Origin of the sequence: Lonsdalea iberica (assembly GCF_002111585.1) — a bacterium.
Taxonomy (GTDB): domain Bacteria; phylum Pseudomonadota; class Gammaproteobacteria; order Enterobacterales; family Enterobacteriaceae; genus Lonsdalea; species Lonsdalea iberica.
The window spans coordinates 1-47,032 of sequence record NZ_LUTP01000027.1 but is presented as its reverse complement, the minus strand read 5'-3'; the positions used below and the strand labels follow the sequence as shown (position 1 = coordinate 47,032).

The window sequence follows — 47,032 nt, the reverse complement described above, 5'->3', positions numbered from 1 at the left end:
GTGTGAATCGGAAACTTTGAAGGGATTAGCGGATGATTTTAACTTGCGGATTTTTGAGTCGTTAAGAGACATTTGGGGTCACGCCGTCATCGAACCAATCTGGCCCCAAATCTAACCACCAAATTCTCACGATGCGGAGGGTAAACGAAAAGGCAGCAGAACGCCTTTTCGTTGCTTAGTCCTGCCAAAACGCGACAAGATCTTGCACAGGTACATGTAAAAGCAAAAAGCCCGCTTCAGTTTCCTGAAGCGGGCTTTTCTAAATATGGCTCCTCTGACTGGACTCGAACCAGTGACATACGGATTAACAGTCCGCCGTTCTACCGACTGAACTACAGAGGAATCGGTAAGTGCGGTGGATGATAGCGGCAGCGGCGGGGCTTGTCAAAGCAAGATACGAATCTCCGTGATCGTTTGATGAACTTATGATCAACTCATTGAAATTTCGGATTTAGTGGACATTTTCGGCTATGAAGACTATGACGATATTTCCCAATATGCACTTCACCGTGGCAGCGGTTGCACCATCATGGTGCTGCGGGGGGAGTCGGGCTGAGATTAGTGAGCGCTGAGGTGGAAACCTTGTGCTCGGCGACCATTGCTTTTACTTATTTATAAGTAAGTTAAGTCCTAAAACGCATTTTTTTCCTGAGCGATTTGGATTTGGCGTAGTTCTTGCTACCTCTTGTGAGGTAACCATTCTGGAGGTACGCATGAATCTAAGACGGCTCAAATACTTTGTGAAAATTGTAGATATCGGTAGCCTCACGCAGGCAGCAGAGTTGCTGCACATTGCGCAACCCGCGCTGAGTCAACAAGTCGCCACGTTGGAGAGCGAACTTGAACAGCAATTGCTGGTGCGCAGTCGCCGTGGCGTTACCCCGACTGATGCAGGTAAAGTTTTATATTCCCATGCGCAAGCCATTTTACACCAGTGCGAACAAGCTAAGACGGCCGTTAACGGAGTTCGACAGACTGTTAACGCCTGAAAAAGAAAACGGCCAGCAATCAATACATTGCCGGCCGTTCTTCGTTTTGCCACCCGATATGACTATCCCTTAGATATCCAATCGGCCATGAAACGTTCAGTTTCCATGGTCGTTGCTAATCATGCGTGCTGTTTTTTCCTACGCATCAAGATATAAACGACGGTCAATATCAGGAACCATATTGGCGTCACGATGAGCGCCTGGAGTGTATCCGGCTGAAGCGTCAGCAATACTAGGACAAACGCGAAGAATGCAAGGCATACCCAGCACATCAATTTGCCCAGCGGCATCTTGTACTGCGACGTTTCATGCAGCTGTGGTCGCTGTTTACGGTAGGCAAGATACGAGCAGAGGATGATGCTCCAGATAAACATGAACAAAATCGCCGACACGGTGGTGACCAACGTGAACACGGTCATGACGTTCGGGATTAGATAAATCAGCACAACGCCGGATAGCATGCACGTGCAGGAGAATAGCAGCCCGGCAGAGGGGACGGCGCGCTTCGATAACACACTGAAGCGTCGCGGAGCATCACCTTGTTTAGCAAGCCCGAACAGCATACGGCTGGTGGAAAATACGCCGCTGTTGGCGGAGGATGCGGCGGAAGTCAGTACGACAAAGTTAATGACGCTTGCCGCCGCAGGCAGACCGACCAAAATGAACATCTCTACGAATGGACTGCGGTCAGGCGCGATGTGATCCCAAGAGGTGACCGACATGATCATCACCAGCGAGAAAACATAGAACATGATGATGCGGACGGGAATCGCATTAATAGCGCGGGGCAGAACGACCGTCGGGTTTTTGGTTTCGGCGGCGGTGGTGCCCACCAGTTCGATGCCGACAAAGGCAAACACTGCGATCTGGAAACCAGCAAAAAATCCGGTAAGACCCTGCGGGAACATGCCGCCATGGCTCCACAAGTTGGTGAAGGAGGCGGTATTTCCTGAGGGGGACGGATAGTGCATAAAGACCAGCCCGGCGCCGATGATAATCAGGGCGGCGATGGCGATGATTTTAATCATGGCGAACCAAAATTCCATTTCGCCGAAAAGTTTTACCGTCGCCAGGTTCAACGTCAACAAGAGCAGGACGCACAGTAAGGAGGATATCCACTGTGATAAGCCGGGAAACCAGAATTGGGCGTAAGAGCTAATGGCCACGACGTCGGCAATTCCTGTGACGACCCAGCAGAACCAATATGTCCAACCCGTGAAAAAGCCGGCCCAGGGGCCCAATAAGTCCGCCGCGAAATCGCTGAAGGATTTATAGTTCAAGTTTGAGAGTAAGAGTTCGCCCATCGCTCTCATGACAAAGAACAACATGAAGCCGATGATCATGTAGACGAAAATGATAGAGGGCCCGGCCAGGCTGATTGTTTTCCCCGACCCCATGAAAAGACCCGTACCGATCGCGCCCCCGATAGCAATGAGCTGAATGTGTCGGTTGTTGAGGTTTCTCCGCAGGTCGCCATGCGGTTTCGCTTCGGCGGTCTGGGTAACCGTTTTGGATTGTTCAGACATTCAAGTATGTTTCCTGTTCTTGTCCGTGATGTGGTGTTTTATTGAGCTCTTGCGTGGCTCTTGGCTTTTCATGTTGAAAGCGGGCAATAATATCACACTGTGACAGCGATGCTTATATAGAGAGAAAATGACGTGATTTAAGCATGGTGAAATAATGCTCAGGCAGACGAAAATAATAGCAATCAAGAGTTAGACATGGTCATACAATATAAAAATGAAGCAGTTGGCGCTGAAGAGACCAGCTACTCTGTCATCCATCATCAATTCAAATTTTTTCTCGTTTTCAAGTTCAAAAATAATAATAACTGTTTGACAGAAGGCAACGGGGAGGTAATAATCCGTCCCCGTTGGGTCGTTAGCTCAGTTGGTAGAGCAGTTGACTCTTAATCAATTGGTCCGGGGTTCGAGCCCCGACGACCCACCAACACTTCTTTCACGCCGCTTATTTTATTATATTTTTCTCCCCCTCAATTATCTGAAAAACCAAAACCCTTGTGATAATAGATTTTCATTGTTATACAAAATGTATTTTATTTCTAATATGTGTTTGAAATGTTAAACGGACAATAAGAAAACCGATCGGCTCTGTATCGAGTTTGGGAATGCATGCTTTCGTCAGGATGCACTATGATTCTTTGCGTACACCTCGAGTCAAAGCAAAGGAGGTCTTGCCGATCGGCGGATACTGACCGGCAGGAGGGGGGTTATCTGCGGTACACCGTTTTGATTTGATTCATCGTATGACTAAGAACGTCAGACTGATTGCGATCTTCCAGCTGATCAATATATTTTTCCATTCTTACCATCACTTTACCGGCATCGGCCTGACCGATGGATTTCAGCAACAGTGTGAGTACAGCTTTAAGACAGGTCACCTCATGAGCGAGAGCTTCGACAGAGGTTTCTGTCGAAAAATCGGCCTTATTCATATTTGCTCCTTATAAAGATAAGTCCAGTAAGATCGAACTGTTATGTCGCCAAGACCCTGAAAATGACGGACATACCAAAAAATTGGGCCGCATTATAACATAGGTAATCGCAGTACGGTTTCAGTTAATGAATAGCCTGTATTTATATATGGAATTAGGGATATTATTTCGCTAGTGGTTATATTTTTATAAATGTACTTTTTAGCTTTAATACCGAAAAGATGTATATCTATGGCACTATTTTGGTATTTTTAGGATGCATTTTATGCTGTAGAAAATAGTCGCCCTGAGGCACAAGTGCGGCTATAATCGTTCCTTAAGCTGGGTCATAACATATATATGTAGAAAGATTATTCTTAATGTGTTGATTTGGCATTGTTTTTTATTTTAAGGTGTCTGTAGCCCCTTTCCCTTAAAATTTCGGTTTTTGTAATAATCATGATGTATCGTAGTCAAACAGATTGCTGTTGACGTCACGAGAACATATAACCAATATGAAATCTATTACATACAGTCACTAAAAATACATTTTTGATGGAAAAGTGTATTCATCGTAATTAAGCCATAGAGTATCACCACGGGAATAAGCAATTTTAAGTGTTACTCTCTTTTTGGAGAATTGTTCTTTGATTAGCGTTTTTCTTGTTGATGACCATGAATTGGTGCGAGCAGGGATACGGCGCATTCTTGACGACATCAAAGGCCTCAAGGTGGTAGGCGAGGCCGCATGTGGTGAGGATGCGGCCAAGTGGTGTCGCAACAATAGCGTGGACGTAGTCCTGATGGACATGAACATGCCGGGTATCGGCGGTCTGGAAGCAACACGCAAAATCGTGCGATTTTCCCCTGAAATAAAAGTCATCATGCTGACGATTTATACAGAAAGTCCTCTCCCTACCAAGGTTATGCAGGCCGGCGCGGCAGGATACCTAAGCAAGGGCGCGACACCTCAGGAAGTGATCTGCGCCATTCGTTCTGTCCATGCCGGGAAACGTTACATCGCCTCCGATATCGCTCAGCAGATGGCGCTGAGTCAGTTGGCTCCGCAAACAAAAACACCCTTGGAATGCCTTTCCGACCGCGAATTACAGATTATGCTGATGATCACTAAGGGGCAGAAAGTGGTCGAGATTTCAGATAAACTGAACCTCAGTCCCAAGACGGTGAACAGTTACCGTTATCGGATGTTCAGCAAGCTGAATATCAGCGGGGACGTGGAGTTGACCCACCTTGCCATCCGGCACGGTCTTTTTAATGCGGAGACGTTGACCAGTAGTGAGTGAAAGCTTTGATGCCCCGGCGTTTTTGAAAACGGTAACCAGCCAACCTGGCGTTTACCGTATGTATGATGCTGACAATACGGTTATCTACGTGGGTAAGGCGAAGGACCTGAAAAAGCGTCTTTCCAGTTACTTTCGTCGCAACGTGGGTAGCCGCAAGACGGAAGCGCTCGTCAAATGCATTCACCAGATCGATGTGACTATCACGCACACCGAGACGGAAGCCTTACTGCTCGAACATACCTACATCAAGCGCTATCAACCTCGCTACAACGTGTTGCTGCGCGACGATAAGTCTTATCCGCTCATCTTCCTGAGCTCCGATAAACATCCTCGGATATCCATTCACCGTGGCGCCAAACATGCGAAAGGCGAGTATTTCGGGCCTTTCCCCAATGGGAATGCAGTTCGCGAAACCTTGATGCTTTTGCAAAAGCTGTTTCCTATCCGTCAGTGTGAAGATAGCGTTTACCGCAACCGCTCCCGACCGTGTCTGCAATATCAAATTGGTCGTTGTCTCGGGCCCTGCGTCTCTGGACTGGTCAGCGATGAAGAGTACCGTCAGCAGGTAGAATACGTCCGACTGTTCTTGTTGGGCAAAGACCAGCAGGTGTTGACGCGCTTGATAGCCCAGATGGAAGCCGCGAGCAAGACACTGAATTTTGAAGAGGCGGCGCGGATACGCGACCAGATTCAGTCTGTGCGTCGGGTAACGGAAAAACAGTTTGTTTCTGGTGCGGGCGATGGTGAAGATCTTGACGTTATAGGCGTAGCCTTTGATGCGGGGCTTGCGTGCGTACATGTTTTGTTCGTTCGTCAAGGCAAGGTCCTTGGCAGCCGGAGTTACTTCCCCAAAATTCCGGGAGGCACCGAGTTGGCTGAGGTCGTCCAAACTTTTGTGGGGCAGTTTTACCTTCAGGGAAGCATTACCCGGACGCTGCCTACAGAAATCCTGTTGGATTTCTCATTGCCCGAGCAACAGCTCGTAACGGATTCGTTGACCGAAATTGCCGGACGCAAAGTGCAAATACAAAGTCGTCCACGTGGTGACCGTGCTCGATATCTCAAGCTGGCGCGAACGAATGCCAATACGGCGCTGGTCAGCAAACTGTCACAGCAATCGACCATCCATCAGCGTTTGACCGCCTTAGCCAGCGTTTTGCAGCTGCCTGCAATCAAAAGAATGGAGTGTTTCGATATCAGTCACACGATGGGGGAGCAGACGGTCGCTTCCTGTGTGGTCTTCGACGCCAATGGCCCTCTCCGTTCTGAGTATCGACGCTATAATATTACCGGGATCACTCCAGGAGATGATTACGCAGCGATGACGCAGGTGTTGAAACGGCGTTATGGCAAGGCGCTGGATGACAGTAAAATCCCGGACGTCATCGTCATCGACGGTGGGAAAGGGCAGTTGGGTCAGGCGAAAGCCGTTTTCGATCAACTGCAAGTCCCTTGGGATAAAACGAAGCCGCTGCTTCTCGGCGTTGCGAAAGGAAGCGATCGCAAAGCCGGATTGGAAACGCTGTTTTTCGAGGCGACGGGAGAAGGCATCGCTTTACCGCCGGACTCGCCAGCGCTGCATGTCATTCAGCATATCCGTGATGATTCCCACGATCACGCTATCTCCGGCCATCGGAAGAAGAGAGCCAAGGTTAAAAATACCAGTAGTCTGGAATTGATCGAGGGCGTCGGGCCGAAGCGTCGTCAAACGTTGCTTAAGTACATGGGCGGGCTGCAACCGCTTCAAAATGCCAGCATCGAAGAAATTGCTAATGTGCCGGGCATTTCTTCCTCTTTGGCAGAAAAAATTTACTATGCATTGAAACACTAGGGACAATGTAGCAACATACTCACAAAACCCACTCCGGCCAGACAGTTATCAAAAGAACTATGCAATTTAATATACCTACGTGGCTTACCCTGTTTCGCGTTGCATTAATTCCTTTCTTTGTGCTGGCGTTTTATCTTCCTTTCGCCTGGGCACCTCTGGCATGCGCCGTGATTTTTGTTGGCGCGGCCGTCACTGACTGGTTTGATGGTTTCCTGGCCCGTCGTTGGAAACAGACGACACGTTTTGGGGCTTTTCTTGACCCGGTAGCGGATAAAGTTATGGTTGCCGTCGCCTTGGTTTTAGTCGCCGAGCATTACCACTCATGGTGGATCACACTGCCTGCGGCGACGATGATTGCGCGTGAAATCATCATTTCCGCCTTGCGCGAGTGGATGGCTGAAATTGGGAAACGGAGTAGTGTGGCAGTCTCCTGGATCGGCAAAGTGAAAACCACGGCCCAGATGCTGGCGCTGTTTGCATTGCTGTGGCGTCCCGAACCCCTGGCTGAAGGTATTGGCATTGCGGCGTTGTACGTGGCTGCGGTGCTAACGTTCTGGTCGATGTTCCAATATTTGAACGCGTCACGGCACGATCTGTTCGAACATTAATCGAGCTGGCGTAAAAAACAACGGGTGATTCATCCTGGCCGATAATTTGATTGACTCGCCGCGTCAGGTCAGTAGAATGCACCGCATCGACAGCAAGCATGGCTTGCCAGTTGCTTAACCTGATGAAGTCAGTCGGTTACGCGGGAATAGCTCAGTTGGTAGAGCACGACCTTGCCAAGGTCGGGGTCGCGAGTTCGAGTCTCGTTTCCCGCTCCAAATTTTGTTGCGCAGATAGATACTGATTTCTGCGGGACTATGAAAAAAGAGCCGAAAGGCTCTTTTTTTGTTTCTGTAAAACATCATTGAAAACCACGCTCAACTTCGCCTAAATGCTGCGCAGTCAATACAACAAGAAGTAAGTGTACTGCCTGCTGGAGCGCTTCTCTGTATGCGGTGCATTTTTCTTCTCCCTTGTTGATGGCATTTCCTTGATGCTAGCCCATGCCGTCGCCCGATACGAACCACCAGCAAAGCACTACCGTTTAACAATACCGACGGTTGCCACTGTTCGTGACCGGTAAAAGTGCGAGGAAATGGCACTTACTTTTCACGTTGTCGGGTGAATGGCAGCGCATATTGCTCATTACCTTCCCCACACGCCATAAAAACAGGCTCGCCAGCAGCGTGACGAATTGCGTGCGCCAGGGCTGCGGGTCACGATCTGCTTACGCCGTCAATCCAAGGACGCAGCACAGATTCCCTGTGACGCGTTATTCCGTCACTGGCGCGACTTCAAGGCGGTGCGGACGGCGAACTACGCTGTCGCATTTAACCTAATCTTGCTCAAATAGGTACTGTCACCGTTGAGTAGTCTGCCGGTTTCCGACGTAAAGACATGGGATGTTATGCATGTTTTACGCGGGATTGGTCGATGGAGGAGGCGGCAGGTATTCGCGAACTGGCGCGGAGTGGGTAAATGAAACGATGATGACGCGGGGGATGAATGCGCTCGCTATGACGCACAAATCACTCCGTTCATGATGATAGGAGATTGCCGTCTCCACTGAACCTCATTAGTGCTGATCAGTTGAAAAATCGTGCAAACACGATGTTGCTGGTTTCAACATCGCTTATAGCGATAAGCAGGGTTGATCAAGCTAGCTTAACGCTATCTATCCACTTGAAAGATCCAATAATGCGCGCGCTCTTCGCCGATATATCGCGCATTCGGTAAACACAATGCAGAGGAGAAATACCGCTGCTGGAGTAAACGTCGGCTGGTTTTTTCAAAGTCATGTCGTTCAAGATAACTGTTGCGGGTGCTAACTATTATAAAGCCACCTTTCGCGACGAAACGATGAAGCGTCAAGAGTGCGCTAGGCTCCAAATGGCCGTGTGTAAACACCCCGCAGCATACAATAATGTCATAGGATTTATGTTCTAGTGGTGAGGGAGGTAAGTGGGACAATTCTTTGCTGAGATCGATATCAGTCCAGATATTCTTGTAACTTTCCGTTTGAGCAGCGATTTTTCCCATATCTTCAGACAGGTCAAAACCATCAATATTTCTAAATCCCCTTTCAACGAGCGCACTACCAACCAGCCCCGTTCCACAACCGGCATCCAGTATTCGTGTCTGTTCTGGACGTTTACCGAGATAAGATAAACAGGTCATATGGGTAATGCTTGCTATCACTCCTGGCCCATTATAGTGCTCGTTTTTGACGTCTTCTTCGTAGCGTAAAGCCCATCTTCGATAATAATCTTTAATTTTACCGGAATCACCGTTGAGTAAATGAGCCGAGTGAATGGTCGCGAAGGGATTACTCATATATAGCTCCTCATTGTTACTTAATCCAATTCGGAAAAATGCAGTTATTCAACGCAGTCTAATATTTCTTTTAGAACCAGATTCTGGAATAAATAAATGGTTTTTTCATGTTCGGGGACGAAACGCGCTCCTGAAAAAGCTTCAGAGCTGTTTCCCGCGTGGATTAGAGAAACAATCTCACAGTCTTCATCATTGACTTCTTTCCATCTTTTTAACGTGGCTTCTCGATCTTTTGCGAACCGGCTATGCGTTGCATCGTTACCGATGAAGTAAAATTTCAGACGTTCAATGGTTCGCTGTGCGGAAAGCGGTGTAACCGTCCAGATGAAAACGTGGTCTGGCATGCGGCCAACGAGCGTGTTAGGAAATATCGCAATATATTCAGCTTGGAATTCAAGTTCACCGGAGACTCCCGGCCAACGAGGTAACTCGTATTCAGTGACCTCAGGTTTATAAACCCGACTTCCCTGACCTAAAAATTCCTGATTAAAAAAAATGGGATATCTGTTACTAAACTTAGAGTAGGTGGCTAACCTGGGATGAACCGAAGGAACGTGATAGCTCTCCAGGAAATTTTCAGTAATGAGTTTCCAGTTCGCTGGGAAATCATAAGTCATTTCACCTCCGGGATGAAGCTGACTGAAATCAAAATATTTCCAACGCTGGTTCAGTGGTTCGATAGCCTTATTCAGGTTGGGAGCATCTGCTGAAAAATTAATAAATATCACATCATTCCAAATCGCTGACCTTACCTCATTTAAGTGAAAGTCTGTTTTATTACAGTCTTTATTATGGGTTGCGCTGATTAAGCGCCCGTTTAAGTCAAACGACCATGAATGATAGGGACAAATGAATTGTTTGATATCTTTTTCTTTTCCCCTAACTAACAATGTTCCGCGGTGTGGGCAAAAATTGTGGAATACCCGGACTTTATTGCCGTCACGTATTATAAATAAATTTTTTCCGAGGATTTCTATAGGCCATACATCTCCAGTATTCGGGACATCACTAGCGAATCCAATAGAAAGCCATCGTTTATTAAAGATGGCCTGCTTTTCTAGATTGAAATAATCTTCCTCTCTATAGCTTGCGGATGGTAGTCCAATCGCTTTGTCACAAGTCTTTTCGAGCGATGTTCGGGTTTTTCTTAACGAATCTACATGTGGAGTAGACATCTAGGTTTCCTCCCTCTTGTTGACTAAAAGTTCAATTGCCGCGTCACGGGCCTGATGAATGTTGGCTTCCGGACCGAAGAAGTTTCCAAGCGCGACGGCCCCTTCGATCAACAATGTGACGGTCATTGCGGCGTGATCGGGGCGGTGGACCCCCAAAATGATTAACGAATCCGTGATTTGCTGAATGAATGCCTGCTTGTGCGCTTTGGCGATAGCTTTTACGCGTTTTGACATATGCTGGTATTCCGTTAAAGCATTTTGGAATAAGCAACCGTGAAAGCCATTTACGTGCTGCCAGGACAGGAGCGCTCCGAATAGCGCGTCGATATAATCTGTCACGGAGTTCTGGTTCGCAGTGACTCTAGCGATAAAATCCCGGAACTCTTGGTCCCTGAATTCAAGCGCCGCGCATACTACGTCTTCTTTATCCGAAAAATATTTATAAAAAGTGCCTCGTGAAGCGCCGCTGCACTCAAGAATATCTCCCACAGAAACGTCAGAAAATCCTCTCCGGTAAAGCAGGTCACTCGCTTTTTGCGCAATTATTGTCTTGTATTGAATCATGCCCGGTTACTCCATCTGGACAAGGCCTTATCGACATGTCACTTGAATCATTTGTCCAAATATATACACTGATGTATATTCATGGTCAATTTTTAATCCTCTCGAGGTAAAATGAAACAAGCAAAGTTGATACTCACTGCACTTTCGGGCCTCGCTTTGGTCGGTGTGACGTTTGGTATGGCTCGCTATGGCTACGGCCTTTATCTTCCTCAATTTATTCATCGGTACTCCCTGGATAAAACAACACAGGGGTTAATAGGTAGTGGGTCTTACGCGGGCTATCTGATTGCAACGCTCATTGCGTCATGGGGCTCGAGTCGTTTTGGACCTCGCGCGATGCTTCTCGCCAGCGCTTTTTGTGCAGCGTTGGGGACAGCCATCGTCGCGCAAGCCTCTTCGACTGTGATGTTGGCCATCGGCGTCATTGTCTCGGGCGCTAGCCCAGGGATTATTTTTCCTGCTTTGTCCGACTGGGTGACGGCTGTCGCTAATAGCACGGAAAAAAATCGCCTGTTCACGATAATGAATTCCGGCACGGGGGCAGGGATTATTGTTTCGGCCGGGCTTGTTGCCTTTACCTCGGTTTCCATGCAATACGCCTGGTGGCTTTTCTCGGCCTGCGCGATTGTATTTGGTGCATTGGCCGCTTGGCTTGCGCCAGCAAAAAGGGTATTCCATCAGACTAGAGCGTCGTCTCTTACCGCTGATGCTTTCCGTCTCCGAGATTTAATTTTGCCGCAGGCTTTGCCGTTGTATTCCGTTGCGATCGTCGCGGGATTTGTCACTGCTATTTACTGGACCTTTTCTGTTGAAACGCTCAGCCGTTCTTTGCCGGGAACCTGGGGCATCAAAGATCCTGCTTTGCTGTTTTGGATGGTCACCGGCTTCGCTGGATTTCTGGGCGCGCTAACGGGGGATGCGGTTAACAATAAAGGGCTGGGACACGTACTTGCTTTGACCATGGTGGCGATTTCGATTGCGCTCGCTATCCTGGGTCTGTTTCCCAATATAATCCTGCTAGTGCTGGCCTCCGGGATAGTTTTTGGGGCCGCGTTTATATTCATCACCGGTCTTCTTGGGGTATGGAGTATGGCTATTTTCCCGAATCGTCCCTCCGTGGGATTTGGGGTGACGTTTCTACTCTTTACCGCGGGCGCGGCGGCGGGACCTACGGCGAGCGGTGTTATTGCAAGCGTTTATGGGCAAGCTTTCGTGTTTAATCTGGCGGCCTTAGTGGCATTGTCCCCTTGTCTGGCTTGCAAAAATGCAACACGTGCCCTGGGTAGCAATGCGATATGAACCACGATTCAGCCAGAGTTTGCCGGTCGGACCTTCGGTTATTCTGTTTGTGCAGGTGTTTTGTCACCCTTTAATACTAATCCCATCATTCCCTTTGGTTCGACTGTCGCAGACATAAAACCAAACGGCCCATAGGTATTTTCATCTCCTAGGGGCCGTGAAGGTAGATGGGAGGTGGCAGTCCGCCTATAGCGGATCACTCCCCATCAATTTATCAATTTAGTTAGTCCGCTGAGGTGGATTGACCGGCGGGCGCCTGCAGTACTTCTTCCGCCACCTCGCGGACCAACTGGAGTTTTTGGTTCTGGTCTGCCATGGTCAGCGGATTACCTTCCCAGGTTGAAGCGAAGCCGCATTGAGGTGAAAGACCGATGCGTTCGAGCGGGATAAAACGGCTCGCTTCGCTAATACGTGCCTTGAGCAGGTCTTTAGCCTCCAGATCCGGGTGTTTGGTAGAAATTAACCCAAGAATAACCCCTTTGCCCTCGGGAACTCGCGCCAGGGGAGCAAAGCTGCCCGAACGAGGGTCATCGTATTCCAGAGAATAAAGGTCGAAGCTCCGAGCGCCCTTGAACAAGGCCTCGGCGATGCTCTCATAGCCGCCCTCGGCATAGAACTGCCCGGCATTATTTCCGCGGCAGATGTGCAGGCAGGTGGTTATCCCTTCCAGGCCGTTGACCACTTCGTCGATGCAGGCAATCCCTTCGTCAAGTAGGCGCTCTGTGTCGATGCCCGTCTGGGCTTTCACCGCTTCTTTTAACTGAGGGTCGATGAGGATCGCCAGTTCCGGCGCATCAATCTGCACATATTCACAACCGAGATCACGTAACTCTTCGATTTCTTTCCGCAGCAGTCTGGCGACGTCATGAAAAAGGTCGAAGATATCGGGATAGGCCTCCGCCGAATGCGACGCTGACCAGAAGGACCAGGCAAGAAGCGGGGAGGGGAGTGTGATCTTCTTGGGGCGATCGGTGATGGAACGTAGAAAAGTGAACTCCTCAACCGATACCGCTTTTTTTCGCGCCAGTTTCCGTGTCACGACGGGGACGACGGGCGTTTTTACGTTTTCCGCCTGCGCTGTGCCTTTCAGGCCACGCCATTGTAGGCCGGGAAAATTGGACGATGCCGTAAGATCAAAACCGGACAGCGCATCAAAAAACCAGGAGAAAAACATCGACCGACGCTGCTCGCCATCGGTCACAACCTCCACGCCAGCGGCTTCCTGTACGGCAACGGCCTCGCGTACGGCACGATCCTCAATCCGTTTGAACTCCACCGCTGAAAGATCTCCCGCCTGAAAACGCGCACGCGCCTCTTTTAACCATTCTGGTCGAAGCAAAGAGCCAACTTGTTCTACTTTGTACATCTTTTCCCCCTGGTTTTTTCGTTTAGTCTGCTATCGCGCAGGAAATAAAAACATGTCATAGCATGCTTTGGGTCGCGGAGGAAAGTCGGGGACAGCGTTAATAGAATAATTTGATTTCTGCTGCTCATTTTCTTTCGGTGTTATCCATATTCGCGCCTGACAAAATTCCGTCAGATTGCCGTGGTCGAATAGATTGTTTCATTTAAATAGCGGCCTGAATCACCAGACCTAACACAACTGATAATCCAACAAAAAATAACATGAAATATACAGCGCAACGGCAAAAGCGCGTGGGGGGATCTCCATACGAAACGGTGGCGGCTGGCGTTAACATGTTGAATGGCGGTTGTTTACCCTGGACCGGCGGATAAAAACAGGCAACAAAAGCTGTACTTGCTGTGGCGGAAATCGAGAAGTCACGACACTGGCAATATCGACAGACTGGTTAGGGTGACGGAAATTTGTTCTGATTCCGTCAATCAATAATCTTGCCGTAAATAACCCCCAAAGCCTTAGTTATATTTTCCTTGTGCTTAGTTGAAAACAACATATAGATTTTCAAGAAAACAGCGTAATTAATGATTGCATCACGGCAGTTGAGTGTAAATTCAGACGAGAAGTAAAAAATGGCTAAAACTGGTCAGGATAAACATCGCCAAAAATAGCGAATTATGGACGGTGTTAGGATGCGGATAATGTATACGCTGATAAAGTTAACGATCGCCGCGTCAATAATGGCGATCACATCCCGCCGACGAAAAGTAATCGTCATAATCAGGAATAATAATATCCTCGGGAAGAGGACCGCCTCTATGGCGGCCTTCTATTTAGCAGCAATCGAGATCAGAGTTCCAAAGTAGATGCACGCGGGCGAGGCGGCGAGTGTCTCGGCGTATGGGCTGCATTACGCATGCTGCGCTGTCAGTGCATATCGAGCCTAACATCGTGGTGCTCAAGCATCATTTACAGCCATTGCGGGCGATTACGGACAAACGCGCTGAGTCAAATTATGTTGTGATGTTGAAAGCCGAATTAGTGATCGATCGAATGATAATTGACACTGACTAATTGCCACCTATCCATTCAACACAATTCGATAACGACATTATCTTCATTTATCAAACATCTTATTATCTTTTTTGTTTTTATTTATTTTGGTTGCAGGTCTTATTTCTGGGGTTATTTTGATGTGCTTCAATGTTGGTATGGGTAGCAATAAATAGCCATTGTTTGAGAATGGTGCGGATTATTATAATGAAATTTGAGGACGATATTTTTTAAAAGGCATTTCTGATGCTATTAGAATAATATCTTTTATATTCATTAGCAGGAAAAATATAAAATATGTTCAAGAAATTATTTCAACCCGAAAAGATTAACCAGTGCGTTATACCTAACCGGTTGGTTGTCCCCGCGATGGTCACCAACCTGTGTAATAGCGATGGTACAGCGTCAGACCGTTATATCGCCTATCACGAAGAAAAAGCAAAAGGCGGCTGGGGGCTGATCATCACCGAGAACTATGCCATCAACGAAAATGCGATGGGCTGTAAATACATTGGTGGGTTATGGCGCGACGATCAAATCGCCAGCCACCGTAAACTCACCGACACTATCCATAAATACGATAGCAAAATCTTCTGCCAGATTTATCACGCAGGCCGCCAGACGTCAGAACATGTCAACGGCGGTGTGCAGCCGGTGGCGCCTTCCGCAATCCCGTGTCCAGCGTTGAAAGAAATGCCCCGTGAGCTGGGTATTGACGAAATACAGCAGTTGGTCTCGGAATTCGCCGACTGCGCGCGTCGGGTGAAAGAGGCGGGATTCGATGGAGTTGAAATTCATGCCGGCCACGGTTATTTGATTGCCGAATTTTTATCGCCTTACGCCAATAAACGTACTGACAAATATGGCGGCAACCTGGATGGTCGAATTCTGTTCTTAAAAGAGATCTATCAGGCGGTGCGTAAAGAAGTCGGGATGGACTACCCGGTCACCATCCGACTCTCCGCTGACGAAGGTTTCCTCGGCGGTCGCGATATCTCCGAGACGCGCGTGCTGGCGCAGATCTTCGAGGAGTGGGGCGTGGATGCGCTGCATATGACCATGGGCGTGTATGGCGATCGCAACAAAGCGTGTACCGTTCCGCCCATGTACGTGGGCCATGCTTGGGCTGTCTCCTTCTCCGAAGAGCTGAAGAAAACGGTGAATATGCCCATCATCACCGTGAACCGCATCAACGATCCGCGTATGGCGGACAACGTTCTGGCGCTGGGCAAAGCAGACTTCATCGCGATGGGGCGTGGTTCACTGGCCGATCCGCATCTGCCTAACAAAGCAAAAGCGGGCGATGTAGCGTCTATCCGTTATTGCATCGGCTGTATGCAGGGCTGCCTCGCCAGTCTGCCGCTTGGCGTGCCATTTACCTGTCTGGTCAACCCGTCGCTGGCGCGTGAAAACAGTTTGGATTACAGCAAAGTCGCCAGCCCTAAACGCGTGTTCATCGCGGGGGCGGGACCGGCGGGACTGGAAGCGGCTCGCGTGGCGGCGACGCGCGGCCACAAAGTAACGCTATTTGAAAAAACCGGCTATCTGGGTGGTCAGTTCCGCTCTGCGGCTTACCCTCCGGGTAAAGGCGAGCTGGCGACCTACACCGCCTGGCTGGGACGGGAACTGGAAAAGCTAGGTGTGGAGATCAAACTGAATACGCCGCTGACCAAAGCGATCGTTGCGGAAGCGCGTCCGGACTCCGTCATCGTCGCGACGGGGGGTAAACCTGCGGTTCCGCCGATCAAGGGTATCAACCAGCCGCACGTGGTGCTGGCGGAGGATGTCCTGCTGGGCAACGTGGTCACCGGCCAGCGTGTTGTTATCGCGGGCGGTGGTGAAGTGGGTGGCGAAACTGCGGCACATCTGGCCATGCAGCAGAAAGAGGTGACCGTGGTTGAAATGCGCGACCGCCTGTTGCAAGAACTGGATGGCGTCAGCAAGCTGCATCTGATGTCCGTGCTGGAAGAGTACGACGTGAAGCAGTACCCCAACACCAAGCTATGCGAAATTGGCGAGCATCAGGTGATTCTCGAAAATGCGCAAGGACGCATGGAGTTGGAAGCGGATACGGTCGTTATCGCACTGGGATATGCGCCGGTAAAAGAACTGGCTGAAGAGCTGCAAGGGGTTGTGGACGATGCGATCGTCATCGGCGGCGCCGTCAAAACCAGCAATGCGCTGGTGGCTGCGCGTGAAGGTTTCGACGCCGGTATGTGCCTGGCTTAACCGAATCACAGCGCCGATGACCGTCGGCGTGTAACACTCGTAACACGGGCTTTTCATGCTGAATGGAAGGCCCGTGTTTTTATCTATTGCCGCTAGTCCCTCTTCGTTCCACACCTCTCCTGTTTTCTCTTTCCTGATCGTTCGTAATAACGGCACGATGTGATGACACGTGGCGTGGCCGTGCTATACAGAGCAGAAGCGTGAGAAGAGGTTGAGCGGAGGTAGGAAAGGAGAGAGAAATAACGGACAGGCGAGAGGCCTGCCCGTTACAAGACCCGATGCGTTATGACACGATATTCATCGTCAACGCGTGGGCTGCGGATAGCGTGCGGGTGCTGACTTTAATCCAGACACTGCCGCGAGGATCGACATAAGCTGCCTCTCCTTCATGATTGAAGAGGGCATCCGTCGAATCTACCCGCGTGCTGAGGGTAGACGAGCCGACCGTCAGCCGTTGCAACGCAGGTTTGTCAGTGCGAAGGCGCAGGTAGACAAACGCGTACAGCGGGTAATCGTACTTGCGCGGTGTCAGGCTAACCTCCAGCGATCCTTCGATTCGACGTTGGCGAACGTCGATCACCGAGAACTGCCCTTGGCGTTCTGCCGAACGGGTCACACCGCCATCATCCCAGTAGAGCTGATGATGGCCTTCGTCGGACTCCCCAAGCGGATATAGCGCCAACACCAGCGGCTGCTCGAACTTATCCATTACCTGAATATTTTTGAACGGCGCCTGCAGATCGGACTGCGTATGTCGCTCAGGAATGATAGCCCCTTCTCGAATAAACAGCGGCATGCTGGTGATATCGGCACTGACGGTAAGGCGCTGTCCCCCTTTGATGGGGTTCGCGATATCCACCGTGTCTTCGATGACATGGTAACGATACCAGTTCAGGGCCTGTCCTTTGACCGCATTAGGGAAGTAGACTTCTTTTTCAGCCAAGTAGGCCGCTCCGCTACCGGCAGTGCTGCGCGTCATGATTGGCGCATAAAGCACGGAGCCGTCGATAAAGCACTGCGTCGCCAGTACGTCTTTGTTGCGTTTATCGAAGATCCCGTCGTCGCCTTGCCATAAACACATTGCCTGTAAGATCGGAATACCGGTCTGAGTGTTTTGAAACATGGCGTCATACAGCAGGTGATGCCAGCGCACGCGGAAACAGACAAAGGCCGACATGATATCGGCGAATGTGCGGGTACCGCTGACCGGTGCCTTTTCGCTAAAACGATAAATTTCCTGATAGGGTTTCATCGCATCGTAATGGTTGCGCATCCAAGGCAACAGGCACGCAGCCTGAGTCCAGCGAGTCATCAGCTCGTGTTCGCAGACGTCGCCGATGTCGATGTCGTCGGGTCCCAGCACCAGCCGGTCATAAACCATGGGGTTATGGTTGCGACAGTGTTGGTCGCCGTAGAAGACGCTGGCGGGATCTTCCGGCGCCTCGCCCGGCGCGAACCCCCCAACGTCCGAACCGGAAATCGGCAGGCCGGACATCCCCAGATTGAGAACCATGGGCAGCGTCGCCTGCAGATGATGCCAGGTCGAGGCGTTATCGCCCACCCAGTGACCGGCGTAGTGTTGCAAACCGGGATAGCCGCTGCGGCAGATGATATAGCTGCGTTTGTAACCCTTAAGCAGATCTTCATGCGCGCTGAGTCCATGCTCGTAGCTGGATTTTGCCAGCATATACGCATGGAAATTGCGAAGTTCGACATAAGGCGTTTTACGACCGTCGCCGAAGCGGGGATCGGTCAAATGGAGCTGACCGTGATAGCTGCGCCAGTTAAAGGTGTTGGTTCTCCTTCTGTCGTCGCTGGGCGACTCGCCGGTGAGCGACCAACCGAATTGGTTACGCGGCGCTTCCGTATCCGCGAAATTTTTACCGTCTTCGACGTGAGGCATGGAGTCCGGTGCGGGCATGTCCTGCCAGACGAATCCCAGCCCGTTTTTCAGCAGATAGGTATACTGCTCGCCCCAAAAGCGCGCCGCATCCGGATTGCCATAGTCGGTGACCACCGCGCCAATCATGTCGCGCTCGGCGGTTTGCGCGTTGATGCCGTAATCCAGCACCAGCAGGTTTTGATCGGGGTAGTTAGTCTCCCCAATGCGAGTGAACGTCAGGCCCGGATAGTCGCTCTCATGCTTAGGACCGCGGAATTTGGGTATGTTGGACTCACCTTCATTGGCGACGCAATAGCCCTTTTCGATCAGCCCCTGAGCGGTGGCATACTGCTTCTTCGAGGTGTCCGCAGGGTTATAGGCGACCTTGTCCGCGCGGATAAACGGCGTGATGTTGGTTTGGCACTGCAGATTGAACTGGGCTGCCCAATCGAATACCGAGATCCCTTCGTCTACCTTACCTTTCGTCCAGAAGCTGTCTTTGATGGTGAAGACTTTTTTGTCTTCCTGTATGTCGATGTCGATCCCCAAACCTTCGATCGGAATACCCGCTTTTTGGTGTCCCTTGACGATATCTTCAACGTAAACCTTGATTGGATCGTTGACATCATCGGGGCGTAGCAGGCCGGGGCTGCCGTATTTGGCCTGGAAATAACCAAAGATGTACTTGGGCGGCATCACCGCGCGATCGTTCAACGTGATCTCTTTCTGACTCGGCGCATCCAGATTGCCTTTGCCCATCAGGAATGTGAAGGCATCCATGACGCCTGAACCTTGCTCCGCGAACATGTAGTGGCAGTCGAACTCGCCGTGTTGAACTCCGGCCTCAACGGCATTGGCGTCGCGAGAGGGATGTTTCAGGGAGAAATAGCTCTGTCCGGTATTATCGAGAAACACGCCGAGAAACTGTTGCTGACCTTCCACGACGGCGCGTTCAATATAGAAGGGGGCGTTCAGGTATAGCGGAATGTTGGCATTGGCCTTGAACGAATCCTTATACTTCGCTTTGACCGGGAAGACTTCCGGCTGGTTGTACCACAGGTTGTCATAGTTGTAGCAGGTCACCTGCGAGCCGGTATGATCCAACAGGGAATAGCCGCTGTAGCTATAGCACTGTTCGATAGCGTGCCCGACGGTCGCATTGCTTTTCCCGGTCAGGTTGTAATTCACGATTTCGCCAAGACCAAAGTAGTGCGTTGCCGACTCGGCTTTGCGCTTCATATTCGCGACGGTGCCGACGCCAGGTTTGGCGTGGCATAGCGGGCCGGATGAGATATCCGTGACCGCACCGTCTGACAGCCGCTTGATTTGGATCGACAGTAAATCGTCTTTGTCCCGTAAAAACTGGATCTGAATAGACCGTAACTGAATGCTGACGCCATCCCGATTCCAGCGCAGGAGAGGATGGAAGCCGGCGGCCTGTTCATATCGGCGTATTTGTTCAAGGCGTTCTACTACGATGGGCCCATACACTTTTTCCGGGTAGTCGTTGATGCTGGCGGCGGCAGGCGCAAACCGAACCCGGAAGGCATCTTTCTCACAGGATGTGACCTGCAGCACGAGATAAACGTCCCGCTCAGCGGTTGCCGAGCGAGATTTCGGTTTGGCTTTGGCATTGATATATATCGTCCAGTCCGTGTCAAAACCGTTGGGAGAGTGGGGTTTTCCGTCCCAGTAAACCGAATAAAGTTCAATATCGTCGCCGACGGACCAATCGTCCACAGGGACATAGTCATAGGTGTTATAAGCACGCCACGACGCGGGAAGTTCTCTGTTTTTCATTATTACGCTGTCCTTGATATTCGATTAGTGCTGGTCTGCTGAACGGTGAAATTCAAAGGCAATCCAAACGCTATCGGTATCGGCGTAATATTGATGAGGTGGGTAGAAGAAGCAGGGATCGTCCATGCTGGCATTCTTGGCAATGTCCGACACGCCTTTCCAGGCGTCATATTCAGTGACGATCGGCATCGGCAGATGCGTGTTTCCCGGCGCGAGTCTAAATTCTTCATAGAGTTCAGGGAAGGCTTTGCCTGTGTCAAACGGCGATGCAACGCCGCCTTCCGGGAGTACGGGGCGTTTGCCTGCTATGGCGGCGCGGGCTTTGTCGATGTCGGTGAACTTTTGCATACGGCCACAGCCAATTAACTGAGTATGGACCTCGAACAAGTTGCTGCCATGAGCGGCGTGGATTCCGGCATCAGAGCCGGCCGGCAACCACCACAGATTGACGTACAGCTCGTAAGGCAGGACTTTGCTGCCGGCAGGCGCTGGCAAACCGGTCAACTGCCACGGATTCACTTGAATCTTGTGGTTCAGATGAAGCTGATTGGAGATCCACAGCGGAAGCGCAGGGGTTCCCGCCGGGAAAGCGTATTTGGCCCACTGGGTATCACGTGAAAAGACGTCCGATTCGACATTGCGCGTATTGCGGACCTGAATCAGCGAGATTACGCCGTTTGCGGAGGCGTCAGCGGTCGTAATCACTGCGCCGGCTCGGATAATGATGCTCTGCAGCGAGGGGACGGCGTGACGCAGCGGAGTATCATTGTGCAGATCGCTGCTGACGTGCGACGTCGCGGCTACCAAGACTGGCTGAGTGCCCAGATTGGTAAGAATGACGTCGGTGTTGTCCTGATGAGCGAAAAGGCCTGTGGTATCGAATTCGTGCAGACGACTGACCATGACGCCGAACAACAGTCCGCCGTTGAAAGGGTACTCGGTCACGACATTTTCAGCAGCGCGGGGAGTGATGGTGACGGTTTTGGGCGCTGCGGGGTTCGCGCCGGGAGCCAATGTCGGGTCAGCGGCGACACAGGAGGAGGCTATCACCCCAGGAGGACATTTCGCCGTAGCGGCGGTGGTGGATGCGGCTTCTTTTGCCATCGTCTTATGAGCGGTGCCAGCCAGCGCGACCGTTCCGGCGACGCAGCTTCCATACAGAAGGAATTTTCTCCGGGAAAGCGTGCGCTGATTCTCCTCTTGTTGAGATAAAGGGCAAGCCTCTGCCGATTTATTCTTCAATTGAGTTTTCATTATGACCTCTAAGTATTTATGAATTAACAATTCTGTTATCTGTCATTAAAATGACGGCCACCCAAATACCTCATTTCAGAATGTCTGGTTTGACATCGAAAACAGAGTATGTCGGCGGTGATATTTGATTTATGTTGTCATCAATTTATCGGTTGCGATCTCGATAGACAGGGAGAACACAATCGATAAATCGATGTAAATAACTCTTCGCCATTATTTTAAAATCTGTACTTTCTAAAAATGACTGTCGCACTCGGGCTATTATTTGTCGTTATTGTTGGATAAATTTCGGTCGATATTACCGTCGTTGTCGCGCGTGTTGTTACGAAAAAACAATCTATCGCTGGCGTAAACGGCGCCTGTTCGCAGTTAGGCCTGCACGCATCCGCCCAATAGGTGAAATACATTTCCCATGTTTTGACTAACGACGGCATCACTTAACAGTGACCCACTTTTTCGATTGATAAACAGTGTCGTAGACCTCTCGAAGGGCATATTATTAGTTAACTCACCATGCAATCTATACCCTTCTAATTATTATTAATTTGTTTAAGTGCAATGAAGGCGTTGCAACTACGTTGAATAACACAGTACACAGCAAGCAATTTATTAGGACTGTGTGTTTATATGCACTGTTGACAGCCTATAAAACTATCTTCCTTAAAACTCGATTCTCCATTCATGTGCATTTTAACGGGTCTTTGTATAAACATCCTGTTCTTGGTCAAAGATAGAGAGCGTTTTGAATAAAATCATATTTTATTCCACTTGCTAATTAAGGCTCACTATGTGAGGGCAGCATCAGCGTTTGATAGACAATTAATATCACGTCATTTATATTTTCTATCCCACCGCTAAAAGGAGGTAACTATACAGTCTCAATCGACGTGTTATTTAACGGGGTTTGAGCACATTGAATGAGAAATAGTCAGCTAAAATAATTGGCTTATCAATTAAGCAGTAATACGCATCAGTTTATGTCTCAGCGTATTCTATTTATGCAACCCGCCATTGAGGTCCATTTAGTTTTTTGCTTTGCAAGAGCTGGCCATCATGTTTGGAGACTTTTGATGCTCTCTATCATAGAGAAGAGGATAAGCGACAGCGGGCAATGCACCGACTTATGTAAAGCGACCACGAGTCAACCTGACCGCTTAGTTTAGCTTTTTGTGATGACCTCACGAGGTGAAGACGGAGGGCATACTCGATAAATTCGGGCAGCTGATTTTAAATCGACATATCGTCTATTCTTAAAACCGTGTCTCGGGGAACGCGCCGGTCACCTCGCGCCTATCGTTGTATGCTGCCAAGAGATAGGATGAGGGCGTTGCAAAGGCGTTAAGCGGTCTTCGGGCATACAGGCTTCACAGGGAGGAATGGTGCTCCCTTGTTGCGATGACGGGCTGTATAATGCGAGCAGATCAACTTTTAGGCACTTGATATTTTGTGGTGTACAAAGGGCTTGCCATCCATTCCTAACCAGTCCATAATAGCGTCCATTCCTGGTTAGGGAATAAGAAAGTTGATTCTAATCAATTGGTTAGAAGAGAAATTACAATCTGGTCCCCATTCAAAACTGCATGATGATTATCAATGTAGGTAAGTAATTAAGGCGCGTTGGCAGAGTGGCCATGCAGCGGATTGCAAATCCGCCTACCTCGGTTCGACTCCGGGACGCGCCTCCAGCTTTTGGCCCAGGTGGTGGAATCGGTAGACACAAGGGATTTAAAATCCCTCGGCGTTCGCGCTGTGCGGGTTCAAGTCCCGCCCTGGGCACCATTGAATAAAACCCATAATAATCAATCTCCTAGCAAAAAGTCATCGGCCGCCCTATGGCGGTTTTTTTGTGTCTGAAACAAATCTTAATAACAAAAAGCGACGACAGAGATTTTTGTAGTCGTAATAGTTTGTCGTCGAATCAAAAAATGAACAGATCTGCATCCCACATCTGTTTCTGCCCTCATCAAAAAAATCGAATCAGGTGGGTCGCGTAAAATGCCGCCACCGGTAACTTTTCGGCGGATTTGGCCGGAGTGAACCACCTCAGGGTAGGGTGCGGATAAGTCTGTCTAATGAGCATGCGCGGGACCTGCCATTTGATAATTCAATATGGCGTTGTCCGTGAGTAAAATCCACAACGATGACTTCTAAGCGGCTTCCCCAGAAAAACATCCCTATACCAAACGTGTTTTGGGTATGAACTTGAAGGCGAACAGCATTTGTTGCTGTAGGCGCACGTCCCCAGAGCGACAAAAGTTTGAGTGACATTTGCACGCTGGATGCATGGGCAATCTGATTGACTGCCCGGTGGATAGCTATGCGGTATTTAACGATGACGGCTGGATGGCGGTACATCGGTAGACGGAGCAGGCGATTCCCCTGCATACCGAGCTGCTGCCGAGTCTCAATGCGGCGCTGAACGAGGTGCTCAGCGTCGCACTGTTTTTGCCTAGTGGGGTTAATCGCAGGTGGGGTCTTGGTTACCATTGGGGGTGATATCTACAATAGAGTTCTGATTTTTCTCACATGTGAGATTATAAGAGTTGCTAAACCAAAAACGCATAATACCGCGCAGCCGCTCGATATTAACATTATGAAAAGAAGCGAAGCTACTGATCCGATAATCGGTAATGTCTAGGTAATGCTCGTCGGGGCCTGTGGGCGACTGATCCCACCAATGCGTTAACGGAATTTCACCGCTTATCGGTGTATCCACGCTACGTCGATAAAAACTGGCATAGTATCGATCTTCTTTTTTATCAAAGGGATGTTGTTCAAAATACTTCATTATCAAGTCAATCAAAGCCTGCTGCCCTTGAGGTGGATTGGCGACGACAAAGCGTTCATCCTGACCTAGATAGATGGCCTCTGTCCCAAAGGTAAACTTCGTGGAAATGTCCCCAATATAATTAACCCATACCGTCATAACGACATGAAGCGCCAGCGTGCTGCCAATGTAAATCCATTTCTGCCGGAAGCGACGGCACAGAAATACAATGATGCATATTGGGGCAATAAGCCAGATCAGCGGCAACATGGTGGAGTAATACGTCCACAGGAATGTGCTGTTGTCGAACTGATATAAACGGCCGATAATTAGCAATAGATAATTAATTACTAGAAAAATAAAAGTGAGTTTCATAGCGTGTTAGGGTTAATCACAGGTAGGGTCTTGGATGCCATTTGATTTTATATCAATAATATTAACTTCTGACTGATGACCATTACAGGCATGTGCATAGTCGTTATAGAGCCAAAACCGTGTGAGACCATTGAAATAGTCATCATTTTTTTTATTGAGGAATGCCATAGAGGCTAATTCATAGTTTACGGTATCTTGATATCTCTGATATTCGGTTAACATGGATTGATCCCACCAGTGAGCTAACGGCCTCTTGCCACTCAGTGGAGAATCGACACTTTTCACATAAAAAATAACAGAGTATTCATCACTGTTTTTATTAAAAGGGTGTTGTTTGAAGTGACTCATAATTAAATCAATAAGTGCTTGCTGGCTTTTTGGTGGGTTATTTGTCACGTAATGAATATTATTTCCAGTAAGTCTAATCGTCGGCGCAGAAAAAGATAAATAGGCTGATGCCGGGCCAATATAATTAATCCACAGCAACGTAAAAGCATATAGAAATATATTCCATCCCGCATAACGCCATTTATGAGCAAATCGACGGCGTATAAAGATAAGCGTGCATACAGGACTCAGGATCAATATCAATGGCAGCATCGTGGAATAATGCATGTACAAAAAGGAGTCTTCATCGAATTGATAAAGTCGTCCCACGACTAGGAGTAGGTAGTTAACAACAAGAAAAGCAAAGGTGAGATTCATAGTGTTCCCTTGATGGGGTAGTTCATTTCCATAACGGTGATGAATGGTTTATACCCGAACTGCTTCATATGTTGCAGGATAAACCAGCCTAGGAACCCTGGAATTATGCCATATTTCTTATAGGGCAGTTGGCCTGATCGGATCCAAGTCTGGAGTATCTAACCTTAATGTGTTTTGGGTATGAACTTGAAGGCGAGCAGCGTTCGTAGCTCTAGGCGCACGTCTCCAGAGCGACAATAGTTTAAGTGATATTTGCATGCTGGTTGCATCGGCAATCTGAATCACTGTCCGGTTGAGATCTATGCGGTATTTAACGATGACGGCTGGATGGCGGTACATCGGCAGGCGGAGCAGGCGATCCCCCTGCATACCGAGCCGCTGCCGAATATCAAAGCGGCGCTGAAAGATGTGCTCAGCGTCGCGCTGTTTTTTGCCTAGTGGGTGTTAGTCACAGGTGGGGGTTTGAGTACCATCGGGTTTGATGATCACGTTGCCTGACTGATTATTCTCGCACGTCACTCCGTGATCGCCGATAAACCAGATTTTCAGCGATCCATCTTCAAGATTAGCAACGTTGGCAATTTCGTACTCTGAAATATCAGCATCAATTAGTGCTCTGCCACGCATAGGTTGATCCCACCAATGAGCTTTAGCAATTTTGCCGTTACTCATCGTGTCGATACTCTTTATGTACAACACTCCACTATAATCCACGTCTCCTAAAGGATGCTTACTGAAATAATCTGCGATGAGAGCAGTAAAAGCGCGCTGACTTTTAGGCGGAGACGTGACGATATAGTCGTAACCTCGTTCGCCAGAGACATCTATATAAAATTCGTACCCTTCTCGTTTTTCAATCGAAGGTGTCCCGAAAAAGAAATGCGTTGAAAACGGGCCGATGTAGTTGATCCATAGCAGCATGGCTGCATGAAGGAGAATGATACATATAGCATAACGCCACTGCTTACTGAATAAGAAAACAAGTGTACATATGGGAGTGATGAACCATGACAGTGGGACTATTATTGAATAGTGATCCCAAAAAAGCGTCTCGTTATTGAAGGAATATAAACGATCCAGCATAACCAATAGATAATTTATAACCAAAAATATAAATGTCTTTTTCATATGTTCCCTTTAATGGGGTAATCCATTTCGACTACGGTGATGAACGGCTTATAACCGAATTTATTTAAATGTTGGAGTATGAACCAAGATCTAAAGCCTCCAAGCACGCTGTAAACCTTTATCTCCGCAGTATCTGGATCTGGGCCAATATCAGGGATATCCAGTCCAAAATGATCATAAAAAGTTACCCGAACCTTACCTTTGTAAAACCGACCACAACGGTCAAAGTCAACAATTTCTGCCTTTGCCGCCCAAACGTCATTGATGGCAAACGTCAGTCCACCATTTAACCAGGCTAAGTATTTATCTTCGAATGTATTGAAAGCTGGGGGGCGAAGTGATTTTTTAATTATATTCTGATAGCTCATCATCCAATTATTTAAAGCAACAGAGTTAATTTCGCCATGTTGCAGTTTGATTGTATCATCAACACCCTGCAGTAAGGTTTTTATGAACGCTTGTGTGTTTGGATGCGCACGAACGGCGCGTGTTAGCGCTGGATGCCTAAATTCCCCACCTTCTTTTTTTTCAAATTTGGCAATCATCGCGAGAATAACGTTTCTCAGATCCCCGGAAGAGAACAACGTCGCCGCCATCACCCTGAATTTTATGAAGTTGATGGTCGGTGAATCGAAGCCAAATAAATAACCATCCTTTGCAAAAAGAGGTAAATGGCCAAAATTTGGTATGGATTTGATCTCTTCCTCGGTCATATCGCCATAGGTCATATCCGCAGCAGGACTGCCGTCAGCGTTAAAACCGGGTTTACGCGGCGACTGATATACCAGAACGGGTAAATGGATCCGCGTCGCACTGGTGGTATCGGTCACTTCGGTGACCTTGAGCGTCGGCTCGGGTTCTATTCTCGGCGTGGCCGGGCGAGGCGCAAACCCCCAGCCGGCTTTCTGTGCCGGCGCATTCACCCTAGCGCGGTCATAGGCATTCCGGATGGTATTGGCGAAATCGCGGTTGGCGTTGATGTCTAAGGTGCCCGCTGTCAATGAACAACAGGCGTGCTCTTGCGAGCCTAATACGACGGTTTGGGCGTCCAGCGCACTGCCTTTTTCGGGCGATAAGATACGCGTAAATTCATCTGGGGTAAGTTCATCCAGACGCTTGGTGATTAGCATGTTTCATTCCCTGTAAACAGATCTATCCCTGTGAAGCGCGGATAGTCTATGCGCAACTTATAGTTATGTAAATGAACGATATGCCACGATAAAACCGCCAAATCGGCGGTTTAATTTTCCCTGGTGTCGGCATGTATTTTTAGTATGCAGACGCATAATGACATCATTTAAATACGATGTTATGTACCGGAGGAGGTGCTACGGGGCTGTTCGCCCCTGCAGGCATACGCATGTGACTTGACCATAAATTGGAACCGGCTGGGGGGATGTGCATTACTGTGTCTGAAATCGACTGTTTCATCCTCCCTCATTGCACGTATGTCTATAAGCGATCACGTTGTCTGTTCTCCTTCGACTTGATCAGCGGGAAGCTCCGTCTGAGCGTGATTTCTAAAACCGCAGAAGTGTAGTCGGCGTTGTGATTTCGATTTTGCCGCACGGTTTATCTTCGACGTTTAAGGCCTGGCTGACCAAGGCTGCTTCCTTTATGGCGTTTTCCGCGCAGGTATTCTATTTTTTATCAAAAGTATCCTTACTATTGGGAAGTGAATTGTTTAGTCAATAAGTAAAGGCGTGTAACGATAGAGGGGGGAAGTGAAAACAAGAAGCAGGGCATATTCAACATCGCATAGAGAGGGGATGAGCCGGGGTGTAGATACCACATGCGCAAACCGAACGTGGCTATCCTAATGATAGGTAAAAAGGGGGAGCATAAAACATAACGATTTCGGCATGTCTGCTATTCTCATGGAGTGGGTAGAGGACCGATACCGATGTGTGAAGCGATGACCAATATTTAAGACAGAATTGATCCTTTATATAAAAAATCCACAAAAAGTAGTCACGATGATCGCCAGATAGTCTACCTATATTAAGTTGAAAAATTTTTTATCCTGGGCGAAAGGTATGGCAGACGAAAGCATCGCAAACTGAAAGTTAGCTGATGCCCGAACAGCATCTGTGTTTGGGGCCTGACTGATTATGTCAAGTTAATGACATCAATATAATGAAGACGCTAATAATCGATTTCAATCTTATCTGCTTTAGTTAGATGCCAAAAGAACGTGTAATAAACGGCGGTTCAATATCTTTGCATTAAGCAAAATATAAATAGCAAGTATAAAATTAGCCGAATAATCTCCGCTTATGTTTATAAGCACACTAACGAATTGCGTCACGCTGTGATGAAAAAGGGTTAACTTTACCGAGAGGATTATAAATATTTTGTGGTAAACAACATTTATCTCGTCGGATTACCTAAAGTTCATTTTCTAAGTTCTGTATTAGCAGTAGCTCTATATAAAAATTTATCTTTTACGAAAAGCAGTCGCTTTTTTAGGCATCAAGGTTTATCGCTCTTTCAAGTCGTTATCAGGCGTGAAAGCAGTCCAATGAAGGAGTGTGCACCTAATTTGTCTTTTAGTTTCATCATGCTTGACGGTGAATAATTGCCACAAAATGCGTATGGTTTTTTGGGAAAATTTGTTTCTTATTCTTGAGGGTTCTAGCTAGTAATACATGTACGCATCTTATAGCTTGTCCTAAAAAATAATTATCGGAACAATAATAACTTTGGTTATTAGTTTGTTTTTTTTAATGGAAATTTGATGTTATTTTGTTCTCAAGATGATCTGGATTATAAGATCAATTTGTTTTTCTTTTAAAAACAGTTGGTTGTGGTTATCGTGGCAACCTGTAAAATATTTACAGAATGCGGATTTTTTGGATTTCTGTCTGTTTTTTGTATAAAAAACTTTCAGGGTGCGGAAAAAAAAGCCGCACAGATGGAAGCGAAAACTTTCATTTTCGTGATTTAGATCACATAATTGTCAAAATTCACATGCGGCTGCGTTGTATGTGCTGGGGCATAGGCGGTAGAGTGACAACCGTTTAGGATTAATCCTATGCCTCGTTTAAGGACGATAACTGACGTAAGGGAGCTGGTGAGGTGATGGATAATGGGAGCCTAAAAGATGTTGAAATCGGCATGGTAAAACACGTCGAAACAAAATTGCGTGAAGTAGTAGGCACATCTGGCACCGATAGTTTTCATGCCACCTATGGAGAGTGATTATTGAACTGGGCGATAGCGACTATCACCTGATTTATGTTTGAAACATAGCCTGTTGGGATGGATTATGGGTACCTCTGAACTACTCAAGCACATTTATGATATAAACCTGTCTTATTTGTTACTGGCACAACGTCTGATTAATGACGAAAAAGCTTCTGCGATGTTTCGTCTGGGCATTGATGATGAAATGGCTGATGCGTTGATGCAGCTAACATTGCCTCAAATGGTAAAACTAGCTGAAACAAATCAGTTGATTTGTCACTTCCGATTCAGCGATCACACGACTATTAAGCAACTGACTCAAGAATCCCGCGTGGATGATTTGCAGCAGATCCATACCGGTATTCTTCTGTCGAGTCATTTACTTCAACAGTTGTCTTCAAAAGAAGAGAACGTGCCTAAGAAAAGGGCATAATAATGGCTGAGAAAAGTATTGTTCAGGAAGCTAAAGATATTCAGTTAGCTATGGAACTGATTACGCTTGGCGCACGTTTGCAAATGCTGGAAAGTGAAACGCAGCTGAGCCGTGGGCGTCTCATCAAGTTATACAAAGAATTGAGAGGCAGTCCTCCGCCCAAAGGCATGCTGCCGTTTTCAACTGATTGGTTCATGACGTGGGAACAAAACATTCACTCTTCCATGTTTTACAACGCTTACCTGTATTTACTCAAAATCAGTAAATGCAGCGGGGTGGAAGCCGTCATCAAAGCGTATCGTCTTTATATCGAACAATGCTCCCCACACAATGAAACTCCCTTGCTGGCGCTAACGCGGGCTTGGACGCTGGTGCGTTTTGTCGACAGCGGCATGTTGCAGTTATCGGCCTGCAATTGCTGCAATGGGATGTTTATTACCCATGCGCACCAGCCTAAAAACGTTTTCGTCTGTAGTTTATGCCAACCGCCTTCCCGGGCAGTAAAAAGACGTAAACTTTCTCCAAACGTTGCCGATATCCTACCTCAACTGCTGGACGAGCAGGTTAAGCACGCAGTCTGAGCTTGGTAGCGCTAGTGAACCTGCCATTGAGCATTTAGGCATAATGGCAGGGCTCTTTCCTTCTTAAGTCGTACGCGATAAGACTGCGTTTTAACCTCACTCCACTACCCCTTGTTACTATAAGGAATGCTTGTGCTGGTTATATTGGGTTATATCGTCATTATAGGCTCCATCCTGGGCGGTTATCTTATCGTCGGTGGAGAGCTAGGTGCACTTTATCAGCCTTCCGAGTTGCTGATTATCGGTGGTGCTGCCATCGGTGCGTTTATCGTGGGAAACAACGGTAAGGCAATCAAAGGCACAATCAAGGCTTTACCGCTGCTCTTCAAAGGTTCGAAATATACTAAAGCTGTGTATATGGACCTCATGGCTGTACTCTTCAGACTCATGGCTAAATCACGCCAACAAGGAATGCTTTCTCTCGAGTTCGACATCGACAATCCTAAAGAAAGCGAAATCTTCTCCAGCTATCCTCGCATACTGTCAGACAATTATGTTGTTGAATTTGTTACGGATTATCTGCGTCTCATGGTCAGTGGCAACATGAATGCCTTCGAGATTGAAACGTTGATGGATGAGGAAATCGAGACTGTCGAACATGAGTGTGAAGTTCCTGCGTCCAGTCTGACTCAGATTGGCGATGGTCTTCCCGCATTCGGTATCGTCGCCGCGGTAATGGGCGTAGTGCATTCACTGGCTTATGTCGACCGGCCCGCCGCTGAGCTGGGGATGATGATCGCGCATGCGATGGTCGGGACCTTCCTGGGTATTCTTATGGCCTATGGATTTGTCTCTCCCCTCGCATCACTGCTTCGGCAGAAAAACGCCGAAAAAATCAAAGTGCTTCAATGCATCAAAGTGACTTTGCTGTCCAGCCTCAACGGCTATGCGCCGCAGATTGCCGTCGAATTCGGGCGCAAGACGTTGTACTCCACGATTCGTCCTTCGTTCACCGAAATGGAGGAGCATATTCGCAATGTGAAGGCGCCGGCGGCACAGTCAGCGGAAAATGACGCATGAAACATCAGCACCCCATTATTCGTAAAAAGCGTAAATCGGGTCATGGAGGCCACCACGGCGGGGCTTGGAAGATTGCTTATGCCGACTTCATGACCGCCATGATGGCGCTGTTCCTGGTGATGTGGCTTATCGCCATTTCATCTCCTTCCCAGCTGGCGCAGATTGCGGAATATTTTCGCACCCCGCTAAAGGTCGCGATGACCGATGGGGCGCGCATCAGCGACGCGTCCAGCCCTATCCCCGGCGGTGGACAAGATCCAACTCAGCAAGACGGTGAAGTCAGGAAGCAGATAGATGTTTCCAAAGACCAACGTCAACGTGAAGAAGCCAAATTAAACAAACTGCGGGACAAGCTCGATCAACTGATTGAGGCCGACCCGCGACTTCGTGCATTGCGTCCGCATTTGCTGATTGAGATGGTCGAAGAAGGTCTGAGAATTCAGATCATTGATAGCCAGAAAAGGCCAATGTTCAAGCGCGGCAGCGCTCAGGTGGAGCCGTATATGAGCGATATTCTACGCGCCATTGCGCCGATCCTGAATGATATCCCCAACAAAATCAGCCTATCTGGTCACACAGACGATGCGCCTTATGTGACCGGCGAACGGCGTTACAGCAACTGGGAATTGTCTGCGGACCGCGCTAATGCATCCCGACGGGAACTCATCGCCGGCGGCTTGTCAGAGGGCAAGGTACTGCGCGTCGTCGGTATGGCCGCCACTATGGGGCTTAAGCAGGCCCAGGGCGGCGATGATGCGATAAACCGGCGAATCAGCCTGGTCGTGCTGAACAAGCAGACTCAAGAGAGCATTGAGCGTGAAAACGCGGAAAGCAATGCGGTTGATATTGATAAGGCTGAGAATTTACAAAATATCAACTCTGATAACGCTAAACCTACCCCGACACCTGCCGACAATAACAGTAGCAGCGGCGCTTCGCCTGGGGTCGTAAATAAAATACCGGCACCGGCACCGGCACCGGCACCGGCACAAGGCTCGGCTGGAACGCCGGGGTCCGTTTCCGTCATTGAGACGAATAGCGCATCTGCTGCTGGTCGCACACAGCCGACTACCGCTTTGCCCGCTTCTCCTGATAGCCAGGCGACGCCTTCTTCAACAAGCCACGATTCACAGCAGAGGTGACCCACGTGAGCATGGACATGAGTGCTTTCTATCAAACGTTCTTTGATGAAGCAGACGAATTGTTGGCGGATATGGAACAGCATTTATTGCTGCTCGACCCGTCAAGCCCAGATACCGAACAGATGAATGCGATCTTCCGAGCGGCTCACTCGATTAAAGGGGGCGCCGGGACGTTTGGTTTCAAGGTATTACAGGAAACCACGCATTTACTGGAGAACCTGTTAGATGGTGCCAGACGCGGCGAAATGCGGCTGAGCACTGACATTATCAACCTGTTTCTGGAAACAAAAGACATTATGCAGGATCAGTTGGACGCTTATAAAACCGCGCAGGAACCGAACGCCGAAAGCTTCGAGTACATCTGCAAGGCCCTTCGTCAGCTTGCGCTCGAGTCTAAAGAGGCTGAGGGCGGAGCCGCGTCTGCTGCTGCGACCAACGAAAGTGCTTCCACTGCGTCGGCAGCGCCATCGACGCCCGCGGGCCATAATGAACTTCATATTGCGTTAACCAACCTAAAAGAGCAGGAAATCCCGCAGCTGCTGGAAGAACTGGCCAATTTGGGAACGGTAAAAGATTTGCACCAGACGGCAAACAGCGTGGAAGCCACGCTGGTGACGACTGAAAGCCAGGACGACATCACTGCGGTGCTGTGTTTCGTACTGGAACCCGAACAGATCAACTTCAAAACCTCTGGCGCGGAGCCTGCTGCTCCTGCGGCGCCGCCGCAAGAGGCAGCCAAGCCTGAAGCTCCGGAACCTGCGCCAGCTCCGGCTGAGGCCGCGCCGGCTAAACCTGCCGCGCCAGTGACCAAACCGGCGGAAGCGGCCAAGGCACGACCGAAAACCGGCGATACCAGCATTCGCGTCGCGGTCGAAAAAGTCGATCAGCTTATCAACCTGGTTGGTGAACTGGTGATCACGCAATCTATGCTGGCTCAACGTTCCAGCGCGCTGGACCCTGTGGTTCACGGCGACTTGCTGAACAGCATGGGGCAACTCGAGCGCAACGCGCGTGATCTGCAAGAATCCGTCATGTCCATTCGTATGATGCCGATGGAATACGTCTTCAGCCGCTTCCCGCGTCTGGTGCGCGATTTAGCCGCCAAGCTCGGCAAAGAAGTTGAATTGACGTTGCAAGGCAGCTCTACGGAACTCGATAAAAGTCTAATCGAACGCATTATTGACCCGCTGACTCACCTGGTGCGTAACAGCCTAGACCACGGTATTGAGCACCCAGAGGATCGTGTCGCCGCGGGTAAAACAGCGGTGGGTAACCTGACTCTGTCTGCTGAACATCAGGGCGGGAACATTTGCATCGAAGTTATCGATGATGGCGCCGGGCTGAACCGTGAACGTATTCTCGCCAAAGCCCTCTCACAGGGACTCTCCGTTAGCGACAGCATGACGGATGAGGAAGTCGGGATGCTGATCTTCGCACCCGGTTTCTCCACGGCGGAAAAAGTCACTGATGTTTCTGGCCGCGGCGTGGGTATGGATGTGGTTAAACGTAATATCCAGGAGATGGGCGGTCACGTGGAAATCTACTTCCAAAAAGAGAAGGGGACCACGATCCGTATCCTGCTGCCATTAACTCTGGCGATTCTGGATGGCATGTCCGTCAAGGTTAACGGCGAAGTCTTCATTCTGCCACTGAATGCGGTCATGGAATCTCTTCAGCCTCAATCTGAAGATCTCTACCCGCTGGCTGGCGGCGAGAGAGTATTGCAAGTTCGTGGCGAATATCTGCCTCTGATCGAGCTTTATCAGGTATTTGATGTAGAAAATGCGAAGACGGATGCAACCCAGGGCATTGTCGTCATTCTGCAAAGTGCGGGACGTCGTTACGCATTGCTGGTTGATCAACTGATTGGTCAGCATCAGGTGGTAGTGAAGAACCTGGAAAGCAACTACCGCAAGGTGCCGGGCGTTTCAGGCGCAACGATTCTAGGCGATGGTAGTGTTGCGCTGATTGTTGATGTGTCGGCATTGCAGGCGCTTTATCGTGAAAAGCGTGTGGTAGAGACCGCTTAACAAAAAATAACGGCTAATGATAATAAGGTGAGTAACATGACTGGACTTGCAAACGTCACAAAACTGGCAGGTGAAACCGTAGGGCAGGAATTCCTGATCTTTACGCTTGGCGACGAAGAATACGGCGTCGATATTCTGAAGGTGCAGGAAATTCGGGGTTACGATCAGGTGACTCGCATTGCCAATACCCCTTCCTTTATTAAAGGTGTAACCAACCTGCGCGGCGTTATTGTTCCGATCGTTGACTTACGCATCAAATTTGCACAGCAAGAAGTTGACTACGATGACAATACGGTCGTCATCGTGCTGAATCTTGGACAGCGCGTCGTGGGTATCGTCGTTGACGGTGTATCTGATGTGCTTTCTTTGAAGGCGGATCAAATCCGTCCTGCTCCGGAGTTTGCGGTGACGCTTTCAACGGAATATCTCACCGGCCTGGGTTCCTTGGGCGAACGGATGCTGATTTTGGTGGATATCGAAAAACTGTTAAGCAGCGAAGAAATGGCGCTGGTTGATAGCGTTCTGAAAGGTTGATTCACACAACACATAACGGCGGGCCATCAAAGTATGGCCCGAGTCATATGTAATGAATTTCTCTTTATACGGAAACCTGTCCAGGTAATGTTCTCTTACCAAGGATAGGGTCATGGAACTATGGAAAAGATTCACATGCTCAATCGTATCAAAGTGGTAACCAGTTTAGTTCTTATCTTGGCATTATTCAGTGCTCTTCAATTCGTCTCTGGTGGCCTGTTTTTCAATGCGTTGAAAACGGACCGTGATATTTTTCGCGATACGCGCATTCTCAATGAACAAAGATCGGAGTTGGACGCAACCTGGACCTACCTGCTGCAGGCTCGTAATACCCTGAATAGGGCCGGATCGTATTTGGCGCTGAATCAGAGCACCCAATCTACGGACAACTCTGTTGCGAACGAGCTCATTGAATTAGCAAAAAAACAGCTGCAGATGGCTAACGACCGTTTCGGCAAATATGAAAACATCCCGTATTCGCCAAAACAAAACAAAGCTATTCAAGCGGCGGTCAAAACCGATTTTAATACGTTAAATGGCGCCTTAGGCGAACTGGTTGTGTTTATTACAACAGGCAAGCTGCAGGCGTTCCTCGATCAGCCAACGCAGAGTTATCAGAACACGTTTGAAAAAACCTACATGACTTACCGTGACTCTTATGACGTCATTTACAAAGACGCCATAGAAGAGAACGAGTCGGCTTATAAGTCTGCACTGTGGGTTCTTGGCTCGATCGTGGTCTTCGTACTGCTGATGTCCGGCCTAGTTTGGCTGGGTGTCAACCGCGCGCTTATCCAACCGCTGAACAGGATTGTCGAAAATATCCGTTATATGGCGAAAGGCGATCTGACTCATCGCCTTGAGTTCCAGGGTACCAATGAAATGGGTATTCTGGCTGACAGCCTTCGTCATATGCAGAGTGAATTCATCACCACGGTGAGTGCCGTACGACGGGGGGCGGAAGCCATTTATACCGGCTCAACGGAAATCAGCGCCGGCAACAACGATCTGTCTTCCCGCACCGAGCAGCAAGCCGCTTCCCTTGAGGAAACGGCGGCGAGCATGGAACAGCTGACCGCGACGGTGAAACAGAACGCCGAAAATGCGCGGCAGGCTAGCCAACTGGCGCTGAGCGCTTCCGAAACGGCGCAGAAGGGCGGTCAGGTTGTCGATAACGTGGTGAAAACGATGCACGATATCGCCGGCAGCTCACAGAAAATCTCTGATATCACCAGTGTGATAGACGGTATTGCATTCCAGACCAACATCCTTGCGCTGAATGCCGCCGTTGAAGCGGCGCGTGCCGGCGAACAGGGTCGTGGTTTTGCCGTAGTCGCGGGTGAAGTTCGTAACCTGGCGCAGCGCAGCGCCCAAGCGGCAAAAGAGATCAAAACCCTGATTGACGACTCTGTCGGACGTGTAGACGAAGGTTCAAAATTGGTCGAGACGGCGGGTGAAACCATGGGCGAGATTGTCGGCGCGGTTACGCGAGTGACCGATATCATGGGCGAAATCGCTTCCGCATCCGATGAGCAGAGCAAAGGGATCGATCAGGTTGGTCAGGCGGTGACGGAAATGGACCGGGTGACTCAGCAGAACGCCGCGTTGGTGGAAGAGTCAGCCTCTGCCGCGGTCGCGCTGGAAGAACAGGTTCGTGGGTTGAACCATTCGGTGTCGCTGTTCCATTTGCCGGAGGAAAGGAATTCTTTCCGTCCTGCCATTGCTCCTGCGGCCGGTAAAACGGCGCTGCTGAGTCCGACAGTGGGAAAATCTACTGGCAAAAGAAATGCTGGGGCGGAAGCAGCATCTAGTAATAATTGGGAAAAGTTCTGATCCCTTTCAAGCGCGTAGTGGGGTGGTCAGTATGAATTGCCGCTACGCTTAAATCTGTACTGAAGACCGTTTGTCCGGCCTCTGTTTGAGGCCGGCAAAATCGTTTTTGCTAGCCGAAAGGTTATATTTTCGGCTATTACCCCCTGAAAAGGCGGATTGAGTTAAAGAAAGGCCGGCATCAGCCGATGGAGTTAGTGTAGGGGACTTGTCGTGCCGGAAGATTGGCTGACAGCTCTTTGAGAGTTGGGCAAAGACGTAGTTCACACAGCAAACATATAGCCTAAAAGGCAGCGCTGCCGGAAAACCGGCAGCGCATTATAAAAGCAGTTTTTGATTGATGGCCGTAGTTGACAATATGTGGACATGGCTGCTGTAGCCTCTGGCAGCAAGTACAGAGGTATCGAAGTGGGTAAACGCAGTGACTAAGATGGACAAGTCACCTGAGCTAATTCGGCGTTGGTACAAAAAACATGAGCAGCTCTCTAAGTTTTAGAGGCAGATGGTTGAATGTTTACCAGTAAGGCGCAGTGGCTGTGCCATACATCTGCAGAAGATGGATATCTGATAAATGGTATGCCTGTAATTGCTGTTAGGGATGAGCCCATATTGAAAAACAAGAAGATAACCTATCCATTTTCGGGCAGTTAGACAATGAAAAATACGACATCGCCAAATCATTCCGGATCTGCGTCAATTTTGTCGCAGATGGTTGAACGGTTACCGCTTTCTGATACGCACTTTAAACGTATCAGCCAGCTGATTTATCAACGCGCCGGCATCGTGCTGGCCGATCACAAGCGTGAAATGGTTTATAACCGCTTGGTTCGGCGTCTGCGGCTGCTGGGCATCAACGATTTCGGTCAATACCTGGCCTTGTTGGAGGCGGATCCCAACAGTGCAGAATGGCAAGCGTTCACTAACGCATTGACCACCAACCTGACGGCTTTTTTCCGTGAGGCGCATCATTTCCCGATTTTGGCTGAGCACGCTCGCAAGCGGCAAGGGAACTACTCCGTCTGGAGTACAGCCGCTTCTACGGGCGAAGAGCCTTATTCGTTAGCAATGACGTTGGCTGAGGTTTTTGGCGACAAATCACATAATCGCTGCCAAGTGGTTGCCAGCGATATCGATACCCAGGTGTTGGAAAAGGCCTCTGCCGGCATCTATCGACAGGATGAATTACGCTCGCTCTCGCCACAGCAGATGCAGCGTTTCTTCTTACGCGGCACCGGCCCGCATAGCGGCTTGGTTCGTGTGCGTCCCGAGCTGGCCTCAATGGTTCATTTTCAGCAGGTGAATCTCTTGGCGCCGGAGTGGTCCGTCCCCGCGCCATTTGATGCCATTTTTTGCCGTAACATCATGATCTATTTCGACAAAGAAACGCAGGAACGCATCCTGCGTCGCTTTGTCCCGCTGCTTAAACCCGGCGGATTACTATTTGCTGGTCATTCAGAGAATTTCAGTCAGATCAGTCGGGAATTCTATCTGCGCGGGCAGACTGTTTATGGGCTGGCTAAGGAAAGATAATGAGCAAGATAAAAGTATTGTGCGTTGATGACTCCGCGCTCATGCGCCAAATCATGACTGAGATCATCAACAGCCATCCCGATATGGAAGTGGTCGCGACCGCGCCGGATCCGTTGGTGGCGCGCGACCTGATCAAAAAATTCAATCCACAGGTTCTGACGTTGGATGTCGAAATGCCGCGCATGGACGGACTGGATTTTCTTGAGAAGTTGATGCGACTGAGACCGATGCCGGTCGTCATGGTGTCATCACTGACGGGCAAGGGATCGGAAATCACGCTGCGGGCGCTTGAGCTGGGCGCGATTGATTTTGTGACCAAACCTCAGTTGGGGATTCGTGAAGGGATGCTGTCGTACAGCGAACTCATTGCGGACAAAATCCGTACCGCCGCCAAAGCGCGTCTTCCCCAGCATACCCAGAGCGCTGCGGCACCGGTCAAAGTGCTTAGCTCACCGCTGCTGAGTAGCGAAAAACTGATTGCGATCGGCGCGTCAACCGGTGGTACAGAGGCGATTCGCCATGTGCTTCAGCCGCTGCCGCCGACTTGCCCTGCGGTCATCATCACGCAGCACATGCCCCCAGGCTTCACCAAATCTTTCGCTGAGCGTTTGAACAAGCTTTGCCAGATCACGGTGAAGGAAGCGGTAGACGGAGAGCGAGTGCTGCCTGGGCATGCCTATATTGCGCCGGGGGCTCGTCACATGGAGCTTTCGCGTAGTGGAGCAAACTATCAGGTCAAGCTACATGACGAGGCACCGGTGAACCGGCATCGCCCTTCGGTTGACGTATTGTTTCGCTCGGTGGCGAAATACGCAGGCCGTAACGCAGTCGGTGTCATTCTGACGGGGATGGGCAACGATGGCGCGATGGGAATGCTGGAGATGCATCAGGCCGGCGCGTACACGATGGCGCAAAATGAAGCCAGTTGTGTAGTTTTCGGTATGCCTCGAGAGGCTATTGCGCTCGGTGGTGTCGACGAAGTGGTGGATTTGCACCAGGTAAGTCAGCGAATGCTGGCTCAAATTTCTGCCGGACAGGCATTACGTATATAGCAGCTCCGAGTGAGCAATAATAACTGTAGGAGTAGGTATGGCTGATAAAGAACTCAGATTTTTAGTGGTTGATGATTTCTCGACGATGCGTCGCATCGTAAGAAATTTGCTAAAAGAGCTGGGCTTTAACAATGTGGAAGAAGCAGAAGATGGTGCAGACGCTCTGCACAAGCTGCGCACCGGCGGTTTCGACTTCGTCATTTCCGACTGGAATATGCCGAATATGGATGGTCTTGAACTGTTACAGACCATCCGAGCCGACGGCACGCTGTCTAAGCTTCCTGTACTGATGGTGACCGCCGAAGCGAAGAAAGAGAACATCATTGCGGCAGCGCAGGCTGGCGCCAGCGGCTACGTGGTTAAACCCTTTACTGCGGCTACGCTTGAAGAAAAGCTGGGTAAAATTTTCGAAAAGCTGGGTATGTAAGGAGATGTCATGAATCCACATCCGGTGCCCCCTGTTAACGATAACGCGTCAGCGACCGAGATCATTTCCCGCATTGGTCAACTGACACGCATGCTGCGTGATAGCCTGAAAGAGCTGGGCTTAGATCATGCCATTGCCGAAGCGGCGGAAGCGATTCCTGACGCTCGGGATCGCCTTGATTATGTTGTTCAGATGACTGCACAGGCGGCAGAGCGCGCTCTGAGCTGTGTTGAGGCTTCTCAACCACGTCAGAATAAGCTGGAAGAAGACGCCAAATCCCTGACCACGCGCTGGGATGAGTGGTTTGAAAACCCGATTGAGTTGGCCGATGCACGTGAGCTGGTAACGGATACCCGGAGTTATCTACAGGAAGTTCCTGAACATACCTCTTTCACCAATGCTCAGTTACTGGAAATCATGATGGCTCAGGACTTCCAGGATCTGACGGGGCAGGTCATCAAACGTATGATGGATGTTGTCCAGGAGATTGAGAAACAGCTGCTGATGGTCTTGCTGGAAAATATGCCAGAGAAAAAGGCCGAACCGAAGCGTGCTGACGATGGACTGCTCAACGGTCCTCAAGTTGATAAAACTGCTGCTGGTATTGTTTCGAATCAGGACCAGGTCGACGATTTGCTCGACAGCCTCGGATTCTGATTCGCCCGCTCCCCCAACGAGTATCGAGTGGGGAATATCAGGCAAAGGTATGTGGATTTTTACGGTCGGGTTTCTCCCGACCGTAAATCCCCTCTCTTTGACTGATGCATCAAATAGCCACCTCTTTTCTTCTTTTTTCCACCCATCAAGTTTTTTCTTATTTGTCATGCTAATCGCGTGTATTTTTCGCTTTGGTCAGTAACAAACAGGAATAGCTAACGTGGCAGACGATAGCGATCTGGAAAAAACAGAGGCCCCCACAGCCCACCGAACGGAAAAAGCCCGCGAGGAAGGTCAAGTTCCTCGATCCCGAGAATTGACATCTATTCTCATGCTCATTATTGGGCTGGGAATATTGTGGATGACCGGTGACATGATGTATCAGCGACTTGGCACGATGCTGAGTCAGGGACTGTATTTTAATCACGACATCATCAATGACAACAAGCAGATGGGGCGCCACGTTTTCGCGTTGCTGAAACTGGCTGCGATGGCACTGGTCCCAATCATGATGGGGATGGTCTTTGTCGCCATTGGTGCGCCGGTTATGCTGGGTGGTCTGGTGTTCAGTACCAAGTCCATCGAGTTCAATCTTGAAAAGCTTGATCCGATAGCGGGGCTCAAACGACTGTTTTCATCACAGATGGTAGCTGAGTTGTTTAAAGCCATCATTAAAGCGGTCGTGGTGGGCTTTGTGACGGGGCTGTTCCTTTGGCATAAATGGCCGGAGATTTTGCGGCTGATTTCCGAACCGCTAGTGACGGCGCTCGGCGATGCGTTGGAACTGGCGATTTACTGCGGTTTTTTGGTCCTGCTCAGTATGATCCCTATGGTGGCCTTTGACGTCTTCTGGCAAATCTGGAGCCACTTGAAAAAACTGCGTATGAGTAAGCAGGATATCCGGGATGAGTCCAAACAGAACGAAGGGGACCCGCATATCAAAGGGCGCATTCGTCAGATGCAGCGAGCGATAGCCCAGCGACGCATGATGGCTGATGTCCCTAAAGCCGATGTGATTGTGACTAACCCGACGCATTATGCGGTCGCGCTGCAGTACAACGACAAAAAGATGAGCGCGCCGAAAGTCCTCGCTAAAGGCGCCGGAGATATCGCACTGAAGATTCGAGAAGTCGGCGCTGAACATCGCGTGCCGACGTTGGAAGCGCCCCCCTTGGCGAGGGCGCTCTATAAGCACGCTGAGATTGGAAAAAGCATCCCAGCCACACTGTATGCGGCCGTGGCCGAAGTGTTGGTATGGGTTTACCAAATTAAACGTTGGAAACGTGAAGGCGGCCTGACGCCGCAGAAACCAACTCATTTATCTGTGCCAGATTCACTGGACTTTGCAAAAGAGAACACGACTGATGGCTAATCTGGCTTCATTGCTACGCTTGCCAGGCAACTTAAAAGATACGCAGTGGCAGGTTTTAGCAGGACCGATCTTGATTTTGATGATCCTGTCGATGATGGTGCTCCCGCTGCCGCCGTTTATTCTGGATCTGCTGTTTACCTTCAACATCGCGCTTTCCGTCATGGTGCTCCTGGTCGCCATGTTCACCCAGCGGACGCTCGAGTTTGCCGCCTTCCCGACGATTCTGCTGTTTTCAACGCTGTTGCGACTGTCGCTCAACGTTGCCTCAACACGAATCATTTTGATGGAAGGACATACAGGAGCCGGTGCCGCAGGGAAGGTGGTAGAAGCTTTCGGCCATTTCCTGGTGGGCGGAAACTTCGCCATCGGTATCGTGGTGTTTATCATCCTGGTCTTGATCAACTTCATGGTCATTACCAAAGGTGCCGGCCGTATCGCTGAAGTCGGCGCGCGTTTCGTGCTGGACGGGATGCCGGGTAAACAGATGGCGATCGACGCCGATCTCAATGCCGGCCTTATTGGTGAAGCTGAAGCGAAAAAGCGTCGTTCGGAAGTGACTCAGGAAGCCGACTTCTACGGCTCGATGGATGGTGCCAGTAAGTTTGTACGCGGCGACGCTATCGCCGGGCTGATGATTATGGCCATCAACATTATTGGTGGTCTGTTGGTTGGAGTCATTCAGCACAACATGGATCTGGGGCATGCAGCACAGAGCTATACGCTGTTGACTATCGGTGATGGTCTGGTCGCACAGATCCCTGCGTTGGTGATTTCCACCGCGGCGGGTGTCATCGTAACTCGCGTCAGCACCGAGCAGGATGTCGGCGAGCAGATGGTTACCCAGCTGTTCAGTAATCCGAAGGTGATGGTGCTGAGCGCCGGCGTGCTGGGTTTGATCGGCTTGGTTCCGGGCATGCCTAACTTTGTCTTCCTGCTGTTTACCGCGATATTGCTGGGCGTCGCCTGGTGGACGCGTGGGAAAGCCGAACGAAAATCGACGGCATCGGCGGCAGAACCTGCTCTGGCGGAAAGTCAGCAACAGCAAATTATTGAAGCGAGTTGGGATGACGTACAGCTGGAAGATCAGCTCGGACTCGAAGTGGGTTATCGTCTTATCCCGATGGTGGACTTCCAACAAAACGGCGAATTGTTGGGACGTATCAGAAGTATTCGTAAAAAATTCGCACAGGAAATCGGCTTCTTACCTCCGGTTGTCCATATTCGAGACAACCTCGAACTGCAGCCTGCGGGTTATCGCATCCTGATGAAAGGGGTTGAAATCGGCAGTGGCGAAGCGCACCCGGGTCGTTGGATGGCGATTAACCCCGGCAGCGCCATAGGCAAACTGGCCGGCGAAATCACCAAAGATCCTGCCTTTGGTTTGCCTGCCGTGTGGATTGAGAGTGCGCTGAAAGATCAGGCGCAGGCGCAGGGCTTTACGGTGGTTGAGTCAAGTACCGTGGTAGCGACTCACCTGAACCATTTGATCAACGTCTACGCCAGTGAGCTGTTTGGTCGTCAGGAAGCGCAGCAATTGATGGATCGCGTCACGAAAGAGATGCCGAAGCTGGCTGATGACTTTATCCCGAATATCGTCACCCTGACGGTGTTGCATAAGGTGTTGCAAAATCTGCTGGCCGAGCGTGTGTCCATCCGTGACATGTGCACGATTCTGGAAACACTGTCTGAACATGCAGCGATTCAGAAAGACCCGAACGAACTTACCGTGGTCGTTCGCGTGGCATTAGGCCGCGCCATTACTCAGCAATGGTTCCCGGGTAATGATGATATTCAGGTGATCGGTCTGGAGTCGTCGCTGGAGCGCGTACTACTGCAGGCGATGCAGAACGGCGGCGGTTTGGAGCCAGGACTGGCCGACAGACTGCTTTCTCAGGCTCAGGACGCGGTCCAACATCAGGAAGCGCTCGGCGCGCCGCCGGTTCTGCTGGTCACGCATGCGCTTCGTCCGCTGTTGTCGAGATTCCTGCGCCGCAGCCTGCCGCAGCTGGTTGTTCTTTCTAACCAGGAAATTACCGACACGCGCCAAATTCGCATGACGTCAGTCATTGGCGGGTCAGGGCAGTGAAACGTTTTGCCCTGATGCTGTTGTTGGCGGTCGGCCTCCCTAATGCGGCTTCCGCCAATAAGCACCCCGTATGGGAAGGCGCTAATCTGCTTATCAGTCAGAAAGGTATCGCCAAACGCTCAGCTTTACTTCATGCAAACGGCTCTTTCCCCAAGGGGGCTATTCTGACCTCGGTCCTTTGGCGTTATGAGCTGTTGTCACGAAATTCGACGGGTCTTCACGCCTCTCTCTGTATTCCGGGGCAGTGTGTTCGTCTGAATGGGCAAAATGGGAGTACGGAAATGTTTGCGGGATTGTCGGCGGAAACACCGTTCTATCTGGTATTCCACGTTCCCGGGAAAGGCGCGTTACGGCAGCCTATGCGAGTCACGAAATACCAGCTGATCGTCAATTACACCAAAAAGTAACGTTATTGATTTGAATGTCGTCTTAAACGCTGAACTTACGGCCTAAGTGGGAACCGCTGTTCTCGGTCTGACCGTTCGGGCCGTAGATGCCTTGACGCTGTTTCTGCTCGAGGAAAGCCAGCGACTGCTGGTTGTTTTCAAGGTGCGCGTTCAGCAATAGGCCATTGCGGTGATTGTATTGACTCAGCACGCGCGTCAGCTCATGAATTTGAGACCACTGAGCATTCAGCTCGGGCGAGTGGGGGTAGGGAGGTTTAACTGACAACTGCTCATCCAATGCCAAACGCTGATTGTCAAAATGCTTGAGAATAGACAACTGCTCATTTTTATTCTCAGTTACCCGGTGCAAAAACGCAGGATTAACCTGGCGTGCACTCAGTTCATCCTGCTCTTGGGACAAGATCTCTTTGAGTGACACCAGGCTGTTCAGCATCTGTTCCAACACTTCATTCATTTGCATGGGCCAACGTTGCCTTTTAATAATTTGATCAGATAGTCGTCTGTACTTCACTCAGCAGTGCATCGGCGATTTTGCCCACGTCGACTTCCAGTTTTCCGTCCTTGATAGCCTGCTTCAGGGTATCGACTTTTTCCATATCGATGTCCTGGCTGCTCGGCTGCATCAGGCTGGACTGAGTCTCGCTCAGGCTGACCTGCGTCTGACCGGTGGCGCTCGCTGCACTGCTGGAAGAAGTGGATTTACTTTTCGTGGAGTGAAGTAAATCCGCTTCCGTATTTTGTATTGATTTTACTCCAGATACCGGACGAGTACTATCAATGCTCATGAGGCCTCCCTAATTACAAATATGATATCGGTATAGTGACTGAATACTTATATCGGACGATTCACCCGAAGCTTTAACGCTTATTGTACAATTTTTACCAGCCCTTTTTCAGCCGCTATTCCAGTAATAATTTGTCCAGACTCCATGCGGATTCTGACGGTGTCGTTGATCGCGGCGTTATCCATGGATTTCCCCTCGCTGACAATGCTAAATCCTTCTCCCGCAACTGTGACTTTCACGGTTTCGCCCATTTTGATGGCCCAAGGGTTTCGCAGCATGCTGCCAGCAATAGGTTGTCCAGCGCCAATCATGCGAATGCTGATAGCGCCGATGGCGAGCGAGGGATCCGTCAATGGCGATACGCTCAATGCGTCAAGTCGGCCGCGTTGCAGCGTGACGTCTTCAGCCTGAATTTTCTGTTTAGGCGGTATTGGGCGCGTGGCGACAAGATATGGCGCAGTCACCTGAACACTCGCCTGCAGAAAATGGCGAGTGGTCCCGCACATGGCTCGAATGCTGAGGGTGCCCCATATTTTCTTTCTTGAAGGCAACGACAACTGAGGCTCGGAGCATAATTCAAGTCTTTCGACCGGTGTTTTAACAACGACATTAACTTCAGCGGAGGGAGCGCCAAGCTGTCCCTGGATGAACGTCTTGATTTGAGCCGTAATTTGGTCGCGGTCAGCGGCCACTGCCGGGGTCAATGAGACAAGGAAAAAAATCTTACATAAGATTGATTTGCGCCAAAATCCCATCAAAAATTCCCCTGTCCGTTTTCTCAAATGAAGTCGAGCCGACTGCCGAAGTACACAACATCGCCTGTGCAGTTTACAGAGATGCGGTCAGCGCCAAACGAGAAAATAGCCCCTCATTTCCCGTCTATTCCGTCGATAAAGTTGCCGCGCGAAGTTTATCCTGTCTATCGTCACTCTTCTTTAATTACTTTTCCTGAGGGAAAGCATGCTCGACAAATTAGATGCTTCATTCCGCTTCCAGCAGGAAGCGTTGAATTTAAGGGCTCAACGCCAGGAGGTCCTCTCTGCGAATATCGCAAATGCGGACACGCCTGGTTATCAAGCCCGGGATATAGACTTTTCCAGCGAGCTGAATAAAGCCCTGAAGCAAGGTCGCGCGTCCGGCACATCGATGTCGTTGGCCACCACGTCGACCCGTCATATCCCCGCATCTACTACGTCAACGCCTGATTTAGATCTGCTCTATCGCGTCCCCGATCAGCCGGCCCTGGATGGGAACACCGTAGATATGGACAGAGAACGGACAAATTTCGCAGACAACAGTCTGCGGTATCAAACGGATCTTACGCTGTTAAACGGCCAAATCAAAAGCATGATGTCAGTGTTACAGGATAAATAACGCGTATGTCGCTAATTAATATCTTCGAAATTTCGGGTTCTGCGCTTACCGCGCAGTC

Annotated in this window: 37 protein-coding genes, 5 tRNA genes and 2 pseudogenes; 26 read left to right on the top strand and 18 right to left on the bottom strand. The window is 49.6% G+C overall.

The window, feature by feature from the left end:
* Together AU511_RS17755 and AU511_RS11535 are read right to left on the bottom strand one after the other, a co-directional pair.
* A pseudogene (locus tag AU511_RS17755) lies at positions 1-72 on the bottom strand (Arm DNA-binding domain-containing protein); the annotation flags it as partial.
* Positions 73-266: 194 nt separating this feature from the next.
* Positions 267-342, bottom strand: a tRNA-Asn gene (locus AU511_RS11535).
* Between the two features lie 371 nt (positions 343-713).
* Between AU511_RS11535 and AU511_RS11530 the strand changes: the two are divergent.
* Positions 714-980, top strand: a pseudogene (locus AU511_RS11530) (LysR family transcriptional regulator); the annotation flags it as partial.
* Positions 981-1,108: 128 nt separating this feature from the next.
* On the opposite strand, the gene cycA reads toward AU511_RS11530, so the two are convergent.
* Positions 1,109-2,515 carry a D-serine/D-alanine/glycine transporter gene (gene cycA, locus AU511_RS11525; RefSeq protein WP_094101515.1) on the bottom strand — a complete coding sequence of 469 codons (1,407 nt, stop codon included), beginning with the start codon at positions 2,513-2,515 and terminating at the stop codon, positions 1,109-1,111.
* A 349-nt stretch (positions 2,516-2,864) separates the two neighbouring features.
* On the opposite strand from cycA, the gene AU511_RS11520 reads away from it, so the two are divergent.
* Positions 2,865-2,939: transfer RNA gene (locus AU511_RS11520), tRNA-Lys, on the top strand.
* Between the two features lie 280 nt (positions 2,940-3,219).
* Here the strand turns inward: AU511_RS11520 and AU511_RS11515 are convergent.
* Positions 3,220-3,444, bottom strand: coding sequence for a DUF2594 family protein (locus tag AU511_RS11515; protein ID WP_094101516.1), 225 nt, complete (start codon positions 3,442-3,444; stop codon positions 3,220-3,222).
* 626 nt (positions 3,445-4,070) lie between these two features.
* On the opposite strand from AU511_RS11515, the gene uvrY reads away from it, so the two are divergent.
* The 4 genes from uvrY to AU511_RS11495 all read left to right on the top strand — a co-directional run bounded on the left by uvrY (position 4,071) and on the right by AU511_RS11495 (position 7,382).
* On the top strand, positions 4,071-4,727 hold the full coding sequence (uvrY, locus tag AU511_RS11510) for a UvrY/SirA/GacA family response regulator transcription factor (protein ID WP_026741054.1): 657 nt from the start codon (positions 4,071-4,073) through the stop codon (positions 4,725-4,727).
* Positions 4,720-6,558: an excinuclease ABC subunit UvrC gene (gene uvrC, locus AU511_RS11505; protein ID WP_094109766.1), complete on the top strand. Its 1,839-nt coding sequence runs from the start codon at positions 4,720-4,722 to the stop codon at positions 6,556-6,558. The genes uvrY and uvrC overlap by 8 nt, the downstream gene beginning before the upstream one ends.
* A 59-nt stretch (positions 6,559-6,617) precedes the next feature.
* The gene (gene pgsA / locus AU511_RS11500) at positions 6,618-7,166 is read left to right on the top strand and encodes a CDP-diacylglycerol--glycerol-3-phosphate 3-phosphatidyltransferase (protein WP_026741056.1); all 549 of its coding nucleotides are present in this window, start codon (positions 6,618-6,620) and stop codon (positions 7,164-7,166) included.
* Between the two features lie 140 nt (positions 7,167-7,306).
* Positions 7,307-7,382 (top strand) — tRNA-Gly (locus AU511_RS11495).
* Between the two features lie 892 nt (positions 7,383-8,274).
* Here the strand turns inward: AU511_RS11495 and AU511_RS11490 are convergent.
* From AU511_RS11490 to AU511_RS11480, 3 genes are read right to left on the bottom strand one after another with little or no spacing between them, the layout of a single operon-like run.
* The gene (locus tag AU511_RS11490; RefSeq protein WP_094109765.1) at positions 8,275-8,937 is read right to left on the bottom strand and encodes a class I SAM-dependent DNA methyltransferase; all 663 of its coding nucleotides are present in this window, start codon (positions 8,935-8,937) and stop codon (positions 8,275-8,277) included.
* 44 nt (positions 8,938-8,981) lie between these two features.
* Positions 8,982-10,112 carry an aromatic ring-hydroxylating oxygenase subunit alpha gene (locus AU511_RS11485; protein WP_094109763.1) on the bottom strand — a complete coding sequence of 377 codons (1,131 nt, stop codon included), beginning with the start codon at positions 10,110-10,112 and terminating at the stop codon, positions 8,982-8,984.
* A complete protein-coding gene (locus tag AU511_RS11480) occupies positions 10,113-10,676 on the bottom strand; it encodes a TetR/AcrR family transcriptional regulator (protein ID WP_094109761.1) in 564 nt (187 codons plus the stop codon).
* 111 nt (positions 10,677-10,787) lie between these two features.
* On the opposite strand from AU511_RS11480, the gene AU511_RS11475 reads away from it, so the two are divergent.
* Complete coding sequence (locus tag AU511_RS11475) at positions 10,788-11,975, top strand: YbfB/YjiJ family MFS transporter (RefSeq protein ID WP_094109760.1); 1,188 nt, start codon at positions 10,788-10,790, stop codon at positions 11,973-11,975.
* Positions 11,976-12,198: 223 nt separating this feature from the next.
* On the opposite strand, the gene AU511_RS11470 is transcribed toward AU511_RS11475, so the two are convergent.
* Positions 12,199-13,341: a cobalamin-independent methionine synthase II family protein gene (locus AU511_RS11470; RefSeq protein WP_094109759.1), complete on the bottom strand. Its 1,143-nt coding sequence runs from the start codon at positions 13,339-13,341 to the stop codon at positions 12,199-12,201.
* Between the two features lie 1,344 nt (positions 13,342-14,685).
* Between AU511_RS11470 and AU511_RS11460 the strand changes: the two genes are divergently transcribed.
* Positions 14,686-16,617: an oxidoreductase gene (locus tag AU511_RS11460; RefSeq protein WP_094109755.1), complete on the top strand. Its 1,932-nt coding sequence runs from the start codon at positions 14,686-14,688 to the stop codon at positions 16,615-16,617.
* A gap of 283 nt (positions 16,618-16,900) precedes the next feature.
* Here AU511_RS11460 and AU511_RS11455 read toward each other — a convergent pair whose 3' ends face one another.
* Both AU511_RS11455 and AU511_RS11450 read right to left on the bottom strand, forming a co-directional pair.
* Positions 16,901-20,299 (bottom strand): TIM-barrel domain-containing protein, encoded by a 3,399-nt coding sequence (locus tag AU511_RS11455; RefSeq protein ID WP_094109754.1) that lies wholly within the window; start codon positions 20,297-20,299, stop codon positions 16,901-16,903.
* Between the two features lie 24 nt (positions 20,300-20,323).
* Positions 20,324-21,553, bottom strand: a complete 1,230-nt coding sequence (locus AU511_RS11450) for a hypothetical protein (RefSeq protein WP_167372026.1) — start codon at positions 21,551-21,553, stop codon at positions 20,324-20,326.
* A 1,611-nt stretch (positions 21,554-23,164) separates the two neighbouring features.
* Here AU511_RS11450 and AU511_RS11445 point away from each other — a divergent pair.
* Together AU511_RS11445 and AU511_RS11440 are read left to right on the top strand one after the other, a co-directional pair.
* A tRNA-Cys gene (locus AU511_RS11445) sits at positions 23,165-23,238 on the top strand.
* Between the two features lie 7 nt (positions 23,239-23,245).
* Positions 23,246-23,332: transfer RNA gene (locus AU511_RS11440), tRNA-Leu, on the top strand.
* A 679-nt stretch (positions 23,333-24,011) separates the two neighbouring features.
* Here AU511_RS11440 and AU511_RS11435 read toward each other — a convergent pair.
* From AU511_RS11435 to AU511_RS18000, 3 genes are all read right to left on the bottom strand, one after another.
* Positions 24,012-24,590: a hypothetical protein gene (locus AU511_RS11435; protein ID WP_139829367.1), complete on the bottom strand. Its 579-nt coding sequence runs from the start codon at positions 24,588-24,590 to the stop codon at positions 24,012-24,014.
* 117 nt (positions 24,591-24,707) lie between these two features.
* Positions 24,708-25,400, bottom strand: a complete 693-nt coding sequence (locus AU511_RS11430; RefSeq protein WP_094109749.1) for a hypothetical protein — start codon at positions 25,398-25,400, stop codon at positions 24,708-24,710.
* On the bottom strand, positions 25,397-25,504 hold the full coding sequence (locus tag AU511_RS18000; RefSeq protein ID WP_420843451.1) for a DUF3289 family protein: 108 nt from the start codon (positions 25,502-25,504) through the stop codon (positions 25,397-25,399). The genes AU511_RS11430 and AU511_RS18000 overlap by 4 nt, the downstream gene beginning before the upstream one ends.
* A gap of 148 nt (positions 25,505-25,652) precedes the next feature.
* On the opposite strand from AU511_RS18000, the gene AU511_RS11425 reads away from it, so the two are divergent.
* Complete coding sequence (locus tag AU511_RS11425; RefSeq protein ID WP_094109747.1) at positions 25,653-25,838, top strand: hypothetical protein; 186 nt, start codon at positions 25,653-25,655, stop codon at positions 25,836-25,838.
* A gap of 6 nt (positions 25,839-25,844) precedes the next feature.
* Here AU511_RS11425 and AU511_RS11420 read toward each other — a convergent pair whose 3' ends face one another.
* Positions 25,845-26,528: a hypothetical protein gene (locus AU511_RS11420; protein WP_094109745.1), complete on the bottom strand. Its 684-nt coding sequence runs from the start codon at positions 26,526-26,528 to the stop codon at positions 25,845-25,847.
* Complete coding sequence (locus tag AU511_RS11415) at positions 26,525-27,658, bottom strand: DUF3289 family protein (RefSeq protein WP_094109744.1); 1,134 nt, start codon at positions 27,656-27,658, stop codon at positions 26,525-26,527. Before AU511_RS11415 ends, AU511_RS11420 begins: the two co-directional genes overlap by 4 nt.
* A 2,138-nt stretch (positions 27,659-29,796) precedes the next feature.
* On the opposite strand from AU511_RS11415, the gene flhD reads away from it, so the two are divergent.
* The 14 genes from flhD (at position 29,797) to AU511_RS11345 (ending at position 44,815) form a co-directional block, all read left to right on the top strand.
* A complete protein-coding gene (gene flhD, locus AU511_RS11410) occupies positions 29,797-30,147 on the top strand; it encodes a flagellar transcriptional regulator FlhD (protein WP_026741065.1) in 351 nt (116 codons plus the stop codon).
* A gap of 2 nt (positions 30,148-30,149) precedes the next feature.
* Positions 30,150-30,728, top strand: coding sequence for a flagellar transcriptional regulator FlhC (gene flhC / locus AU511_RS11405; protein ID WP_094101956.1), 579 nt, complete (start codon positions 30,150-30,152; stop codon positions 30,726-30,728).
* 132 nt (positions 30,729-30,860) lie between these two features.
* Positions 30,861-31,748, top strand: coding sequence for a flagellar motor stator protein MotA (motA, locus tag AU511_RS11400; protein WP_026741067.1), 888 nt, complete (start codon positions 30,861-30,863; stop codon positions 31,746-31,748).
* Positions 31,745-32,890 (top strand): flagellar motor protein MotB, encoded by a 1,146-nt coding sequence (gene motB / locus AU511_RS11395; protein WP_094109743.1) that lies wholly within the window; start codon positions 31,745-31,747, stop codon positions 32,888-32,890. Before motA ends, motB begins: the two co-directional genes overlap by 4 nt.
* 17 nt (positions 32,891-32,907) lie before the next feature.
* Positions 32,908-34,920, top strand: a complete 2,013-nt coding sequence (cheA, locus tag AU511_RS11390; RefSeq protein ID WP_205756449.1) for a chemotaxis protein CheA — start codon at positions 32,908-32,910, stop codon at positions 34,918-34,920.
* Between the two features lie 36 nt (positions 34,921-34,956).
* The gene (gene cheW / locus AU511_RS11385; RefSeq protein ID WP_094101953.1) at positions 34,957-35,454 is read left to right on the top strand and encodes a chemotaxis protein CheW; all 498 of its coding nucleotides are present in this window, start codon (positions 34,957-34,959) and stop codon (positions 35,452-35,454) included.
* A 135-nt stretch (positions 35,455-35,589) separates the two neighbouring features.
* Positions 35,590-37,287 (top strand): methyl-accepting chemotaxis protein, encoded by a 1,698-nt coding sequence (locus AU511_RS11380; protein ID WP_094109768.1) that lies wholly within the window; start codon positions 35,590-35,592, stop codon positions 37,285-37,287.
* 651 nt (positions 37,288-37,938) lie between these two features.
* Positions 37,939-38,814, top strand: coding sequence for a protein-glutamate O-methyltransferase CheR (cheR, locus tag AU511_RS11375; RefSeq protein WP_094101952.1), 876 nt, complete (start codon positions 37,939-37,941; stop codon positions 38,812-38,814).
* Complete coding sequence (locus AU511_RS11370; protein ID WP_094101951.1) at positions 38,814-39,866, top strand: protein-glutamate methylesterase/protein-glutamine glutaminase; 1,053 nt, start codon at positions 38,814-38,816, stop codon at positions 39,864-39,866. Before cheR ends, AU511_RS11370 begins: the two co-directional genes overlap by 1 nt.
* Positions 39,867-39,903: 37 nt before the next feature.
* Positions 39,904-40,293, top strand: a complete 390-nt coding sequence (gene cheY, locus AU511_RS11365) for a chemotaxis response regulator CheY (RefSeq protein WP_094101950.1) — start codon at positions 39,904-39,906, stop codon at positions 40,291-40,293.
* A gap of 9 nt (positions 40,294-40,302) precedes the next feature.
* Complete coding sequence (gene cheZ / locus AU511_RS11360) at positions 40,303-40,950, top strand: protein phosphatase CheZ (protein WP_026741075.1); 648 nt, start codon at positions 40,303-40,305, stop codon at positions 40,948-40,950.
* A gap of 220 nt (positions 40,951-41,170) precedes the next feature.
* Positions 41,171-42,322 carry a flagellar biosynthesis protein FlhB gene (gene flhB / locus AU511_RS11355; RefSeq protein WP_094101949.1) on the top strand — a complete coding sequence of 384 codons (1,152 nt, stop codon included), beginning with the start codon at positions 41,171-41,173 and terminating at the stop codon, positions 42,320-42,322.
* On the top strand, positions 42,315-44,408 hold the full coding sequence (gene flhA, locus AU511_RS11350) for a flagellar biosynthesis protein FlhA (protein WP_094101948.1): 2,094 nt from the start codon (positions 42,315-42,317) through the stop codon (positions 44,406-44,408). The genes flhB and flhA overlap by 8 nt, the downstream gene beginning before the upstream one ends.
* The gene (locus AU511_RS11345) at positions 44,405-44,815 is read left to right on the top strand and encodes a flagellar protein FlhE (RefSeq protein ID WP_094109738.1); all 411 of its coding nucleotides are present in this window, start codon (positions 44,405-44,407) and stop codon (positions 44,813-44,815) included. Before flhA ends, AU511_RS11345 begins: the two co-directional genes overlap by 4 nt.
* Positions 44,816-44,837: 22 nt before the next feature.
* Here the strand turns inward: AU511_RS11345 and AU511_RS11340 are convergent, their stop codons facing one another.
* The 3 genes from AU511_RS11340 to flgA form a co-directional block, all read right to left on the bottom strand.
* A complete protein-coding gene (locus tag AU511_RS11340; RefSeq protein WP_094109735.1) occupies positions 44,838-45,275 on the bottom strand; it encodes a flagella synthesis protein FlgN in 438 nt (145 codons plus the stop codon).
* A gap of 28 nt (positions 45,276-45,303) precedes the next feature.
* Complete coding sequence (gene flgM / locus AU511_RS11335) at positions 45,304-45,600, bottom strand: flagellar biosynthesis anti-sigma factor FlgM (RefSeq protein ID WP_094109734.1); 297 nt, start codon at positions 45,598-45,600, stop codon at positions 45,304-45,306.
* A gap of 80 nt (positions 45,601-45,680) precedes the next feature.
* The gene (flgA, locus tag AU511_RS11330; RefSeq protein WP_094109732.1) at positions 45,681-46,355 is read right to left on the bottom strand and encodes a flagellar basal body P-ring formation chaperone FlgA; all 675 of its coding nucleotides are present in this window, start codon (positions 46,353-46,355) and stop codon (positions 45,681-45,683) included.
* Between the two features lie 205 nt (positions 46,356-46,560).
* Here flgA and flgB point away from each other — a divergent pair, with 205 nt between their 5' ends.
* Positions 46,561-46,974 (top strand): flagellar basal body rod protein FlgB, encoded by a 414-nt coding sequence (flgB, locus tag AU511_RS11325; RefSeq protein WP_094101943.1) that lies wholly within the window; start codon positions 46,561-46,563, stop codon positions 46,972-46,974.
* The last annotated feature ends 58 nt before the right edge of the window (positions 46,975-47,032 follow it).

Bases quoted from the DNA above. Each gene is read 5' to 3' on its own strand.
- cycA (WP_094101515.1), bottom strand. From the start codon at position 2,515: ATGTCTGAACAATCCAAAACGGTTACCCAGACCGCCGAAGCGAAACCG.
- AU511_RS11515 (WP_094101516.1), bottom strand. From the start codon at position 3,444: ATGAATAAGGCCGATTTTTCGACAGAAACCTCTGTCGAAGCTCTCGCT.
- pgsA (WP_026741056.1), top strand. From the start codon at position 6,618: ATGCAATTTAATATACCTACGTGGCTTACCCTGTTTCGCGTTGCATTA.
- AU511_RS11490 (WP_094109765.1), bottom strand. From the start codon at position 8,937: ATGAGTAATCCCTTCGCGACCATTCACTCGGCTCATTTACTCAACGGT.
- AU511_RS11485 (WP_094109763.1), bottom strand. From the start codon at position 10,112: ATGTCTACTCCACATGTAGATTCGTTAAGAAAAACCCGAACATCGCTC.
- AU511_RS11480 (WP_094109761.1), bottom strand. From the start codon at position 10,676: ATGATTCAATACAAGACAATAATTGCGCAAAAAGCGAGTGACCTGCTT.
- AU511_RS11475 (WP_094109760.1), top strand. From the start codon at position 10,788: ATGAAACAAGCAAAGTTGATACTCACTGCACTTTCGGGCCTCGCTTTG.
- AU511_RS11470 (WP_094109759.1), bottom strand. From the start codon at position 13,341: ATGTACAAAGTAGAACAAGTTGGCTCTTTGCTTCGACCAGAATGGTTA.
- AU511_RS11460 (WP_094109755.1), top strand. From the start codon at position 14,686: ATGTTCAAGAAATTATTTCAACCCGAAAAGATTAACCAGTGCGTTATA.
- AU511_RS11455 (WP_094109754.1), bottom strand. From the start codon at position 20,299: ATGAAAAACAGAGAACTTCCCGCGTCGTGGCGTGCTTATAACACCTAT.
- AU511_RS11450 (WP_167372026.1), bottom strand. From the start codon at position 21,553: ATGAAAACTCAATTGAAGAATAAATCGGCAGAGGCTTGCCCTTTATCT.
- AU511_RS11435 (WP_139829367.1), bottom strand. From the start codon at position 24,590: ATGTTGCCGCTGATCTGGCTTATTGCCCCAATATGCATCATTGTATTT.
- AU511_RS11430 (WP_094109749.1), bottom strand. From the start codon at position 25,400: ATGAATCTCACCTTTGCTTTTCTTGTTGTTAACTACCTACTCCTAGTC.
- AU511_RS11420 (WP_094109745.1), bottom strand. From the start codon at position 26,528: ATGAAAAAGACATTTATATTTTTGGTTATAAATTATCTATTGGTTATG.
- AU511_RS11415 (WP_094109744.1), bottom strand. From the start codon at position 27,658: ATGCTAATCACCAAGCGTCTGGATGAACTTACCCCAGATGAATTTACG.
- flhD (WP_026741065.1), top strand. From the start codon at position 29,797: ATGGGTACCTCTGAACTACTCAAGCACATTTATGATATAAACCTGTCT.
- flhC (WP_094101956.1), top strand. From the start codon at position 30,150: ATGGCTGAGAAAAGTATTGTTCAGGAAGCTAAAGATATTCAGTTAGCT.
- motB (WP_094109743.1), top strand. From the start codon at position 31,745: ATGAAACATCAGCACCCCATTATTCGTAAAAAGCGTAAATCGGGTCAT.
- cheA (WP_205756449.1), top strand. From the start codon at position 32,908: ATGAGTGCTTTCTATCAAACGTTCTTTGATGAAGCAGACGAATTGTTG.
- cheW (WP_094101953.1), top strand. From the start codon at position 34,957: ATGACTGGACTTGCAAACGTCACAAAACTGGCAGGTGAAACCGTAGGG.
- AU511_RS11380 (WP_094109768.1), top strand. From the start codon at position 35,590: ATGCTCAATCGTATCAAAGTGGTAACCAGTTTAGTTCTTATCTTGGCA.
- cheR (WP_094101952.1), top strand. From the start codon at position 37,939: ATGAAAAATACGACATCGCCAAATCATTCCGGATCTGCGTCAATTTTG.
- AU511_RS11370 (WP_094101951.1), top strand. From the start codon at position 38,814: ATGAGCAAGATAAAAGTATTGTGCGTTGATGACTCCGCGCTCATGCGC.
- cheY (WP_094101950.1), top strand. From the start codon at position 39,904: ATGGCTGATAAAGAACTCAGATTTTTAGTGGTTGATGATTTCTCGACG.
- cheZ (WP_026741075.1), top strand. From the start codon at position 40,303: ATGAATCCACATCCGGTGCCCCCTGTTAACGATAACGCGTCAGCGACC.
- flhA (WP_094101948.1), top strand. From the start codon at position 42,315: ATGGCTAATCTGGCTTCATTGCTACGCTTGCCAGGCAACTTAAAAGAT.
- AU511_RS11340 (WP_094109735.1), bottom strand. From the start codon at position 45,275: ATGCAAATGAATGAAGTGTTGGAACAGATGCTGAACAGCCTGGTGTCA.
- flgM (WP_094109734.1), bottom strand. From the start codon at position 45,600: ATGAGCATTGATAGTACTCGTCCGGTATCTGGAGTAAAATCAATACAA.
- flgA (WP_094109732.1), bottom strand. From the start codon at position 46,355: ATGGGATTTTGGCGCAAATCAATCTTATGTAAGATTTTTTTCCTTGTC.
- flgB (WP_094101943.1), top strand. From the start codon at position 46,561: ATGCTCGACAAATTAGATGCTTCATTCCGCTTCCAGCAGGAAGCGTTG.